Source organism: Budvicia diplopodorum, from assembly GCF_009800925.1.
Taxonomy (GTDB): Bacteria; Pseudomonadota; Gammaproteobacteria; order Enterobacterales; family Enterobacteriaceae; genus Budvicia; species Budvicia diplopodorum.
This window is the reverse complement of sequence record NZ_WOYF01000005.1, coordinates 172,630-221,858: the sequence shown is the minus strand read 5'-3', so window position 1 is coordinate 221,858 and position 49,229 is coordinate 172,630. Positions and strand designations below refer to the sequence as shown.

Annotated in this window: 45 protein-coding genes (1 of these 45 running past the window's edge); 33 read left to right on the top strand and 12 right to left on the bottom strand. The window is 45.0% G+C overall.

The genetic code is table 11. From position 1 onward, the window contains the following. The first annotated feature begins 503 nt into the window (after positions 1-503). The gene (mdtD, locus tag GVI43_RS07580; RefSeq protein ID WP_159566253.1) at positions 504-1,892 is read left to right on the top strand and encodes a multidrug transporter subunit MdtD; all 1,389 of its coding nucleotides are present in this window, start codon (positions 504-506) and stop codon (positions 1,890-1,892) included. A 37-nt stretch (positions 1,893-1,929) separates the two neighbouring features. Here mdtD and kup read toward each other — a convergent pair whose 3' ends face one another. After that, a complete protein-coding gene (gene kup, locus GVI43_RS07575) occupies positions 1,930-3,798 on the bottom strand; it encodes a low affinity potassium transporter Kup (protein ID WP_159566252.1) in 1,869 nt (622 codons plus the stop codon). Between the two features lie 239 nt (positions 3,799-4,037). On the opposite strand from kup, the gene ravA reads away from it, so the two are divergent. After that, the gene (gene ravA / locus GVI43_RS07570) at positions 4,038-5,555 is read left to right on the top strand and encodes an ATPase RavA (protein ID WP_159566251.1); all 1,518 of its coding nucleotides are present in this window, start codon (positions 4,038-4,040) and stop codon (positions 5,553-5,555) included. After that, positions 5,555-7,015, top strand: coding sequence for an ATPase RavA stimulator ViaA (gene viaA / locus GVI43_RS07565; RefSeq protein WP_159566250.1), 1,461 nt, complete (start codon positions 5,555-5,557; stop codon positions 7,013-7,015). Before ravA ends, viaA begins: the two co-directional genes overlap by 1 nt. Here viaA and asnA read toward each other — a convergent pair. Further along, positions 7,012-8,001, bottom strand: a complete 990-nt coding sequence (gene asnA / locus GVI43_RS07560) for an aspartate--ammonia ligase (protein ID WP_159566249.1) — start codon at positions 7,999-8,001, stop codon at positions 7,012-7,014. The genes viaA and asnA overlap by 4 nt on opposite strands. A 154-nt stretch (positions 8,002-8,155) precedes the next feature. Between asnA and asnC the strand changes: the two genes are divergently transcribed. From asnC to GVI43_RS07475, 17 genes are all read left to right on the top strand, one after another. Next, a complete protein-coding gene (gene asnC, locus GVI43_RS07555; protein WP_159566248.1) occupies positions 8,156-8,617 on the top strand; it encodes a transcriptional regulator AsnC in 462 nt (153 codons plus the stop codon). A gap of 95 nt (positions 8,618-8,712) precedes the next feature. Then, positions 8,713-9,162 (top strand): FMN-binding protein MioC, encoded by a 450-nt coding sequence (gene mioC, locus GVI43_RS07550; protein WP_159566247.1) that lies wholly within the window; start codon positions 8,713-8,715, stop codon positions 9,160-9,162. A 372-nt stretch (positions 9,163-9,534) separates the two neighbouring features. After that, positions 9,535-11,424, top strand: a complete 1,890-nt coding sequence (gene mnmG / locus GVI43_RS07545) for a tRNA uridine-5-carboxymethylaminomethyl(34) synthesis enzyme MnmG (protein WP_159566246.1) — start codon at positions 9,535-9,537, stop codon at positions 11,422-11,424. A 10-nt stretch (positions 11,425-11,434) separates the two neighbouring features. After that, a complete protein-coding gene (gene rsmG, locus GVI43_RS07540; protein ID WP_159566245.1) occupies positions 11,435-12,058 on the top strand; it encodes a 16S rRNA (guanine(527)-N(7))-methyltransferase RsmG in 624 nt (207 codons plus the stop codon). A 587-nt stretch (positions 12,059-12,645) separates the two neighbouring features. Next, complete coding sequence (gene atpI, locus GVI43_RS07535; RefSeq protein ID WP_159566244.1) at positions 12,646-13,029, top strand: F0F1 ATP synthase subunit I; 384 nt, start codon at positions 12,646-12,648, stop codon at positions 13,027-13,029. Positions 13,030-13,055: 26 nt separating this feature from the next. Continuing rightward, the gene (gene atpB / locus GVI43_RS07530; RefSeq protein WP_159566243.1) at positions 13,056-13,877 is read left to right on the top strand and encodes a F0F1 ATP synthase subunit A; all 822 of its coding nucleotides are present in this window, start codon (positions 13,056-13,058) and stop codon (positions 13,875-13,877) included. Between the two features lie 47 nt (positions 13,878-13,924). Continuing rightward, complete coding sequence (atpE, locus tag GVI43_RS07525; RefSeq protein WP_029094800.1) at positions 13,925-14,164, top strand: F0F1 ATP synthase subunit C; 240 nt, start codon at positions 13,925-13,927, stop codon at positions 14,162-14,164. A 54-nt stretch (positions 14,165-14,218) separates the two neighbouring features. Then, on the top strand, positions 14,219-14,689 hold the full coding sequence (gene atpF, locus GVI43_RS07520; protein ID WP_159566242.1) for a F0F1 ATP synthase subunit B: 471 nt from the start codon (positions 14,219-14,221) through the stop codon (positions 14,687-14,689). A gap of 14 nt (positions 14,690-14,703) precedes the next feature. Next, complete coding sequence (gene atpH / locus GVI43_RS07515; RefSeq protein WP_159566241.1) at positions 14,704-15,237, top strand: F0F1 ATP synthase subunit delta; 534 nt, start codon at positions 14,704-14,706, stop codon at positions 15,235-15,237. A 12-nt stretch (positions 15,238-15,249) separates the two neighbouring features. After that, complete coding sequence (atpA, locus tag GVI43_RS07510; RefSeq protein WP_159566240.1) at positions 15,250-16,791, top strand: F0F1 ATP synthase subunit alpha; 1,542 nt, start codon at positions 15,250-15,252, stop codon at positions 16,789-16,791. A 46-nt stretch (positions 16,792-16,837) separates the two neighbouring features. Then, positions 16,838-17,701 (top strand): F0F1 ATP synthase subunit gamma, encoded by an 864-nt coding sequence (gene atpG / locus GVI43_RS07505; protein WP_159566239.1) that lies wholly within the window; start codon positions 16,838-16,840, stop codon positions 17,699-17,701. Positions 17,702-17,734: 33 nt separating this feature from the next. Beyond that, positions 17,735-19,114: a F0F1 ATP synthase subunit beta gene (gene atpD, locus GVI43_RS07500; RefSeq protein ID WP_159566238.1), complete on the top strand. Its 1,380-nt coding sequence runs from the start codon at positions 17,735-17,737 to the stop codon at positions 19,112-19,114. Positions 19,115-19,135: 21 nt separating this feature from the next. Beyond that, complete coding sequence (locus tag GVI43_RS07495; protein ID WP_159566237.1) at positions 19,136-19,561, top strand: F0F1 ATP synthase subunit epsilon; 426 nt, start codon at positions 19,136-19,138, stop codon at positions 19,559-19,561. 113 nt (positions 19,562-19,674) lie between these two features. Then, positions 19,675-20,400, top strand: coding sequence for a L,D-transpeptidase family protein (locus tag GVI43_RS07490; RefSeq protein WP_159566236.1), 726 nt, complete (start codon positions 19,675-19,677; stop codon positions 20,398-20,400). A gap of 107 nt (positions 20,401-20,507) precedes the next feature. Continuing rightward, positions 20,508-21,179: a CsgG/HfaB family protein gene (locus GVI43_RS07485; RefSeq protein ID WP_159566235.1), complete on the top strand. Its 672-nt coding sequence runs from the start codon at positions 20,508-20,510 to the stop codon at positions 21,177-21,179. A 34-nt stretch (positions 21,180-21,213) separates the two neighbouring features. Further along, positions 21,214-21,573 (top strand): DUF4810 domain-containing protein, encoded by a 360-nt coding sequence (locus GVI43_RS07480; protein WP_159566234.1) that lies wholly within the window; start codon positions 21,214-21,216, stop codon positions 21,571-21,573. Next, positions 21,570-22,226 (top strand): DUF799 domain-containing protein, encoded by a 657-nt coding sequence (locus tag GVI43_RS07475; protein WP_159566233.1) that lies wholly within the window; start codon positions 21,570-21,572, stop codon positions 22,224-22,226. The genes GVI43_RS07480 and GVI43_RS07475 overlap by 4 nt, the downstream gene beginning before the upstream one ends. Positions 22,227-22,325: 99 nt before the next feature. Here the strand turns inward: GVI43_RS07475 and mglC are convergent, their stop codons facing one another. The 4 genes from mglC to GVI43_RS07455 form a co-directional block, all read right to left on the bottom strand. Beyond that, positions 22,326-23,336: a galactose/methyl galactoside ABC transporter permease MglC gene (gene mglC / locus GVI43_RS07470; protein ID WP_159566232.1), complete on the bottom strand. Its 1,011-nt coding sequence runs from the start codon at positions 23,334-23,336 to the stop codon at positions 22,326-22,328. Between the two features lie 17 nt (positions 23,337-23,353). After that, positions 23,354-24,874 (bottom strand): galactose/methyl galactoside ABC transporter ATP-binding protein MglA, encoded by a 1,521-nt coding sequence (gene mglA, locus GVI43_RS07465; RefSeq protein WP_159566231.1) that lies wholly within the window; start codon positions 24,872-24,874, stop codon positions 23,354-23,356. A 207-nt stretch (positions 24,875-25,081) separates the two neighbouring features. Next, the gene (mglB, locus tag GVI43_RS07460) at positions 25,082-26,074 is read right to left on the bottom strand and encodes a galactose/glucose ABC transporter substrate-binding protein MglB (RefSeq protein ID WP_159566230.1); all 993 of its coding nucleotides are present in this window, start codon (positions 26,072-26,074) and stop codon (positions 25,082-25,084) included. 295 nt (positions 26,075-26,369) lie between these two features. Continuing rightward, positions 26,370-27,263, bottom strand: a complete 894-nt coding sequence (locus GVI43_RS07455) for a LysR family transcriptional regulator (RefSeq protein WP_159566229.1) — start codon at positions 27,261-27,263, stop codon at positions 26,370-26,372. A 176-nt stretch (positions 27,264-27,439) separates the two neighbouring features. Between GVI43_RS07455 and GVI43_RS07450 the strand changes: the two genes are divergently transcribed. The 13 genes from GVI43_RS07450 to phoU all read left to right on the top strand — a co-directional run bounded on the left by GVI43_RS07450 (position 27,440) and on the right by phoU (position 44,058). Next, on the top strand, positions 27,440-28,498 hold the full coding sequence (locus tag GVI43_RS07450; RefSeq protein ID WP_246201605.1) for a LuxE/PaaK family acyltransferase: 1,059 nt from the start codon (positions 27,440-27,442) through the stop codon (positions 28,496-28,498). After that, the gene (locus GVI43_RS07445; protein WP_159566228.1) at positions 28,495-29,577 is read left to right on the top strand and encodes an acyl-CoA reductase; all 1,083 of its coding nucleotides are present in this window, start codon (positions 28,495-28,497) and stop codon (positions 29,575-29,577) included. Before GVI43_RS07450 ends, GVI43_RS07445 begins: the two co-directional genes overlap by 4 nt. Beyond that, entirely contained in the window at positions 29,574-30,602 is a 1,029-nt protein-coding gene (locus tag GVI43_RS07440) for an NAD-dependent epimerase/dehydratase family protein (RefSeq protein WP_159566227.1), read from the top strand. The genes GVI43_RS07445 and GVI43_RS07440 overlap by 4 nt, the downstream gene beginning before the upstream one ends. Before the next feature lie 10 nt (positions 30,603-30,612). Further along, the gene (locus GVI43_RS07435) at positions 30,613-32,856 is read left to right on the top strand and encodes a penicillin acylase family protein (protein ID WP_159566226.1); all 2,244 of its coding nucleotides are present in this window, start codon (positions 30,613-30,615) and stop codon (positions 32,854-32,856) included. A gap of 73 nt (positions 32,857-32,929) precedes the next feature. Continuing rightward, positions 32,930-34,348, top strand: a complete 1,419-nt coding sequence (gene amrS, locus GVI43_RS07430) for an AmmeMemoRadiSam system radical SAM enzyme (RefSeq protein ID WP_159566225.1) — start codon at positions 32,930-32,932, stop codon at positions 34,346-34,348. Position 34,349: 1 nt separating this feature from the next. After that, positions 34,350-35,594: a lipase/acyltransferase domain-containing protein gene (locus GVI43_RS07425; RefSeq protein ID WP_159566224.1), complete on the top strand. Its 1,245-nt coding sequence runs from the start codon at positions 34,350-34,352 to the stop codon at positions 35,592-35,594. Between the two features lie 315 nt (positions 35,595-35,909). After that, entirely contained in the window at positions 35,910-37,280 is a 1,371-nt protein-coding gene (gene glmU, locus GVI43_RS07420) for a bifunctional UDP-N-acetylglucosamine diphosphorylase/glucosamine-1-phosphate N-acetyltransferase GlmU (RefSeq protein WP_159566223.1), read from the top strand. Between the two features lie 225 nt (positions 37,281-37,505). Beyond that, positions 37,506-39,341 carry a glutamine--fructose-6-phosphate transaminase (isomerizing) gene (glmS, locus tag GVI43_RS07415; protein WP_159566222.1) on the top strand — a complete coding sequence of 612 codons (1,836 nt, stop codon included), beginning with the start codon at positions 37,506-37,508 and terminating at the stop codon, positions 39,339-39,341. Positions 39,342-39,553: 212 nt separating this feature from the next. Beyond that, positions 39,554-40,594, top strand: coding sequence for a phosphate ABC transporter substrate-binding protein PstS (pstS, locus tag GVI43_RS07410; protein WP_159566267.1), 1,041 nt, complete (start codon positions 39,554-39,556; stop codon positions 40,592-40,594). A gap of 100 nt (positions 40,595-40,694) precedes the next feature. Next, the gene (pstC, locus tag GVI43_RS07405) at positions 40,695-41,651 is read left to right on the top strand and encodes a phosphate ABC transporter permease PstC (protein ID WP_159566221.1); all 957 of its coding nucleotides are present in this window, start codon (positions 40,695-40,697) and stop codon (positions 41,649-41,651) included. A 1-nt stretch (position 41,652) separates the two neighbouring features. After that, a complete protein-coding gene (pstA, locus tag GVI43_RS15790; RefSeq protein ID WP_211959073.1) occupies positions 41,653-42,540 on the top strand; it encodes a phosphate ABC transporter permease PstA in 888 nt (295 codons plus the stop codon). Positions 42,541-42,558: 18 nt separating this feature from the next. After that, positions 42,559-43,329 (top strand): phosphate ABC transporter ATP-binding protein PstB, encoded by a 771-nt coding sequence (gene pstB / locus GVI43_RS15785; RefSeq protein WP_211959075.1) that lies wholly within the window; start codon positions 42,559-42,561, stop codon positions 43,327-43,329. A 15-nt stretch (positions 43,330-43,344) separates the two neighbouring features. Further along, positions 43,345-44,058 (top strand): phosphate signaling complex protein PhoU, encoded by a 714-nt coding sequence (phoU, locus tag GVI43_RS07395; protein WP_159566220.1) that lies wholly within the window; start codon positions 43,345-43,347, stop codon positions 44,056-44,058. Between the two features lie 409 nt (positions 44,059-44,467). Here phoU and GVI43_RS07390 read toward each other — a convergent pair whose 3' ends face one another. From GVI43_RS07390 to gatA, 6 genes are all read right to left on the bottom strand, one after another. Continuing rightward, positions 44,468-45,322 carry a tagatose bisphosphate family class II aldolase gene (locus GVI43_RS07390; protein WP_159566219.1) on the bottom strand — a complete coding sequence of 285 codons (855 nt, stop codon included), beginning with the start codon at positions 45,320-45,322 and terminating at the stop codon, positions 44,468-44,470. A 57-nt stretch (positions 45,323-45,379) separates the two neighbouring features. Beyond that, the gene (locus GVI43_RS07385) at positions 45,380-46,153 is read right to left on the bottom strand and encodes a DeoR/GlpR family DNA-binding transcription regulator (protein WP_159566218.1); all 774 of its coding nucleotides are present in this window, start codon (positions 46,151-46,153) and stop codon (positions 45,380-45,382) included. Positions 46,154-46,256: 103 nt separating this feature from the next. Next, positions 46,257-47,303: a galactitol-1-phosphate 5-dehydrogenase gene (gene gatD, locus GVI43_RS07380; RefSeq protein WP_159566217.1), complete on the bottom strand. Its 1,047-nt coding sequence runs from the start codon at positions 47,301-47,303 to the stop codon at positions 46,257-46,259. Between the two features lie 137 nt (positions 47,304-47,440). Beyond that, positions 47,441-48,799 (bottom strand): PTS galactitol transporter subunit IIC, encoded by a 1,359-nt coding sequence (locus GVI43_RS07375; protein WP_159566216.1) that lies wholly within the window; start codon positions 48,797-48,799, stop codon positions 47,441-47,443. A 4-nt stretch (positions 48,800-48,803) separates the two neighbouring features. Beyond that, positions 48,804-49,088: a PTS galactitol transporter subunit IIB gene (gene gatB, locus GVI43_RS07370; protein ID WP_159566215.1), complete on the bottom strand. Its 285-nt coding sequence runs from the start codon at positions 49,086-49,088 to the stop codon at positions 48,804-48,806. A gap of 68 nt (positions 49,089-49,156) precedes the next feature. Further along, on the bottom strand, positions 49,157-49,229 hold the 3' end of the coding sequence (gene gatA, locus GVI43_RS07365) for a PTS galactitol transporter subunit IIA (RefSeq protein ID WP_159566214.1). Its footprint extends 377 nt past the window's final position; the window shows 73 of its 450 coding nt (coding positions 378-450); the start codon falls outside the window, past its right edge; its stop codon occupies positions 49,157-49,159.

Sequence of the window (49,229 nt, the reverse complement as noted above, 5' to 3'; positions counted from 1 at the left end):
ATTGTCTGATAAATTGTTAAAGAGCGGTGTTGCGGGGAAGAAACTTCCTGCAACACGGGCTGCGAATAATACGCTAACCCGCCGGAGAGTCAAGGATTAAATCTGAGATTTTTGCCTGAACGCCTCGCGCTGAACGGCGGTTTGCCGTGTCAGTGGAGGCGCATTATAGGGTCTGAGAATCATCTGGCAAGCGTTAAATCGCAATTATTATCTGAACGCTTTATTTTTCGCCATTTTATCTAATAAACTTACATAATTGGCTTTGTTATCGCCTGAAAATCAAAATATAGATGTTAATAGCACTAACGAATTAAATTATTCATCTAATATTATAGAACAATCACATATCAGATAAATGAAGTTACTAAGCCGGAACATCATCAGTCAATTGTTGATGCAATACTTAAGAAAAACTGCGCTGAAGCACTAAAAGCAACGCAAGAGTTATTAGAAAAAGATATTTAGCCAATCATCTTATTTCTAATATAAATCTAGGATATAGAATGACTAAATCAGCACGTAGCGTCGCTGGCCTGCCCTGGATTGCAGCTATTGCTTTTTTTATGCAGGCTTTGGACGCAACGATATTAAATACCGCTATACCGGCTATCGCTAAAAGCCTTAATCATTCTCCGCTTGCAATGCAGTCAGCTATTATTAGTTATACTTTGACTGTTGCCATGCTCATTCCTATCAGTGGGTGGTTGGCTGACCGTTTTGGTACTCGTAAAATATTTTCTATATCAGTTTTTTTGTTTGTTCTTGGCTCTTTGTTTTGTGCCTTATCGCCAACTTTGATGATCTTGGTCTTATCCAGAGTTATGCAAGGCATTGGCGGAGCCATGATGATGCCGGTGGCAAGGCTGGCATTATTAAGAGCATATCCACGCAGTGAATTACTCCCTGTTATGAATTTTGTCACTATTCCAGGCCTAATTGGCCCTGTTATAGGGCCGTTATTAGGCGGATGGCTGGTTACTTACGCAACATGGCATTGGATCTTTCTAATTAACATTCCTGTTGGTTTACTGGGTATCTTTTATGCCCGCTGCTATATGCCTGATTTTACAGCACCAAAACGCAGATTTGACGTTTTAGGTTTTATGCTTTTTGGCCTAAGCTTAGTGATGCTTCTCTCTGGCCTGTCGCTTCTTAGTGAACGTATAGTTCCTACTTATTTAGCCATCACAATGTTATTTTCAGGGATCTTTTTATTACTACTTTACATAAGACACGCTACTCGCTGCCCTCATCCTCTGTTCAATTTATCACTATTTCATACCCGTACGTTTTCAATAGGTATATTAGGAAATATTATTTCACGATTAGGAACCGGCAGCATACCTTTCCTTATACCGCTGATGCTTCAGTTAGGATTTGGCTATTCCGCTTTAATTGCAGGATGTATGATGGCCCCCACGGCCATAGGTTCTCTTATCGCTAAATCAGCAGTAACTAAAATATTAAACCGCTTTGGTTATAGAAAAACCTTAGTGGGAGTGACTTTTTTGATTGGGTTGATGATATCTCAATTAGCACTACAAACAGCGACAGAACAACTTTGGATATTAATAATTCCACTAGTTATTCTTGGTATGGTGATGTCAACTCAGTTCACGGCAATGAACACCATAACCCTAGGAGACTTAACTGATAATAATGCCAGTCAGGGCAATAGCTTGATGGCAGTAACACAACAATTATCTATCAGTTTCGGTGTGGCGGTCAGCGCAACTGTTTTATATACCTATCAGACATTTTCTCACGGCAGCACTATTGATAACTTTCACTATACGTTCATCACTATGGGCGTTATTACGCTACTATCATCATTAGTCTTTATCATGCTAAAACCCGGGGATGGAGATCATTTACTGGGTAATAAAAACTAAAGCCCCCCCGATTAATTAAGGAGAGCTTCAGAGGCGGTTAAATATCGATTTGAGTTCCCAGTTCTATCACTCTGTTAGGCGGAATTTTAAACTGGTCCGCCGCCCTCAAGGCATTACGGTTAAGCGCCAGAAAAAGCTGCCCTCTGATTCTTAAATACCACGGGCGCTTACCTAGCTTAACTGACTCATGCGAAAGGAAGAATGAGGTTTCATCCATCCGGAAAGAAAGTCCTTCTAATCCACATAAGTAGAAAACGTTCTCAACGTTTGGCGTTTCTTTATAGCCATAGCTGGTTACAACCCTCCAGAAAGAAGGCGAAAGCTGCTCGATAGTCACTCTCTGCACGTTGTGAACATAAGGCGTATCTACCGTTTTAATGGTTAACAATATGACTCGCTCATGCAGCACTTTATTGTGGGTCAAATTATGCAATAGTGAAAAAGGAATAACGTTGGTCGTCCTAATCATGAACACTGCGGTGCCATTAACCCGCGTTGGTGGATTCTTTTCTAATGACGCGATAAGCGCTTCTAAAGAATTACCGTGCTCGTTTAGCCGGCGTAACAATCTAAAGCGCTCGCTTTTCCAAGACGTCATGATAATAAACATCACCAAGCCCAGTGTTAGCGGCAACCAACCGCCGGAAAATATTTTAATGGCGTTAGCAGTAAACAATGGAACATCAATACACAGCAGAATACCCAATATTGTTACTGTTGCTATACGCGGCCAGTGCCAGTTTCTATAGGCAACAGAGCATGAAAGTATTGAGGTAATAACCATTGTACCCGTCACTGCAATACCATAAGCAGCGGCCAGATTGCTGGAGTGCTTAAAGGTAGCAATAACAATAACAACAGCGATAAACAGTAACCAATTGATGGCAGGAATGTATATTTGACCGGCTTCCATATCAGAGGTATGCAAAATCCTCATAGGAGGAAGATAGCCTAAATGCACCGCCTGTCTGGTCAGAGAAAATACGCCGGATATCACTGCCTGCGAGGCTATTACGGTCGCTAAAGTAGCCAGTATCAATAAAGGAATTAACGCCCAATCAGGTGCTAATAAGAAGAAAGGGTTTTTTATGGCTTCCGGACTTCTTAATAATAAAGCGCCTTGTCCAAAATAGTTTAATACTAAAGATGGCAAAACAACGATAAACCACGCATACCTGATAGGCATTTTACCAAAGTGCCCCATATCAGCGTATAAAGCCTCAACGCCGGTAATGGATAAAACAACGGCCCCTAACGCAAAGAAAGACAGTGTCTTATATTCAAGAAAAAATCCGATAGCCCACATAGGATTTAGAGCTGAAAGCACTTCAGGGCTAGCAATAATGCTTCTTACGCCCAGCAGCCCAATAACGATAAACCATAACAGCATGACCGGAGCAAAAACTTTACTGACGCCGCCGGTACCATGTTTCTGAATACAAAATAGGATAGTTAAAACTAGAATCGCACAGGGAACGATGTAAGGTTCAAGAGATGGGGCTAGCAGTTCCAGACCTTCCATCGCAGACATCACCGAAACTGCTGGCGTGATAACAACTTCCCCATAAAAAAAACTGCCACCAATTAGCCCAATAATAACAACAAATGCCGTTTTTTTATCACTGGCGTATCTACCAGCCAAAGACATTAACGTTAATATCCCCCCTTCACCGGCATTATCAGCCCGCATAACAAAACTGAGGTACTTCAGGGATACAACAATAATCAGCATCCAGAAAATCAGAGATAAGAAGCCAAAAATGACATCAGGCTCAACGCTAAAGCCATAATAACCAGAAAAACATTCCCTTAAGGTATAAAGAGGGCTAGTACCTATATCACCATACACTACACCAATCGTAGCCAGCATAGCTGCGGGTAAGGAACGTTTATTATCAGTACTCATAATGATTTCTTTTGTCAGCTTTAAGTAGGGCCACCGCGCAGGGGCACAGCATCAAAATGGATATGGCTTAAATATAAACCAAATATCAATATCCTGTATTAGTTGCTATTTTTACCAAAATTTTTTAATTACAACACCTTTTATTGTATAAACAATATTTACTTAATTTATAAAAGTATTACTAATCAGACATCTGCTATAATTTTTAGAATCATTTATTAATCAATAAAAAACCTATCATGCTTAAATATCAAACAAAATCGGAAAGAATAACTCGTTTAAGCAGCATACTTGAAACAGGTCTTTATGAGCGCCAGCATACGGTAAGGTTATGCTTACTCGCGGCGCTTAGCGGAGAAAGCGTTTTTTTGCTTGGTCCTCCAGGAATAGCAAAAAGCTTAATCGCCCGCCGGTTAAAATACACCTTTAAGCAAGCCGACGCCTTTGAATATCTGATGACTCGATTTTCTACGCCTGAAGAAGTATTTGGTCCTTTATCTATTCAGGCATTAAAGGAAGACGGTCGTTATATAAGGCTAACAAAGAATTATCTTCCTGAAGCTGAAATCGTTTTTCTTGATGAAATATGGAAAGCCGGGCCTGCTATATTGAATACGCTGCTTACTGCCGTCAATGAACGGCGTTTTCGCAACGGTGATATGGAATCATCTATTCCATTAAGACTTTTGGTTACTGCATCAAATGAGCTCCCTGAAGACGATAGCAGCCTGGAAGCGCTTTATGACCGAATGCTGATAAGAATATCCCTGAATAACGTTCAGGAAAAAGATAATTTCTTAGCATTAATTAGCCATCAGGAAAATGATAAATTAAGTCCTACAATTGAATCATTAAGCATCACTGATGAAGAGTATCTTGAGTGGCAGAAATCGATAGGAACGGTAAAACTACCGGATGAGGTATTTGAACTTATTTATGCACTGCGTCAAAGCTTAAACGAGTTAGATAATGCACCTTATGTATCCGACAGACGCTGGAAAAAAGCCATTCGTTTATTACAGGCTAGCGCTTTTTTCAGCGATCGTGAATCTATTAGCCCTATAGACATCATATTATTAAAAGATTGTTTATGGCATGACATTAAATCTTTATCGCTCATAGAGCAGCAAATAGAACAATTAATCACCGTACAGGCCTATCAACAACAAAATATTATATTTCAAATTCAACAAATTAATTCAGACTGGATTAAATACCAACAACAGCAATCAAACCAACGATCGTTAAAAGTAGAAAGAAAAACGACTCTATTTAACCGTAAGCAGATTTATGTTCTCACCAATAATATAGCTGAAAGCAAAGTTACCTTATTATTGCAAACCCCGTTAAAACTACATGGTATTGAAGTTAGTCATATTATTTTAGAAAAACAGCAGCTTGAGCTATGGTTAACTAAAGGAGAATTACTAAAAGGTAAACTCAATGGCATCGGGTTTTCACAATCTTTAGATATTGTCGTTGATAACCAGCAACAGTTGACTATCAGAGATGCCAGCCTAAATTCTTCAACGCTGTACTTATCAGATAATCAGCCTCATATAAAAGTATCGGAAGAGCTTGTTCAGCGATTGAAAAACGTAGAATCTCGCTTAAGTGAGCAACGAAAACGTTTTGCTAACGTTCAGCCATGCCTATTTATCAATAAGCAGTGGTTAGATAAAATTGAAGAAAGCCTACTGGCTGTACACCAAGAAATTGAAAAACAAAAACAGCGGTTTATCGGAATTAATCCGTAATGTTAGATCTACAAACTATAGAGTTACTGCTTTCAATTACTGAAACAGAACTGATAGACGAATTACTCATCGCCCTTCTGGCAGCCCCGCAGTTGATCATTTTTTTTGAAAAGTTTCCGGCTATAAAAAAAGCGCTAAATAAAGATCTACATATATGGAAAATGAAACTAGGGCAAAAACTACAGCACACAGCGGTTCCCCCGGTTATTTCAGATGAGTTTTATCTTTATACAGAAACACGCAATATAAATAATCATTTATTTTTTAACCAGTTGCCTAAAATTATTCTTAAATTAGAATATTTAAATTCTCCTTTTACCCCACAGGCAAAAAAATTATCTAATACTATTGAGCAAACCAGTGACAGTTTTCAGCACCTATTTTTACGCCAGTGGAGAAGAAGCCTATCGCATCAAGTTACTTCTCTACATAAATCATTAATACAAGAGGATTTAGATCAACTCATTGCCGAACTTCAGGAAAGGATAGCTATTAGCAGTGCATTAGAACCCTTTTTAGTTGAGAACGAGCAAAGTTCTTCTCAACTATGGGATATGAGCCGCAGTGAAAAGTATAAATCTGACTGTGATACTTTAATTGAATACGGACGATTCCTTTCACAACAGCCTGAATTACTTAGCTTAGCCGAACAGTTAGGCAGAAGCTATCAGCCTACATCAGTCGATCGTAAAGATGTCCATTATGAACAATTCAGAACGATGGTCCGGGAACCCGCTATCCTGCCTGAAGGGGTAACCGGCATAAATCAAAGTAATGATATTGCTCGTATTCTGCCAAGTGAAATGGCGCTGCTAAATATTGATGAGCTGGAATTTGAATTTTATCGCCGTTTTTTAGAACATCGCCTGCTTACTTATCAACTAAAAGGCGAAATATGGAGAGAACAGATCCGGACCAAAGCAGTATCCAAGAGCGTCACCGATAAACAGGCTAGAGGGCCATTTATCGTTTGTGTTGATACCTCCGGATCTATGAGCGGTTTCAATGAAAAGTGCGCTAAAGCATTCTGCTTGGCGTTGTTACGTATCGCAATGGCTGATGGCAGGCGCTGCTACATTTTATTATTTTCAACCGACGTTATTCACTATGAGCTAACGTCAGAAAGCGGGCTTAGCGAAGCCATTCGTTTTTTAAGCCAATGTTTTCAGGGAGGAACGGATCTGGCAGCTTGTTTATCTGAAACATTAGAAAAAATAGAGCAAAAGGATTGGCAGGATGCAGATACCGTCATTATTTCCGATTTTATTGCCCAACGGTTACCAGACAGCTTAATCAACAAGATAAAAAATAAGCAAAAAAAACATAGCCACCGTTTTCACGCAGTAGCTATGTCTAAACACGGTAAACCAAATATAATGAAAATATTCGATCACATCTGGCGTTTTGATACCGGCCTTGGGCAACGATTACGTCGCCGCTGGTCGATAAAAAAACGTTAAAGCATACAATCTACAGTTTCACGCAGCTCTGGTGCCCATACACCGCACTGAACCTGACCAATATGCTTTTGCTGGAGCAATAGCATAACTAAACGGGACTGACCAATACCACCACCGACTGTTTGTGGCATCTCACCGCGTAACAGTGACTGGTGCCATTCCAGTGATAAGCGCCCTTCGTCATCAGTTAACGCTAGCTGGCGCTTCAGCGTTTGCGCATCAACGCGAATACCCATAGAAGAAAGTTCAAACGCATCTTCTAATATCGAGTTCCATACCAATATATCGCCGTTTAAACCGTTTCCTTCAGTACCTTCGCTGGTCCAGTCATCATAATCAGGCGCCCGAACATCGTGAGACTCACCGTGAGATAATTTACCACCAATACCCATTAAGAAAACAGCACCTAGTTCTTTAGTGATAGCACGTTCACGACCTTTAGCATCGAGGTCCGGATAACGTTGTAATAGTGACTCGCTATGAACAAAGTGAATTTCAGCAGGTAAAGACGGCTTTAGTCCAAACTCTTGGGCAACGGCTGCTTCAGTTTCTTTAATGGCTGAATATATAGTACGAACCGTTTCTTTCAGATAGGCAGAAGTGCGTTGAGTATCTAACATCACTCTTTCCCAGTCCCACTGATCGACATAGACAGAATGAATGGCGCTCAGGCGATCTTCATCGGGGCGTAATGCCTTCATGTTGGTATAAATACCTTCATCGGCAGTAAAACCAAAACGGCCTAAAATTTGACGTTTCCATTTTGCTAAAGAGTGAACCACTTCAAAGGTAGCCCCGGGAATTGCTTTTACTTTCACCTGAACGGCTTTTTCATGGCCAGACAGGTTATCTTGGGTGCCATCACCAACTCGGCTTAAAATAGGCGCCTGAACTTCAACTAAACCAAGTTTTTGTTCCATCTGGCGAGAGAAAAAAGATTTAACGAAAGTAATTTGCTGCTGTTTTTGAATGAAGGGCTGTTTCATTGTGTTTATCTCAGTGCTGTTATGTTGTATACGACTATTAAGCAACAGAACGAGGTGATAATTCAATATTCAACAATAAATATAGCTATTACAGTTTTAATTACTCATTTTTAAGCCTACATTAATAAGAATAATGTAATAACTGGAGTGAAAAATGGCTGATAATTATCAGATCGATAATTTAGATCGCAGCATACTTAACAAATTAATGAAAAATGCGCGGGTTCCTTACGCTGAATTAGCTAAAAATTTCAACGTAAGTCCGGGCACTATCCACGTTCGGGTAGAAAAAATGAGGCAGGCAGGCATTATTTTAGGTACGCAGGTAGAAATAAGCCCAAAACGGCTAGGATACGATGTTTGCTGTTTTATTGGCATTATTCTGAAAAGTGCAAAAGACTATCCTTCAGCGCTGGCTAAGCTAGAAAGCTTAGAAGAAGTGGTTGAAGCCTATTATACAACTGGGCACTACAGTATATTTATTAAGGTAATGACTCGGTCCATCGATGGGTTGCAACAGGTACTTATCAACAAGATCCAAACCATTGACGAAATCCAGTCAACAGAAACGCTTATATCCTTACAGAATCCTATTATGCGGACGATCAGGCCATAACTTATTTTTTATAATACCCACATTATCCACAGGTAGATCCCAGCTGTTTCACAGCGTACAATACGGCTCCAAACGGTAAAATCCAAAGGATCCTTATGTCAGATATAACATTGATCAGTGGTAGTACTTTAGGTAGTGCAGAATACGTTGCCGAACATCTTGAAGAAAAGTTGAATCAGGTCGGATTTACAACTGAGATCCTGCACGGTGCTGAACTAGATGAATTAAAATGTGAAGGTATCTGGCTGATAGTCACTTCAACCCACGGCGCAGGAGAAATTCCCGATAATCTTTTGCCGCTGTTTAAACAAATAGAACAACAAAAAGTAGATCTAAGCCATCTTAAATTTGGAGCCATAGGTTTAGGCAGTAAAGAGTACGATACTTTTTGTGGCGGGATCGTCACTGCCGATCGAATTTTGCAGGATCGTGGAGCAAAAAGGATAGGCGATCGACTAGAAATTGACGTGACTGAACATGAGATTCCTGAAGATCCGGCAGAGGTTTGGTTAGAAAATTGGATTATTTTACTCAAAAACGATTAATAAATACGCACTCAGTTGTGTATAAGTATAGTTTAAATAGGTGTTTAACCTGTAGTTATCCCAATAACAACTAATTAATCAAATCATGATTGTGGATAACTAGCAATACTACACCCAGCTTATACTGAATAAGATCACCGATCTTCCACAACGATCCAAGTAACCCAATAAACTGATCCCAAAGATAAATAACTCCTTATCCACAAGATCTATCGATCCTAATAGTAGATCCAATAAGAAGATCTCTAAATAAAAAGATCTTTCTTTAATTAAGCAGGATCCAAGGCAGTTGGACTAAACTTCAAAGTTAAGTAGAATCCCTGACCTAAGATCCTTAAACGCGATCGTCCGAACATCCCGAGGTGTAGCACCATGTTTTATCCAGATCCCTTTGACGTCATCGTAATCGGTGGTGGTCATGCCGGTACAGAAGCCGCTATGGCCGCTGCCCGTATGGGTCAACAGACTCTTCTACTGACTCACAATATCGATACTTTAGGGCTAATGTCCTGTAATCCGGCTATTGGTGGTATTGGTAAAGGGCATTTGGTGAAAGAGGTGGATGCTCTTGGTGGATTAATGGCTCAGGCTATTGATAAAGCAGGAATTCAGTTTAGAACATTAAACGCCAGTAAAGGCCCCGCAGTTAGGGCAACGCGTGCTCAAGCCGATCGTGCGTTGTACAAACAGGCAATAAGATCTGCGCTAGAGAACCAGCCAAACTTGATGATTTTCCAACAGCCAGTAGAAGATCTGATCGTTGAAAATGAAAAAGTTGTCGGTGCGGTTACCAAGATCGGACTCAGATTCAGAGCTAAAGCTGTGGTACTTACCGTAGGAACGTTTCTTGACGGAAAGATCCACATTGGTTTAGAAAACTACAGCGGTGGCAGAGCCGGGGATCCACCTTCAATCGGCTTATCACAGCGTTTACGTGAACTTCCCCTACGAGTAAACCGACTAAAGACAGGCACACCGCCAAGAATTGACGCACGTACTATCAATTTTGATATTCTGCAGCAACAGCACGGTGATACGCCTCTGCCCGTTTTTTCATTCATGGGAAATGTAGAACAGCATCCTCAACAAATTCCGTGTTATATCACCTACACTAACGAAAAAACGCACAGTGTGATCCGCAGTAATTTAGATCGTAGCCCGATGTACGCTGGAATTATTGAAGGGATTGGCCCACGTTATTGCCCGTCGATTGAAGATAAAGTAATGCGCTTTGCCGATCGTGATTCACACCAAATATTCTTAGAACCCGAAGGTTTGAACAGTAACGAAGTTTATCCTAACGGTATTTCAACCAGCCTACCGTTTGACGTTCAAATGCAAATAGTCCGATCGATGGTCGGCATGGAAAATGCCAATATCGTACGTCCCGGCTACGCCATTGAGTATGATTTTTTCGATCCGCGCGATCTTAAACTTACGCTGGAAAGTAAATTTATCAGCGGATTATTCTTTGCTGGGCAGGTTAACGGAACTACCGGTTATGAGGAAGCGGCAGCTCAGGGCCTCTTAGCCGGGCTTAATGCCGGTCGTTATGCTGAGGATAAAGAAGGTTGGTCTCCGCGCCGTGACGAAGCTTATATTGGCGTTCTGGTTGACGATCTCAGCACATTAGGCACTAAAGAACCTTATCGAATGTTTACTTCGCGTGCTGAATACAGGCTTATGCTAAGAGAAGATAACGCCGATCTTCGTCTGACCGAAATTGGACGTAATCTCGGGTTAGTAGACGATCTTCGCTGGGAACATTTTAGCCGTAAACAAGAGCTAGTTGAGCTTGAGCGTCAGCGTTTAAGAAGTATTCTGGTTCATCCTAATATGAATCATGTTGAAGAGATCAATGCGTTATTAAAATCGCCGTTATCCAAAGAAGCAACGGGTGAAGAACTGCTAAAACGCCCCGAAGTTGATTACGCGACATTATCTACATTGCCACTGTTTTCACCGGGGTTATCAGATCCTCAGGCCGCTGAACAGGTTGAAATCCAGGTCAAATATGAAGGTTATATTGCCCGTCAGCAGGGTGAAATAGAAAAACATCTACGCAATGAAAGCGCCGTTCTACCCTCTGATTTAGACTATCGACAGGTATCAGGCCTTTCTAATGAAGTTAGCGCTAAATTAAACGATCATAAGCCAAGTTCTATTGGTCAGGCATCCCGAATTTCAGGTATTACGCCAGCGGCTATATCCATTTTGTTAGTCTGGCTTAAAAAGCAGGGTATGCTACGTCGTAGTGCTTAAGGAAATAGTCTTGGAAAATCAATTTAATCGACTTTTGTCGTCGGCCAATATTGTGTTAACCGATCTTCAAAAGCAGCAGCTTCTGGGCTATGTGGCTTTATTAAATAAATGGAATAAAGCCTATAATCTGACTTCTGTAAGAGATCCTCAACAAATGCTAATTCGTCACATTATGGACAGCATTGTCGTTAACCCGCATTTGCAAGGCCGCTATTTTATTGATGTTGGTACTGGCCCTGGCTTACCGGGGATCCCGCTAGCAATAGTTCGTCCTGAATCACACTTTACCCTTCTGGATAGCTTAGGTAAGCGTATTCGTTTTATACGTCAGGTTATGCATGAGCTGAACATCGCTAATGTCACTGCTGTACAGAGCCGGGTTGAGGATTTTTCTATTCCTGATGGTTTTGATGGCGTAATTAGTAGGGCATTTGCTTCGCTTCAGGATATGTTGAGTTGGTGCCACCATCTACCGGCTAAAAGCGGTGGTAAATATTATGCGTTAAAAGGCGTGGTTTCTCAGGAAGAGTTAGATCAACTGCCTGAAGGTTTTCGGATAACAAGCATCATCCGATTAGACGTTCCTGAACTTGACGGAGAGCGTCATATTATTGTGGTTGAGGATAAAAAATAGTCAATTTAACTAATTGGATATCCCTCTCTTGAGTAAATTGTGCTTTAGTAAAAAAATTTTAAAAGTTAAATAAAATGAGTAAAACTGAATGGTAATTACGTTATTTTAGTTTTTTTTACTACATTTTTTAACATAAAATAAACAAAATTGCGTTATCCATCTATAGTTTGTTGATGCTAACAAAGATAAACATGTTTTTATTACTTCATCGTCGTTATTCAGAGTGTTGAATCCTTTCAGGTGAAGTAATTTGTATAAATATTATTGTTATTAGTAAGATAATTAATTTATGTATTGTTTCGTGGATTGTTTTTTTTGTGTGAGTCACTTCACAAAAGGATAATTATTCACAGCATGTTTAACATTATTAGTAATAATAAGCCGCGCTAGGTTGATAGGTAATAGAAAATGGTTCTCTAGATTTTTAAAAACTTGTTCACTTTTTTGTTACTTACATATTGAATTAGCTGGGCTCCACCGTATAATTCAATCGCTTTCTCCCGCTTGACTCCGGCGGATAAAGACAGTTTTATACAACACTAGTTTCTACTGTTTAAGTGGAATGAAAGCTCAAAGAGAAAATTACTATGTCTGTTGCGCTTTATGATTCAGTAGCAGCCCGCAGACTCTTGTTAGTACAGTTTGTTGTCGTTATCTTATTTAGCGCAGCTTTTTGTGTTAACGGCCATAAATGGGCTCTCTCTGCTTTCTTAGGTGGTTTATCAGCCTGTTTGCCCAGCGCAGTGTTTCTGTTGTTAACATGGCGGCATCAGGACAATAAGCAAGCCTATGGTCGACTAGCTTGGTCGTTTTTTATCGGCGAAGTCGTTAAAATAATTTTAACTATCATCCTATTAGTAGTTTCGCTGGCAGTTTTTAAGGCTGATTTTTTGCCTCTTAGCGTAACTTACCTAACGGTGTTGATAGTGCAAATACTGGCACCTGCCGTAATAAATATTTTTCGTCATTAATTGATAACCAAAGGGTGAGAGGCATCATGTCTGCATCAGGGGAAATATCTGGTCCAAAAGATTACATCAGTCACCACCTGAACAACCTTCAGCTGGATCTGCGTACTTTTGAACTCGTACAACCGGGGAGTGATTCGCCAGGTTTTTGGGCAATTAACATTGATTCGATGTTCTTTTCCATTGTTCTTGGGTTATTGTTTCTATTTATCTTTCGTCGTGTAGCGGCCAAAGCCAGCAGTGGCGTTCCTGGAAAACTCCAGTGTGCGGTAGAACTGATTATTGGTTTTGTTAATAGCTCCGTTAAAGACATGTATCAAGGCCATAGTAAAGTTATAGCGCCTCTGGCTCTTACCGTATTTGTTTGGGTTTTCCTAATGAATACCATGGACTTACTGCCAATTGATTTACTACCTTACCTTGGTGAACACGTTTTCGGGCTACCTGCTCTTCGCGTAGTGCCTACCGCTGACGTGAGTATTACCCTTTCAATGGCAATAGGCGTATTCATTTTAATTCTGTTTTACAGCATTAAAATGAAAGGTGTTTCCGGCTTTGTAAAAGAACTCACAATGCAGCCGTTTAACCACTGGGCGTTTATTCCTATTAACCTAATTTTGGAAGGCGTTAGCTTGCTATCCAAACCTGTTTCCCTCGGTCTTCGACTGTTCGGAAACATGTATGCGGGTGAGTTAATTTTCATCCTTATTGCTGGTCTGCTTCCTTGGTGGTCTCAGTGGTTACTTAATGTCCCTTGGGCTATATTCCACATACTGATCATTACGTTACAGGCTTTTATTTTTATGGTTCTGACGATTGTTTATCTCTCGATGGCGTCTGAAGAACATTAATATTCACAACCCTGCTAAGTTTTAACTGAAATAAACTGGAGACTGTCATGGAAAACCTAAATACGGATCTGCTGTACATGGCTGCTGCTATAATGATGGGCCTAGCAGCGATCGGTGCTGCAATCGGTATCGGCATTTTGGGTGGTAAATTCCTGGAAGGTGCTGCTCGCCAACCAGATCTTATCCCATTACTGCGTACACAGTTCTTTATCGTTATGGGTCTTGTCGACGCCATCCCGATGATTGCTGTTGGTCTGGGTTTATATGTCATGTTCGCTGTCGCGTAACGTTGCATAATTGAAACCACACCCAATCGTTAAATTAGAAAGAGGCATTGTGCTGTGAATATTAACGCAACAATCCTCGGCCAGGCGATAGCGTTTGTCCTGTTTGTCTGGTTCTGTATGAAGTACGTATGGCCACCGATTATCAGTGCCATCGAAAAGCGTCAAAAAGAAATTGCTGACGGCTTAGCTTCTGCAGAGCGAGCTAAAAAAGATCTGGACTTAGCGCAAGCCAATGTGACCGACCAGTTAGCTCAAGCCAAGGCTGACGCTCAGGTGATTATCGAGCAAGCTAATAAGCGTAAAGCTCAAATAGTCGACGAAGCTAAAGCTGAGGCTGAACAAGAACGCTCTAAGATTCTTGCTCAGGCTCAGGCTGAAATAGACGCAGAACGCAAACGTGCGCGTGAAGAATTGCGTAAGCAAGTAGCTATGCTGGCGATTGCCGGTGCTGAGAAAATTATCGAACGTTCCGTGGATGAAGCTGCTAATAGCGACATCGTTGATAAACTGGTCGCTGAACTGTAAGGAGGGAGGGGCAGATGTCTGAATTTATTACTGTAGCTCGCCCCTACGCCAAAGCAGCTTTTGACTTTGCCGTTGAGCAGCAAGGCTTAGACCGCTGGCAGCAAATGCTTACGTTTGCTGCTCAAGTTAGCCGCGATGACCAAGTCGCTGATTTATTATCAAGCGCCTTGGCTCCGGAACATTTAGCAAGTACGTTTCTTGCTATATGTGGCGAGCAGCTCGACGAGAATGGTCAAAATCTGGTTAAGGTCATGGCCGAAAATGGACGTTTAATCGTACTTCCTGACGTGTTAGAACAGTTTATTCAACTGCGTTCAGCACAGGAGTCAACCATTGAAGTGGATGTCACCTCTGCTACTCCATTGAATGACAACCAGATGGCTAAGATAGCCGCTGCGATGGAAAAACGTTTGTCACGCAAAGTTAAGCTAAATTGCAAAATAGATAAGTCTGTCATGGCAGGTATTATCATCCGTGCGGGTGATATGGTGATAGATGGCAGCGTTCGTGGCCGTCTTGATCGCTTGACTGAAGTATTGCAGTCTTAAGGGGACTGGAACATGCAACTGAATTCCACAGAAATCAGCGAGCTGATTAAGCAACGTATTGCTCAGTTCAGCGTTGTGAGTGAAGCTCACAATGAAGGTACCATTGTTTCCGTTAGTGACGGAATCATCCGTATTCACGGCTTAGCCGATGTTATGCAGGGCGAGATGATCGCATTGCCAGGCAGCCGTTATGCGATAGCACTAAACCTTGAGCGTGACTCCGTTGGTGCGGTAGTTATGGGTCCATATACCGATCTTGCGGAAGGCATGAAGGTCAAATGTACCGGTCGTATTCTTGAGGTTCCGGTTGGTCGTGGTCTGCTTGGTCGTGTTGTTAACACGTTGGGTGCACCTATTGATGGTAAAGGTCCGGTCGAAAACGACGGATTTTCTGCCGTTGAAGCGATTGCTCCGGGCGTTATCGAGCGTCAATCCGTAGACCAGCCTGTACAGACTGGCTATAAGTCTGTTGATGCCATGATCCCAATCGGCCGTGGTCAGCGTGAGCTGATTATCGGTGACCGCCAGACGGGTAAAACTGCAATGGCAATCGATGCGATCATCAATCAACGCGACTCTGGCATTAAATGTATTTATGTGGCTATTGGCCAGAAAGCTTCAACTATCGCCAACGTTGTGCGTAAGCTAGAAGAACATAATGCATTAGCAAACACCGTTGTTGTGGTTGCATCTGCATCAGAATCAGCCGCTCTGCAATATCTGGCGCCTTATGCCGGATGTGCGATGGGTGAATATTTCCGCGACCGCGGTGAAGATGCTCTGATTATTTATGATGACTTGTCTAAACAGGCCGTAGCTTATCGTCAGATTTCTCTGTTACTACGTCGTCCACCAGGTCGTGAAGCGTTCCCAGGCGATGTGTTTTATCTCCACTCCCGTCTGTTAGAGCGTGCAGCACGCGTTAATGCTGACTACGTTGAAAAATTTACCAACGGTGAAGTGAAAGGTAAAACCGGTTCTTTAACCGCATTACCGATCATCGAAACTCAGGCAGGTGACGTTTCTGCGTTCGTTCCGACTAACGTAATCTCTATCACCGATGGTCAGATCTTCTTAGAATCTAACCTGTTTAACGCCGGTATTCGCCCTGCTGTTAACCCGGGTATTTCCGTATCCCGCGTTGGTGGTGCTGCACAAACTAAAATCATTAAGAAACTGTCCGGTGGTATTCGTACCGCACTGGCACAGTATCGCGAGCTGGCAGCATTTTCCCAGTTTGCTTCTGATTTAGATGATGCAACGCGTAAACAGCTAAGCCACGGTCAGAAAGTTACTGAACTGCTAAAACAGAAACAGTATGCACCTATGTCGGTAGCAAGTCAGGCTCTGGTTCTTTTTGCTGCAGAACGTGGTTATCTGGAAGACGTTGAATTAGAAAAAATCGGTAGCTTTGAAGGGGCATTGTTAGCCTTTGCCGAGCGTGACTACGCCGAGCTTTTACAGCAAGTCAACCAAACTGGTGGCTATAACGATGAGATTGAGGCTGGATTCAAAGCCATCCTTGATGCCTTCAAAGCAACCCAGTCTTGGTAATACCTAACGGCCTTTAGGGGCCGTCTGGTAGTGAGGAGAAGCTGATATGGCCAACGCAAAAGAAATTCGTAGTAAGATCGGTAGCGTACAAAATACGCAGAAGATCACCAAAGCGATGGAAATGGTTGCCGCCTCTAAAATGCGTAAATCGCAAGATCGCATGGCGGCAAGCCGTCCTTATGCTGAGATGATGCGTAAAGTGATTAGTCACCTTGCGTTAGGTAATCTTGAGTATAAGCACCCTTATCTGGATGACCGTGACGTTAAACGCGTTGGTTATCTGGTGGTGTCTACCGACCGGGGCCTGTGCGGTGGTTTGAATATTAACCTATTCAAAAAACTGTTGGCTGAAATGAAAGAGTGGAACGATAAGAGCGTTAACGTTGATTTGGCGGTAATTGGCTCTAAAGGTGCCTCTTTCTTCTCATCGGTTGGCGGTAATATCGTTGCTCAGGTGACCGGAATGGGTGATGTTCCTTCTGTATCTGAACTGATTGGTCCGGTAAAAGTGATGCTACAGGCCTTCGATGAAGGTCGTTTAGATCGACTGTATGTGGCAAACAACAAGTTTGTTAATACCATGTCCCAGTCGCCAGAAATCACACAGTTACTACCGTTACCTAAGTCAGATGATGAAGAGTTAAAAAGCAAGTCCTGGGATTATCTATACGAGCCCGATCCGAAGTCGCTGCTAGATACTCTGCTGCGTCGTTATGTCGAATCGCAGGTTTATCAAAGTGTAGTAGAAAACCTGGCTAGCGAGCAGGCTGCACGAATGGTAGCGATGAAAGCCGCAACCGATAACGGCGGCGAGCTGATTAAAGAGCTTCAGTTAGTTTATAACAAAGCGCGTCAGACCAGTATCACTCAGGAACTCACCGAGATTGTATCGGGAGCTTCAGCGGTCTAAAGCTAGGTTTAGGAATTACGTAGAGGATTCAAGATGGCTACTGGAAAGATTATCCAGGTTATCGGCGCCGTAGTGGACGTCGAGTTCCCTCAAGATGCTGTACCTAAAGTGTACGATGCGCTTGAAGTTCAAATCGATGTCAAACTGGTGCTGGAAGTTCAACAGCAGCTCGGTGGTGGCGTCGTTCGTTGTATCGCTATGGGTACCTCAGACGGCCTAAGCCGCGGTCTGAACGTACTTAATTTAGAGCACCCTATCGAAGTTCCCGTAGGCGTAGCTACTCTAGGCCGTATTATGAACGTGCTTGGTGAGCCTATCGATATGAAGGGTGATATTGGTGAAGAAGAACGTTGGGCTATCCACCGTGCTGCACCAAGTTATGAAGATCTGTCCAATGCCAATGAATTGCTGGAAACGGGTATCAAGGTTATCGACCTGATCTGTCCGTTTGCTAAAGGCGGTAAAGTTGGTCTGTTCGGTGGTGCCGGCGTTGGTAAAACGGTAAACATGATGGAGCTAATTCGTAATATTGCGACTGAGCACTCAGGCTATTCTGTATTTGCCGGCGTTGGTGAGCGTACTCGTGAGGGTAATGACTTCTACCACGAAATGACAGAATCAAACGTATTAGACAAAGTATCTCTGGTATATGGCCAAATGAATGAGCCACCTGGAAACCGTCTGCGCGTTGCGTTAACTGGCTTAACCATGGCGGAAAAATTCCGTGATGAAGGTCGTGACGTTCTGTTGTTCATCGATAATATTTATCGTTATACCTTAGCCGGTACCGAAGTATCAGCACTGTTAGGCCGTATGCCATCAGCTGTAGGTTACCAACCAACGCTGGCGGAAGAGATGGGTACATTACAAGAACGTATCACCTCAACCAAAACGGGCTCAATCACTTCGGTACAAGCGGTATACGTACCTGCGGATGACTTAACTGACCCATCGCCAGCAACAACCTTTGCCCACTTGGATGCAACCGTTGTATTAAGCCGTCAAATTGCCTCTTTGGGTATTTATCCAGCAGTTGACCCGCTTGATTCAACCAGCCGCCAGTTGGATCCATTAGTTGTTGGTCAGGAGCATTACGATTGTGCTCGTGGCGTTCAGTCAATTCTGCAACGTTACCAAGAACTGAAAGATATTATTGCCATTCTGGGTATGGATGAGCTATCAGAAAGCGATAAGCTGGTGGTATCTCGTGCGCGTAAGATTCAGCGCTTCCTGTCTCAGCCATTCTTCGTTGCTGAAGTATTTACCGGTTCTTCAGGTAAATATGTATCGCTTAAAGACACTATTCGTGGCTTTAACGGCATCATGAACGGTGAATACGATCACCTGCCAGAGCAGGCGTTCTATATGGTTGGCTCCATTGAAGAAGCAGTGGAAAAAGCCAAGAAACTGTAATGGTGCAATGAGGAGGGCGACATGGCTGTATCAACTTTCCATCTGGATGTAGTCAGCGCGGAGAACAATATGTTTTCCGGCGAGGTCCAAAAAATCCAGGTGACGGGTAGTGAAGGTGAATTGGGGATTTTTCCTCAGCATACCCCGCTGCTCACTGCCATCAAGCCGGGCCTGATTCGTATTGTTAAGGTTAACGGTGATGAAGAGTTTATCTACCTTTCAGGTGGTATTCTCGAAGTCCAACCGACTATCGTCACCGTTTTATCTGATACGGCTATCCGCGGACAGGATCTTGATGAAGCCCGGGCAATGGAATCCAAGCGCAAAGCGGAAGAACATATCCGTAATTCGCATGGTGACGTCGATTATGCACAGGCATCTGCAGAGTTAAGCAAAGCGATTGCAAAACTGCGCGTAATTGAATTGACCAAGAAATTGATGTACTAAAACACGCTACGTTTTGTTCGGTGTTTTATAAAAGCCAGTCTGTTCGCAGATTGGCTTTTTTGTTATTAGCTTATGATGATTTACTGCCGTCGGTATAAAGGAATATAGCCCCCATGAGGAAAACCGTTTTTATTGTTCTTCTGCTGCTGATATTGCTCGTCAGTTTTTTCATTTATCGTAATATTTCAGATTATTTAGCTATGAAAAACGATTCTACTAATAGCGCTGTTCCTCCGTCCTCTTATCCTCAACGCCCAACTATTGTTATTCAACCCGGCGATCGTCTATATATCCGGTTGTTAAAAGCGGAAGATAAACTTGAGCTCTGGGTTACTTCCGATGGGAAAAAATATGGCCTGTATAAAACCTATGTAATTTGCGCTTATTCCGGCGGATTAGGCCCTAAAAAGGTACAGGGTGATATGAAGAGTCCTGAAGGCTTTTACTCAACGGACAAAAGGTTACTCAACCCCAAAAGCCAATATCATCTCTCTTTTAATATTGGCTATCCCAATGCGTTCGATAGAGCCAACGGCTATACCGGTGACTTTTTGATGGTTCACGGAGGTTGCGCTTCTGTTGGGTGTTACGCCATGACCGATCCAATTATTACTGAGATTTATGGCTTAGTAGAACAAGCGTTGAACAGTGGGCAGAAAAGCATTCCGATTCATATTTTTCCTTTTGCAATGACCAAGGAAAATATCAACAACCATCGGGAATCAGCGGATTTATCTTTCTGGCAAAGCCTAAAACCGGCCTATGATTACTTTGAAAAAACTAGACAGGTACCGGTCATCTCAGTTGTGGATAAAAGATATAAAATAGTAAATAATTAATAAATACTCTCATGTTAAATATTGATATCATGGTGCGAATTTTTATTAAAAATCAAATTGATAATAAATATTTAAGCGTTATTTTACCTCTGTTGAAGGATTTTTCCATGAAAAATAAAGTCATTTTTTTATCTACGTTTGTAGTAACAATATTATTGTCGGGCTGTGCTACTGAGTCATCACGCTCGGTTGAGGTTGCTAAAGTTGCTTCTTATAGCACTTCATATAGTGGTCCTCGTAGCGCTATTTCCGTTGGAAAATTTGATAATCGTTCTAGCTACATGAACGGCGTTTTTTCTGACGGTGTTGATCGTTTAGGCAACCAATCAAAAACTATTTTGGTGACGCATTTACAGCAAACCGGTCGGTTTAACGTATTAGATCGTACCAATATGGAAGAGATTAAGGTTGAATCCGGAATTAAAGGAAAAGCCCAAACGCTCAAAGGCGCTAGCTACGTTATTACCGGTGATGTTACTGAGTTTGGCCGTAAAGAAGTTGGCGATCGCCAGCTGTTTGGCATTTTGGGCCGTGGAAAAACACAAATAGCCTACGCTAAAGTTAATTTAAATATAGTGAATGTACAAACCTCTGAAGTCGTTTTTTCTTCTCAGGGCGCCGGAGAATATGAATTATCAAACCGTGAAGTGGTTGGCTTTGGCGGCACTGCCAGCTATGACTCAACGCTAAATGGCAAAGTATTGGATTTAGCCATTCGCGAAGCGGTAAATAATTTAGTTACAGGTATTGAAAGTGGTGCATGGAAACCAGCTCAATAATTTATACGGATAAGTTTTTTATAACGGAATAACGATGAAATTAATCTATAAAATTGGTTGTTTATTAGCCGTTCTCTTATTGGTGGGATGTTCTAAAGCACCGCGGCCTATTTATTACTGGAATGATTATCAAGCTACAATTTATCAATATTATCAGAGTGATAGTACCAGTCCAGAACAGCAAATTGAGAAGCTGAAAGAAATTATTCAAAAAGCACAGGCAAAAAACTTACCTGTTCCTCCAGGGCTACATGCTCATTTAGGTATGTTATATAGCAATACAGGTCACCCTGAATTAGCTATACCTGAGTTCGAGGCAGAAAAAGCACAGTTTCCAGAATCCACAACTTTTATGAATTTCTTAATTAATAAAAGTAAAGGAGGTAAAAAATGAAACGGATTATCGCATTATGTGGATTATTAGCGGCTGTATTACTAACCGGCTGTGCTAAAAAAGAAAATTTTGACTACACGGCATTTAGGCAACATCAGCCTAAAAGTATTTTAGTTTTATTACCTCAGAATGATTCTCCTGAGGTTAACGCTAGCCACGGTATGCTTTCTCAGGTCACTAATCCTTTATCCGAAGCGGGTTACTATGTTTTCCCTGTAGCCACGGTAGAAGAGGTTTTTAAGCAGAACGGTGTGGTTAATAGTGGTGATATTCAGTCCACCAGCGCAGTAAAGCTTAGGGAAATATTTGGTGCTGATAGCGCACTTTATATAACCGTTAAAGACTATGGTACCTCTTATCAGGTCATAGCCAGTGATACTCGAGTTACCGCTGAGGCTAAATTAGTTGATTTAGCAACGGGCACTCTTTTATGGAGCGGTTCGGCAACGGCCTCATCTAATGAACAAAATTCTGGATCGGGTAGTTTAATCGGCATATTGGTTCAGGCTGCGGTGAGCCAAATTGTTCATACTCTGAGTGACAAAAGTTTCGCCGTTGCTGGGGTGACCAGCGTTCGTCTGCTTGGTGCTGGAAAACCTGATGGTATTCTTTATGGTCCGCGTTCTCCTAAATACGGAAAAGACGCAGAGTAAAATAGAATCTTCTATACCAATGGGGCTAGTTTAGAGCTCTGTTAGATTGTTAATAAAAAACGTCGCTATTTTAGCGACGTTTTTTTACAGCATAATAAATTACTTTTTCTTCGCGTATTTCAATGAATCTAACGCTACGGCAAAAATGATAATGCTGCCTTTAATAATATACTGCCAGTAAGGATTAACGCCGATATAGGTTAGCCCGTAGTTTATTACGGTAAAAATAAGTACCCCGGTAACCACCCCTGAGACGGTTCCTACGCCGCCGCTAAATGAAACCCCACCGACTACGCAGGCAGCAATGGCATCTAACTCATACATAAACCCTAAATTATTGGTTGCACTACCAATTCTACCGGCCTCAAGCAGACCTCCAAACGCATAGAACACGCCGGAAAGCGCATAAATGAGTATCAGGTTTAACGTTACGTTCACACCCGATACTTTCGCCGCTTCAGGATTACCGCCAATGGCAAAAATATTTTTCCCGAAGCGGGTTTTATTCCACAGTATCCAGACAAAAATAATGGCAATGATGGCGTAAAAGGTAATGTAGGAAAGTTTAAAATCCCCCATCCTAATAAACCCTTGAGCAAACGTAGAGAATCTTGGGTCAAATCCGGCGATAGGTGAGGCGCCAACGTAGTCGTAGTACAGCGAGTTCACGCCGTAAACGATAATCATCGTACCTAGAGTGGTAATAAACGGCGTCACGTTCAGATAGGCGATGACTAATCCATTGATTAATCCAATCACGGCACCCACCAGACAAACGGTAATAATGACCGCTGCGATAGGAATTTCACCCAGTGACGGGAATACCTTATTCACATTGCTCATGGACTGTAGCAGGGTTGCAGCAATAACGGCGGCAAGTCCAACCTGACGGCCGGCAGAAAGATCGGTTCCCTGCGTAACGATTAGCCCGGCAACGCCTAAGGCAATAATAATTCTCACGGAAGATTGGGTAAGAATATTACTTAAGTTAAGTAAGCTAAGAAACGACGTATCTTGAATAATAATGATGCCAAGCAAAACAAAAAGAACAATATAGATCCCGTTGTTTTTCATGAAATTTAGAACAGGGCTTTTATTTAGCGCATGCATAGTGGTGTTCCTATAACTCATAGATATTTTGATGCCAGCTGCAGGATTTCATTCTGGGAGGTTTGCTTAGTATTAACGATACCTGCCATACGGCCATTGCTCATAACCAATATGCGATCGGTAATACCAAGTAATTCCGGCATCTCAGAAGAAATAATAATGATTCCTTTCTCTTTTTTAGCCAGCTCTATAATTAATTGATAAATTTCGAACTTAGCGCCTACGTCTATTCCTCTGGTAGGCTCATCAAGCAGGAGTATTTCTGGTTGGGTTAACAGCCAACGGCCAATTATTACTTTTTGCTGATTTCCGCCGGACAGCGATCCAATAGCCGTTCTGTGCCCCGGCGTTTTTACCCGCATAGAGTCAATAACCCACTGAATGTCGCTTTTCATCCGCTTATTATTTAATAAGCCCAAACGATTTCTATACATTTTTATATTGGAAATAAGGGCATTAAAACCGATATCTAAATGTGCATAAATTCCGGTAGCACGGCGTTCCTCGGTGACCAGCGCAAAGCCGTTATTAATTGCCTCATTGGCGCTGTTGTTATCAACTTCTTTACCGTTTAAATAAATTTTTCCAGTAATTTTTTCCCTGATGCCAAACAGAATTTCCACCACGTCAGTACGTCTTGCTCCGACTAAGCCAGCAATGCCTAATATTTCCCCTTTGTGTAAATCAAAGGAGACATCGATGACGGAAGGCTGCTTGCGGGAGGTAAGATTGTTAGCCTGAAGGATAATTTCGCCAATTTGGTTAGTTTTTTCCGGGAAGCGTTGAGTGAGTGAGCGGCCAACCATCATGGCAATGATATCGTTCATTTCTAGCCCTTTTAACGGGCGGGTGGTTACCCACTGCCCGTCACGAAGTACGGTGATTTCATCGCATAGCCGGAAGATCTCTTCCATTTTATGGGAGATATAAACGATACCGCAGCCACGCTCTTTGAGTTTATTGATGATGCTAAATAAGTGGTTCACTTCCCGCTCGGTAAGAGACGAGGTGGGCTCATCCATAATCACTATTTTGGCGTTATAAGAAAAAGCTCTGGCTATCTCAATCATCTGCATTTGAGAGACGGATAAGTTTGATACTTTCTCCGCCGGATCTATCTTGATATCCAGCTCATCAAAAATAGCTTTAGTATCCTGATACATCTTATTTTGATCGACAAACATGCCTTTAACCGGATACCGGCCCAGCCACATGTTATCCATCACGGTACGCTGAAGAACTAAGTTCAGCTCCTGATGAACCATAGAAACGCCCTGTTCCAGCGCCTCTTTTGAACTGTGGAAATTAACTTCTTTCCCCTGAAAGATTATCTTTCCGCTGTCCTTTTTATAAATCCCAAACAGGCACTTCAATAGAGTGGATTTTCCAGCTCCGTTTTCACCCACCAATGCATGAACTGAATGAGAGCGTACTTTAAGATTAACGTTATCTAATGCTTTTACGCCAGGAAATGACTTACTGACGTGGCTCATTTCCAGTAATAGATCAGTGGGTGGCGTGATAGTTGTATCGCTCATACGGCTGGCCTTACTTAAAGGGGGATGCCCTAATGTTTGTTAGTTAAGCGCAATAGCCATATTAGATATGGCTATTTACTGGATTATCATCGCCCCTCGTCACCCCGGCTTTCGCCAGGATAACGACGTTGTAAGAAGGTATTATGTAAAAACGCTTAACTGACGGGCATTAGAGCTAGGTCCCCGATTGTTTATTAATACAATGGATTACTTAAACTTATCCAAATTATCTTTATCTACGCCAACGTAAGGAATACGAACCACTTTATCTTTAATGACCCATTTAGTTCCTTCAGCCGCCGGTTTACCCTCGGCCAGATTTTTAGCCAGTTCAAACGTTGCTTTTGCCTGATTAGTCGCATCATTTAATACTGAGCCAGCCATGGTACCCTGACGGATTAGCGCGAGTGCTTCTGGTAATGCATCAACGCCAAACACTGGAATAGCCGATTTATTGTGAGCTTTTAAGGCTTCAATCGCGCCCATAGCCATGGCGTCGTTGTTGGAAATTACCACCTCGATTTTGTCGGCATTCGGGCCTGACAGCCACGCGTCCATTTTGTCTTTAGCCTGTGCGGTATCCCACATGGCGGTGTCCATCTGTAGCTGAGCGGTTTTAATACTGTAGGTATCATTCAGCGTTTTGATCGAATAAGTGGTGCGGGCTTCGGCATCCGGGTGACCGGGTTCGCCTTTCAGTAAAACGTATTGAAGCGTGCTGTCTTTATTCAGGTCCCATTGAGGGTGGGCTTTCCACTGCTTAGCGATAAGTTCCCCCTGAATAACGCCGGATTCTTTAGAGTCAGTACCAACGAAGTAGGCTTTGTCATAGCTGTCCAGCGCAGCTTTAGACGGTTCTTTGTTATAAAAAATAACCGGAATAGAATCGCCGCGGGCTTTATCAATAATAACCTGAGCCGCCGCCGGATCGACCAGATTAATGGCTAATGCTTTAACGCCTTTAGCAATTAAAACGTCAACCTGATCGTTTTGCTTTGACTGATCGTTTTGCGAGTCATTCATCAGCAGCGTGACGTCTTTATCGGTATTGGCCTCTTTTTCTATCGCCTTACGGACAACGGACATAAAGTTATCGTCATATTTATAAATAGTGACACCAATTTTTGTGGCTGCCATTGTGGAGATAGATGTCGTCATACCGACACTGAGCACCACCATAGCTAACAGCGTTTTTTTCATGAAAATCTCCATGCTTAATTATTTGGGGTGAAATGCTAATTACGAGTTATGTTTTCTTGGCTATTTCTATAATTAATTTCTATAAAACAAAATGATAATTATAAACTCACACTGTGTGATTAAATTAATCGTAGTCGAGTCTTAAAAGAATTCCACGATCGTGTTAATTATTTATGATTAATTTCACATTGAGAAATAACGCAGAGTTATTGAGTTTATTTATAGGGTTGGGTATCACAGAGGCACCACCAAATAAGAGGGCTCTTTGGTGGTGTTGATTGGGCATTAAGGCGTGTTAAAGCAGTTTCTGAATTCGGTTGCTTAAGAAATCTAAAAAACAGGTAATCCTGGCTGAAAGCTGGGTATTCCGATAATAAACCGCATTGATTGGTTGTAATACTTTTACCGCCTGTTCCGGCAATATTTCAACCAGCTGGCCGTTTTGCCGATCTTTATGAGTCATAAAGTCAGACAGGCAAACAATACCCTCACCGGCCAGAGCCAGCTGTCTTAACGTTTCGCCGCTAGAAGCCGATAGCGTAGGGGTTATATGCAATAAATTCCCTTGTTCATCGTTAAAAGGCCAATTGTTCAGCTTATCTATATGAGTAAACCCCAATAGTTGGTGATGGGCTAAGTCTTGAATATTTTTTATTGGCGGTTTAGTTGACAGGTAATCAGGATGGGCTAAAACCCGCCGCTGGCTGGTACCTAAATGTCGGGCATGAAGCGTTGAGTCGTGTAATGTCCCTATTCGGATGGCAATATCGGTTTTGTGTTCTAACAAATCGATAAAATGGTCATTGGTATTAAGCTCTAACTCTATTTGCGGATAACTTTTGCGAAAATCACCAATGATAGGAATGATGGTATGGGACATAAAAGGCGATGCGGCATTAACCCGCAATAGGCCCGAAGGTTGCTGGCGTCGTATTGCCATTTGATCTTCGGCGTCTTCCACGGAGGCTAAAATATTTCGTGCATGGGCCAGAAAGGCTTTCCCTTCCTCTGTTAAAGCTAAACGCCGGGTGGTGCGGCTTAACAGCGTAGTTTCTAGCTTTTCTTCCAGCCGGCTTAGCGCCCGACTAACGCCAGATACGGTCTGATTCAGCTTATCGGCCGCCTTAGTTATCGAATTACAGTCAACAACCGTTACGAAAGCCAAGAGTTCTTCAAGCGTTGTTTTCATATTTTTGATTATTGTTCAATGATGCTGGTTATTTAACCCTATATGTGGCAATAAAGACAGATTATTGAATTGAACTTATGTCGGCAAACTCTATCAATAAAATGATGCTAATCGTCAAATTTGTAGCTGATAGCGATGATTGATTTGTATTGCAGGGCTATTATATGGATCTAACTATGTCAGATAACAAGGAATGTATGGCACAGCTTACCGCTATCGAAATGTTGGTGAATTTACCTTCACCTTATGGGTTGAATTCTGATGCTAATGAACACCTTTTCAATGCGGCAATGCAGCAGGCCGATCTTTGGCATCAAAGCCGTAATCCAACCTATGCAAAGCTGTGTGATTCACAGCCCAATCCGGTCATTCCCGTTGGTCTATTTAAAACGTTAAATCTTGCCACGCCGGTTGGCGGTGACGGGCAATGGTTGAATAGCTCTGGAACAGGAAATAGCGGTAAAACGCAGGTGTTTTTTGATGTTACCAGCATGGGCTTGATTCAGCGGGCAATGGTACAGATTTTTATTCATAATGGCTTGGTTTCACCGGCTCCCGCCCGCTTTCTGCTGCTATCGCCAGATCCTTCTGCGGGCGATCTGGCCGGGTATGCTACCGCCTTTCTGAAATTCACTGCCTGCGCACCGGTACAGGAGTGCGTATTTGCCGTGCAGGCCGACGGGCGTTTAGATACCGAACTGGCCTGGAATACCCTACAGCGTTGGGCTAATGAACCCGTACCTATCTACATTTTTGGCCTAACGGTTTTCTTTGAGCATTTGTGCCTAAGTCAGCCAGCTCCCTTTACGCTACAGGCACCGGTCAAGGGATTAACCGGCGGCGGTTGGAAAGGAATGACCCAACGTCTCGATCGCCAGCAGATTATTGCCGGTCTGAATCAGTGTTTACAGGCCCCGTTGGTGGATATTCGCGATATTTACGGTATGACCGAACACCCGCTGCACTATATCAGCTGTCGGAAAGGGCATTTCCATATACCGGCTTACTCCCGGTTTTCTATTATCAATACGGCAGGGCTGGAGGCAGAAAATAGCCAACCAGGCCTTATTCAGTTAGAAAACCCGTTCTTTGCTTCATTACCTTCTCATCGTTTGCTGACCCAAGATCTCGGTTCTTGGGAATATGGGTGTTCATGCGGACTTCCGGGGCGCTTCTTGCGTTATATTGGTAGAGCGGCATCCCCAGAGGGAACCTGTGCGGCTGAAGCAATATGAGTAGCCAGCTAGCGGAGAGAGTAGCAAAAATAAAGCAGTGGATCGGTCAGTGTGCTGAGAGCTATTTCCAGTTCTCGGCCGATCCAGAGACTCAGGCTTTTTGTCTGGCCCGCCTACGGCAGCTAAGTAGCTCTGATTTACTTGAACAAAAGGTAGCCAATGAACTGGCCGACCATATTTGGCGGCCACCTCATCGGTTACTGTTTATTATCTCGGAAAAAGATCCGTTGGGCACGCTGGAGGGGTTTCTGGTGGCCTATCTGATCGGCAGTAAAATGCGTATAAAGGCCAGACATTCCCGTGACTGGCTGATCTGGCTTCGTCAGGAACTAGGCCTTTCGGCCGATGATTGTGAAATCTATGATTGGCAAAGCCAACGTCAGGATGACCAACGGCTACTCAGTGGCGTTGATACCGTTTTATTAGCCGGTGGTGAAGATTTAATCCGTCATTATCGAAATATTACGCCGGTTCATATTCGGCTGATTGAGTTGGGGCCCAAGATAAGCGGTATGGCACTGTTTGGCCAGCAGATCCCACCAATCGAAAACATTGTGAAAGATACCTGTTTGTTCCTTCAATGCGTATGTAGCTCGCCACGCTTTATTTTAGCGGAAGATGAAAGTGTTGCTGAGTATGTATATAGCCAGCTACAGCAAAGATTAGACCAATTACCGCCATTGCCGGAAAACCAACGGTTGCAGCAATTAACCAAATCCCGTGAGTTGGCTATGCACCATATTCTGCAGCCACTGCTGGGGAAAGTGGCTTATAGCCCCGCTTCAGGTTGGGGTGTTACCTTAACGCACAGCTTTATTCCGGCGTTTTGGTTACCCCATGGTTTCCAGATTATCGTCGGCCCGATTGAGCAAAACTTGTACCAAGCTGAACTGCGCTGGCCCGGTCGTTTACAAACGTTGGGATATTGGGGAAAACCGGCCTGCCCGCAAACCGGCAGCTTTACCCGCTATTGTCCGGTCGGAACGATGCATGCGCGTTCGTTATTAGCCCCTCACGATGGGTTTTTTATACTGCCGTCATTGGTTAGGTTTATCCACAGGGAAGATTACCCATTATGAGCAGGCCTCGTATTTTTGTGACGGGTGGAACCGGTTTTATTGGCTCTCACCTGCTACCAAAACTCTATCAGCAGGGATATGCGCTCACCGTTCTCGTTCGGTCATCACAGTTAAAAAAAATGCCGGGGCGACCTGAGTTACCGCCTGAAACGCGGTTAGTTATCGGAGACTTGTTAAAACCCGAAAGCTACAGCGCTACGCTTGAAGATCATCAGGCGTTAATTCATATGGCGGCAGATTACCGAGTCGGTTTACCCGCCACGCGTTCGGCTCGTCAGACAATGTATCGGACCAATGTCACCGCGACCTTAGACCTGTTTGATGCGGCACGGAAAGCCGCTATCCCTCATATGGTTTACCTGAGTACCACGGCCGCATTGGGAGAAATTTTTGGTACTTTTCCTGATGAAACCCACCAACATAACGGTAAGTTTCGTAGCTATTATGAAGAGACAAAACAGATAGCCCATACCTTGCTATTGCAGCGGCAGCAACTGGGTTTACCGGTGAATATCGCCATTCCCGGCGGCGTTTTTGGGCCCGGTGATAGCAGCGTGCTTAGCCAGACGATGAACGCTTTTTTTCGTGGCAAGATCCCTTTTCAAATTACCACCACCAGCAGTTTTCAGCTGTGCCATGTGGAACATCTGTGCAATGGGCTGGTCCGTCTGGTTGATCCACTGATTCAGCGGCAAAATTTTTTGTTTACCGGCAAAGATTTTTCGATGCCTGAAGTTTTTGCATTGCTGGCTGAGGTCAGTAAACGCGGCATTCCGCCTTCACGGTCGGCGTCGGTATTAAAACCGCTGGCTTGGGTTATGGATAAGTTCGCCGCCTGCGGCCTCACGATGCCACTTTCTCAAGAAGCGTTGAGAATAATGGACGGCAGCAGCTATATGTATGGATCGGAAAAGGCCAAACGGCAGCTTAACTGGTCAGCCGGCGATCCCTATCAAGAGTTAAGAGCGTTTGCCCAAACGCTGGCTGAACGGGTAGCCAAGGAAAACCGGCTCGCTACAAAATGAAGGATTAGCTATGAAAGCCATTGAGTTACAAAGCCCTTGGGGAGACGTCACCGTTACGTTAGATAACCCACAGCTACTGGCGGTGCAGGGGAGCTCTGACAGGGCGGTGTTTTTTGGCCAAGGATATGGCGCTGGCCGTTTTCGCCTATGGCAGCTCGATCTCTCCCGCCGTGTAGCCGCTGGTGAACTGTCAGAAATTATGGGAAACGGCGCGTTAAGAGCCGATGTTTTTCAGCGTCGCTTGGGGCTAAAGGCTCTGGCTCAGCGAGCCGAGGCCAGTGATGCCGCCGCCGATCCATCATCATGGCAAGGTCAGCAATATCAGAACATTCAGGCCTATATCGCAGGAATAAACCAAGCGCAGGCAGATCAACGGCTCTTGCCCGTTGAGTGTTTACTGCTGAAATATCATCCTCGGCCGTTCTGTTTAACCGATGCCTATCTGATCGGCCAGCTCAAATATTTTATCAATTCTGCCTGGCAATATGAGCTGTTTCATACCCGCTTAGCCGGCCGCTTAACGCCTGAACAGCATAAACAGTTATTAACCACCGTGAGCCTTGAGGGGAACCCGATACCTCCGTTACCTCTGGATTCTGACGGTCAACGCTTAGCCTTGGTGGAAGAGGCATTGCGTGATGGTTTGCTGGGTATGCAACATCTTGGGCTGGCGTCTCCTGACACCGGCTCTAACGTTTTTGCCGTGAGCGGTCAGCATACTGAGTCCGGGCTGCCGCTGTTAGCCGCCGATCCTCATATGGGGCACGTAAACCCCGGTTTTAACCTGATGTGTAAACTGGTCAGTGATGAAGGGCTATACGCCGTTGGTTCTCATTTTCCGGGTTCTCCGGGAATTATTGTTGGCCGTAACCGTCATGCCGCATGGGGTATGGTTGGCATTATGGCTGACAATCAGGATCTGTTCTGGGGAAAAATTAACCTAGCTGAGCAGTTAGTTGGAACGGCAGACGGTTGGGTTCCTCTTAATCACGAGCCGCAGAAAATCAGCTGTAAATCGGGTAAAGCGCACGAATTTAGCGCCTATGGTTTCTCTCAGGGGCGGTTGTTATCTGAAAAAGAGGGCTATGGTCTGTTTTTGCGCTGGCCAGCGCTGGAGCACCCGCAAGGGGATATTACCTGCTACTCGTTAGCAAAATGTCATAACTGGCAAAGCTTTCGCGCTAGTCTGGTCGATATTCATAATTCTCCAATGATGGTGGGCTATGCCGATATTCATGGGGATATCGGCCTACAGGCTATGGGCTATATTCCAAAAAGAAAAAGCGAGATTGGCAGCCTGATTCTTAATCTGGCTAACCCCGACCATCAGTGGCTTGGCTACGTGCCTTTTGATGAGCTGCCGGTTGAACATAATCCACCTCAGGGATATGTGGTTTATGCCAATCAGTACAGCGAGTCGCTGTTTAGCGGTAAACGTGCGCTATCAAACCGCTGGCATTCGCCAAGCCGGGCGCTGCGCATTAGTGAACTGATTAAACAAACTCAACGCCACAGCTTAGAGAGTATGCAGGCCATTCAGGACGATAAGGTTGATATTTTTGCCCGCCGTTCACTGCCATTTTTACTCTCTCACCTCTCTGAGCCTTCGATGCTATGTAATTGGGATGGCGATACTCGAAATGTCAAAGCCTCTCAGCTGTTTGAATCATGGATGCAGCATCTGACGGCTCAGGTATTACGTAAAGTGCTTAAGCGTGGATCGCGAATGCTATACGTCGATTTTTGGCCCGGCTGTCGCTGGAACGTGCTGACTATTTTACAGCATCATCTGGGGGACTGGCAGCATCAGCAAGCGTCCGTTAGCCTGATGATTCAGGGGGCGTATGCCAGCGCGCTGGACGTATGCAGCCGCACTGCTCTGCCGGTAGTTGAGTTCCAACACACCATAAAGCGCCCCGCATGGCTAAAAAAGCTACTTACCGGCCGCTACCCTTATCAGGGCGGTAATCGGGAAACCGTTCATGCGACTCGACAAAATACCGATTTTCTCACCCAGTCCCAGACCGGCAGCGATGGCCCGGTACACGGTAAACCCTATACTTTCGGGCCTGGGTTCAAAGTGTTGTGTGATTTAAGCGACAGCGGTGAAATACGCTATATGATGAATACGCCGGCTAAAGGGAATCCTTTTTTCTGGCGTCTGAAACCAACGCTTTTGCGTTGGCAGGCAGGCCAGCGCTGGACAACCACCGTTCCATGTCCAAAGTGTGAAAACAAACAAAATAATAATTAATAGCATTACCGTTTAAGTTATTTATTAATGTGAAGCAATCGGACGTGTTTAGTCAAATTAGAGGGATTTATATATGGCTGTAGTAAAACAGTGGCAGAAAACTGGACACCCAGCTAGTTTATGGCACGCATTACCGGACCGTGCAGTACAGTGTGAGCTGTGCCCCCGAGCCTGTAAAATTAGCCTAGGGCGCACCGGCACCTGCCGCATGCGCCGTAATGAAAATGGATCGTTAGTTAGCCTAAACTATGGCAAGTCAGTGCCAATGACACAAGAATGCATTGAAACCGAAGCCGTTTACCACTATGCGCCCGGCGAGCAGATCCTTTCGTTAGGCAATATCGGCTGTATGCTGAACTGTGATTTTTGCCAGAACTGGACTACCAGTCAGGCTCGTTACGTGCAGGACAGTAATGTCATGTATTACAGCCCGGAAGACGTGGTTAACTATGCGCTAAAACATAATATCCGCGTGCTTTCATGGACCTATAATGACCCGATCGTTTGGCATGAGTTCGTTATGGATACCGCCAGACTGGCCCGTCAGCACGGTTTAAAAAATCTGTATAAAAGTGCTTTTTACATCAGTGAGAAAGGTATTGATGAATTATTGGAAGTGATGGATATTTTCAGTATTTCACTCAAATCGATGCACGATAGCTTCTATCGCAAGTTTACCTCTGGCCGGTTACAGCCCATTCTGGACGGTATTTTGCAGGTTTACGCTGCCCGCAAAGGCGGGAACGGCCCACATCTTGAGGTTTCGAACCTGTGCGTTACCGGTCGAAATGATAATTTAACCGAAACCCGCCGGGTTTCTGACTGGATGCTGAACAATCTGGACGCGGAAATTCCGCTGCACTATGTGCGCTTTCACCCGGATTATCGTTATACCCACGTTGAGCGGACCTCAATTCCGTTTTTAGAACAGGCAAGACAGCAGGCGATTGACGACGGTATGCGGTATGTCTATCTGGGCAACGTGTTTGATACCCAAAGCGCTAACTCCTATTGCCCTGAATGCCATACTCCGTGGGTTCAACGTAGTGGCCTGATTGCCCGATCTTTCTTGGATAACGGCCATTGCCCGCAGTGCGGCATTACGTCACCAATTTTGCTGCCGTGGCAGGCTGAAAAAGCCAAACCGCTTATTGCTGAAATACCGTCGGGTTTAGCCTGTTCTACCCATATGTTCCGCGGCGCTATTCAGGCCTGTCACGTTGAACATTCGGGCGACTCGGAGCTGTTTTACCAATTTATTTCAGCCGATGGTCACCCGGTGGGAGAGCCTGGTCGCAATAGCTGTGACCGTTTTATGCTATCTAAAAGTGACGATCGGGCTGAGGGTATTCGGCTTTACCATTCGCCGGGCAACCGGTGCCAGATCTTTGAAGTATACGATCGGGCTCATTTCCCGGTGACCGGCGCTGAGCAAACCAATAAGGCAAGCGAAGATGTTCCTTTAACCTTCCTGCCGCTCAGGAGGCGCTGATATGCCATTGAACTGGGGGTATTCGGCTATTCGAGCGCAATCGATAGCCGCTAAGCTTCGCCGCGCGGGGCTGGGAGGTAAACACCAGAACCTGCCGGTGATTTACCTTCCCGGTATCCTTGGCACTAAGCTGTACGATCGCCAGCAACAGAAATTTATATGGGGAGATTCGGGAGGCTTTTTTGCCCGTCAGCCCTATGAATATCTGGATAGCGAAGCCCATCGAACCCAGATTTTAGCTAGTGAGCAACTGCACGCTTTTACCATTGTGCCGGGCTTATTGCATACTTTAGTAACGGCAGAATTAAAGCGGGTTTTACAAACGGCACTCGGTTATCAGGAAGGGCAGGATCTGTTTTTTCTCGGCCACGACTGGCGGGCCGATCACCGACGGTTAGCTGACCGTTTAGATGCTGAAGTTCAACGGCTGAAAGCGCTGTTCGGTGCCGATCAGAAAATTGTACTCATTGGGCAGTCGGCCTCAAATCTGGCTGTCCGCTACTGGCTGCGCAATACTACCGCTGAAAATCGTGAAACTATCGCTAAATGGTACTCTTTTGGCCCTCCGTGGCAGGGTACTTTCCATGCGCTGTCGATGATGGACACCGGTTACTATGCGGCAACCCGGTATCTTCATGGTTTTTCTGCAGACGATATTGCCAGTTACCCTAGCGCCTATCAGCTTCTTCCACCTAACCCGAGCGTTATTGATATTCACGGCCAGCCGCTGAAGGACTTTGATATATATGACCCTCAGTGTTGGCAGCATTATCAAATGGGGCCATATCGGGCATCCGGCGCTGAGGTTTCGCCACAGTGCCAGCGAGTCAGAAATAGCCTAGGCCAAAATTTATTGAATGCTAAAGCGTTCGCGGCCAGCATTGCCGGCGCTTCACCGTTAGAACAGACGGTTCCTCAGGTTTGGTATCTAAGCGATAATAATCAGGCGGTCAAAGCCGCCGTCTATCATCGCCAGCGTTGGTATTTTCAGGCCAACAGTATTTTGCGCGATGTACCTCAACTTGCTTCACAAACGCTGGCGGCCGGAGACGATCATTTGCCGTTGAGTGGTTTACTTACCGAGCGTTGTGGTCCGGTGGTTCGCGATACTCACCATCAGCCTTGGGGGCAGAGCTATATTTACGTCAGTCAGGCCAGAACGCATCGGGCACTGATTAACCATACGCCCAACTTGCAAAGTTTAGCGTTTGATTTAGCGGTAGAAAGACAAAAACGGCTAGGTTAATTGTTGGTTATCACCAACAGCCGTTCTTACCTAAGATTATTGGGGGTAAAACGGATTTTTCCCGTTTTTTGTTAACTTATTATGTGATTAGAATAAAGTTGTTTATCCGTGGCGATAACACGTTATTATTTCACCATAATCAGTGAAAATCTGTCTCCGAATGCAGACGGTTTTTTGACTATTTATCGGTAAACCGCGTTTTTTTCATTACCCCTTATGGCGTAAGGCCTGTGGGTAGTTTTCGATGAGAAATAAGTAGCAATTTCGTTGCTAAACAGGTTTACTTTCGCCAATCAATTTTTTAGTAGGTTGTTTATGTCAATGTCTCAACTTAGCGTAGCTATTCTTGCCGCCGGTAAGGGTACGCGTATGTATTCAGATGTTCCAAAAGTACTGCATTTATTGGCCGGTAAGCCGATGGTACAGCACGTCATTGATACAGCGTCTAAACTGGGTGCAAAACAGGTTCATCTGGTTTACGGCCACGGCGGTGACCTACTTAAAAAGGCTTTAGCCGATCGGTTTATTAACTGGGTTTTACAGGCTGAACAGCTGGGTACCGGCCATGCGATGCAGCAGGCGGCCCCCTATTTTGCTGACGATGAAAACGTACTCATGCTGTACGGTGACGTGCCGCTAATTTGTGAAGATACCCTTCGTCGCTTAGTGGACGCTAAGCCAGAAGGCGGCATTGGCCTATTGACGGTGAAGCTTGACGACCCTAGCGGGTATGGTCGTATCGTGCGTAAAGACGATCGTATTGTGAGTATCGTTGAGCACAAAGATGCCACGCCGGAACAGCATAAGATTAACGAAATCAATACTGGAATTCTGGTTGCCAGCGGCAATGATTTAAAGCGCTGGTTAACCAAGCTCGACAACAACAACGCTCAGGGTGAGTTCTATATTACCGATATCATCGGCTTAGCTCACGCCGAAGGTAAATGCATTGAAGCCGTTCACCCATCCCGCTTAAGCGAAGTTGAAGGGGTGAATAACCGTCTACAGCTTTCCCGTTTGGAAAGAGTCTATCAGTCAGAGCAGGCCGAGCGCCTATTGCTTGCCGGCGTTATGCTTAATGACCCGTCCCGTTTTGATCTGCGCGGTGAATTAATTCACGGCCGCGATATCACCATCGATACCAATGTGATTATTGAAGGTCAGGTGGTGTTAGGCGATCGGGTACATATTGGCAGCGGCTGCATACTGAAAAACTGCGTGATTGATAATGACAGCATTATCAGCCCCTACAGCGTCATTGAAAATGCAGAGCTCAGCACGGGCTGTACGATTGGGCCTTTTGCCCGCCTGCGCCCCGGCGCTAAGCTGGAGCAAGACGCTCACGTTGGCAACTTTGTTGAAATCAAAAATGCGCGTTTGGGTAAAGGTTCTAAAGCCGGTCATCTCTCCTATTTGGGCGATGCCGATATTGGCGATCGGGTCAATATTGGTGCAGGTACTATCACCTGTAACTATGACGGCGCCAATAAGTTTAAGACCATTATCGGTGATGACGTGTTTGTTGGCTCGGATACTCAACTTGTTGCGCCCGTCAGCGTAGCCAACGGCGCTACCATTGGTGCCGGAACCACGGTGACCAGCGATGTTGGTGAGAATGAACTGGTGATTAGTCGGGTCAGGCAACGGCATATTAGCGGCTGGCAGCGGCCGGTGAAAAAGAAATAGCGTAGTTGTATTGCAGGATGCGGAGAGAATTCGCCCCGCATCCTGATAAATCAAATAGTGATTAATTTTTGTTATCGACCTTGTTTCACCAATAAGATCGATACCAAAATATAATAATCCCCAACTCTACAGGCTCGGGGAAGTCGGAAATCCGGCAAAAAAAGGTCAAGGGCATCGAACAGAATCAGGATAATCATCCGGTTCTTTAATTAGGAATATAAAACGATGTGTGGAATTGTTGGTGCAGTAGCACAACGAGATATAGCTGAAATATTGTTAGAAGGTTTACGTCGTCTTGAGTATCGCGGTTACGACTCTGCGGGTATTGCTGTTGTAGATGAAAGCAATAACCTTCAGCGTATTCGTCGCTTAGGCAAAGTGAACATGCTGAGTGAAGCAGTTGACGCGTCTCCGCTGAAAGGTGGAACCGGTATTGCTCATACCCGTTGGGCAACCCACGGAGAGCCTTCTGAAAGCAACGCTCACCCTCACGAATCTGGTTATATTGCCGTGGTTCATAACGGTATTATTGAAAACTATGAGGGTTTGCGCGATGCGTTAATCGCCAAAGGCTACGTTTTCACCTCAGAAACTGATACCGAGGTTATTGCGCACTCCGTGCACGATGAACTCAAAAATAATAGTGAATTAACCCTGCTTGAAGCGGTACAGCGCGTGGTTAAAGTGCTGCGCGGTGCATACGGTACCGTGATTATGGATCGCCGTAATCCAGACGTTTTGGTCGCAGCCCGTTCAGGTAGCCCGATGGTTATCGGATTAGGCTTTGGTGAAAACTTTATTGCTTCCGACCAACTGGCCCTGCTGCCGGTTACCCGCCGCTTTATCTACCTAGAAGAGGGGGATGTTGCTGAAGTAACGCGCCACTCGGTGACTATTTTTGATAAACAAGGCGCGCCGGTAGATCGTCCTGATATGGAATCCACCAGTCAGTATGATGCGGGCGATAAAGGTGCTTACCGTCACTACATGCAAAAAGAGATTTATGAACAGCCTCTGGCAATTAAAAACACCCTTGAAGGGCGTATAAGCCATGGTCTGGTTAATCTCGATGAGCTCGGTGAACCCGCGCTTAAAATGCTGGAACAGGTAAAACATGTTCAAATCGTTGCCTGTGGTACCTCTTATCATTCAGGCATGGTTGCCCGCTATTGGTTCGAAGCGTTGGCCGGTGTGCCTTGCGATATTGAAATCGCCTCTGAGTTCCGTTATCGCAAACCGGCGAAGCGTACAGGAAGTCTGCTGATCACGCTGTCGCAGTCGGGTGAAACCGCCGATACGCTGGCCGCGCTACGCTTATCTAAAGAGCTGGGTTATTTAGGTTCGCTGGCGGTATGTAACGTAGGTGGTTCTTCGCTGGTACGTGAGTCAGATATGGCTCTGATGACTAAAGCCGGCGTTGAAATTGGCGTTGCTTCGACTAAAGCCTTTACTACTCAGTTAACCGTTCTGTTACTGCTGGTTGCCCAAATGGGCCGCTCACACGGTATGCCAGAAAAAACCGAGCATGATATCGTTCATGCCCTGCAGGCATTACCAAGCCGTATCGAGCAGATGCTGTCACTGGATAAAACCATTGAAGCGCTGGCTGAAGGTTTCTCTGATAAACACCATGCGCTGTTCTTAGGCCGTGGCGATCAGTATCCGATTGCGATGGAAGGGGCTTTGAAGTTAAAAGAGATCTCTTATATCCACGCAGAAGCGTATGCAGCCGGAGAGCTTAAGCACGGTCCGCTGGCGTTAATTGATGCCGATATGCCGGTTATCGTGGTTGCGCCTAACAACGAGCTGTTAGAGAAGCTTAAATCGAATATTGAAGAAGTCCGCGCCCGTGGCGGTCAGCTTTATGTATTTGCCGCTGAAGATGCGGGCTTTACCAGCGTTGAAGGCATGACCATTATTCCACTGCCTTACGTCGATGAGCTTGTAGCTCCGGTATTCTATACCATACCGCTTCAGCTACTTTCTTATCACGTGGCATTGATCAAAGGTACTGACGTCGATCAGCCGCGTAATCTGGCGAAGTCTGTTACCGTAGAGTAATGGCTTAACTGATATACTACCCCGAAATAGCGCAATGTTATTTCGGGGTTTTTTTGCTTAGAAATATCAGCTACTACAAATTTCCCCACTGTCATAAAACTGTCATCAACCTGACACTATACTGTCATCAATTCGTCTTATCTTTTGGCTTGTACTTATAATCAGTCTTATATTTAACGATGCAGAGCTAATAAATTCCTTTAGGAGGAATGATGAAACTGATACGTAAAACCCTTGCTTATGCAGTAGCTACCACTTTATCGATGACTGCGTTATCGGCCTTTGCTGTAGAAAATATTACAGGAGCCGGTGCAACCTTTCCGGCTCCTGTTTATGCCAAATGGGCTGACAGTTATCAAAAAGAGACAGGGAATAACATCAACTATCAGGGAATCGGATCGTCGGGCGGTGTAAAACAAATTATTGCTAACACTGTTGATTTTGGTGCATCGGATGCCCCGCTGGACGATCAACGTCTGGCCAAGGAAGATTTGTTCCAGTTTCCGACCGTAATTGGCGGTGTGGTGCTGGCCGTGAATATTGACGGCATTAAATCTGGCCAGCTGACGTTAGACGGCAAAACGCTGGGTGACATCTATCTGGGCACGATTAAAAAGTGGAACGACCCGGCAATTGCTAAGTTAAATCCGGGGCTGAAGCTACCGGAACAAGATATTGCCGTCGTTCGCCGTGCGGATGGTTCAGGCACCTCTTTCGTTTTTACCAGCTACTTATCAAAAGTGAACGGTGACTGGAAAGATAAAGTCGGTATTGGTTCTACGGTCAACTGGCCGACAGGCCTAGGCGGAAAAGGTAATGACGGTATTGCAGCCTTCGTTCAGCGCTTACCGGGCTCAATTGGTTACGTTGAATACTCTTACGCAAAACAAAACAATCTGGCTTATACCAAACTGATTTCTGCCGATGGTCAGGCCGTTAGCCCGACTCAGGAATCGTTCAGTGCGGCAGCGACCGGCGTTGACTGGTCTAAATCGTTTGCCCAAGATCTGACCTTCCAAAAGGGTAACAACGCTTGGCCAATTACATCAACCACCTTCATTCTGGTGCATAAAACTCAGAAAGACGCGAAACGTGGGGCTGAAGTGATTAAGTTCTTTGAGTGGGGTTACCATAAAGGTGGTCCGTTAGCGAAAGAGCTAGACTATGCGGTATTGCCTGACGTGGTCGTCAAGCAGGTGCGTGACGCATGGAAAACGCAGATAAAAGATAGCAGTGGAAAAGCGCTGTACTAAGATACCTTTTGTACTTTACGTTGAGTATGACGGGTTCATAAAAAGCCCCTTTTTGGTCTGATGACCGGGAAGGGGCAATAAAGATCTAAAAGAGACGCTTATGGCTGAATACAAGCCGGTAATCAAAGCCCCGGGAAGACAGGGCGATATTCTTTTCAGCGCGCTGGTTAAGTTAGCGGCGCTGATTACGCTATTGCTATTGGGCGGCATTATTGTGTCGTTGATGGTTGCTTCATGGCCAAGCATTCAGGCGTTTGGCGCTAGCTTTTTGTGGACCAAAGAGTGGGATGCTCCGGCTGATAAGTTCGGCGCACTGGTACCTATTTACGGCACTATTGTGACCTCACTGATTGCGTTAATTATTGCCGTTCCGGTGAGTTTTGGCATTGCGCTGTTTCTTACCGAGTTAGCGCCAAACTGGTTAAAACGCCCGCTGGGTATTGCTATTGAACTGCTGGCGGCTATTCCGAGCATTGTTTACGGCATGTGGGGGCTATTTATTTTTGCTCCACTGTTTGCCAAATATTTTCAACAGCCTATCGGCAACGTAATGTCTAATATCCCGATTGTCGGCACGCTATTTTCCGGGCCAGCTTTCGGTATTGGTATTTTGGCCGCCGGGGTGATTTTAGCGATTATGATCATTCCTTACATTGCGGCAGTAATGCGCGATGTGTTTGAACAGACACCGGTTCTGCTTAAAGAGTCAGCCTACGGTATCGGCTGTACTACGTGGGAAGTTATCCGCAATATCGTTCTGCCTTACACTAAAAATGGGGTGATTGGCGGCGTTATGCTGGGGCTTGGTCGTGCGCTTGGTGAGACCATGGCGGTGACCTTTGTGATTGGTAATACCTATCAGTTGGACAGCTTCTCGCTGTTTATGCCGGGAAACAGTATCACGTCGGCGCTGGCCAACGAGTTTGCTGAGGCTGAGTCGGGTTTACATACTTCCGCACTGATGGAGCTGGGCCTGATTCTGTTCGCCATTACTTTCGTCGTGCTCTCAATTTCTAAGTTTATGATTTCACGCTTAGATAAGAATGAGGGGAGCTGATATGTCTGATACTAATCAATCCAGTATTGAGTCTTTTAATGCCGGCCGCCAGCGCATGCAGGCATGGCGTCGCCAGAAAAACCGCGCCGCACTTTTGATTTCAATACTGGCCATGGCCTTTGGCCTGTTCTGGCTGATTTGGATTCTGTTTTCTACCGTCACCAAAGGTATCGACGGTATGTCGTTGGCGCTGTTTACTGAAATGACGCCGCCGCCGAATACCGCAGGTGGCGGGTTAGCCAACGCCATTGCTGGTAGCGGATTATTGATTTTGTGGGCCACGGTTATCGGTACGCCGTTGGGGATTATGGCCGGAATTTATTTGGCGGAATATGGCCGTAAATCATTGCTGGCATCGTTAGTTCGTTTCATTAACGACATTTTGCTGTCGGCGCCGTCGATTGTAGTTGGCCTGTTTGTGTATACCATTGTCGTGGTCAGGATGGAGCACTTCTCCGGCTGGGCCGGTGTGATTGCGCTGGCGTTATTACAAATTCCCATCGTTATCCGCACTACTGAAAACATGCTGCGGCTGGTGCCCGATAGCCTGCGTGAAGCGGCTTACGCCTTAGGCACGCCAAAATGGAAAATCATTTTATCGCTGACCCTAAAAGCATCGACATCGGGCATTATTACCGGCGTACTGCTGGCCATAGCGCGTATTGCCGGTGAGACTGCGCCGCTGCTGTTTACCGCGCTGTCGAATCAGTTCTGGAGCCTTGACCTGAGCCATCCAATTGCCAGCTTACCGGTCACCATATTTAAGTTCGCCATGAGCCCGTTCTCTGAATGGCAACATCTGGCCTGGGCCGGTGTATTACTGATTACTCTGTGCGTGCTGTTATTGAATATTTTGGCGCGGGTTGTGTTCGCCAAGAAGAAATATTGAGAGAGAATAATGAATCCGATGACCGATAACTCAACCAATAGCAAAATTCAGGTACGGGATCTGAACTTCCATTATGGAAAATTTCATGCCCTGAAAGATATTTCATTAGATATCGCTAAAAATCAGGTAACGGCGTTTATCGGCCCGTCCGGTTGCGGTAAATCTACCCTGCTGCGCACCTTTAATAAAATGTATCAGCTCTATCCAGAGCAGGTTGCCACCGGGCAGATTCTGTTAGACGGTCAGAATATTCTTGAAGATAGTCAGGACGTAGCGCTGCTGCGGGCCCGAGTGGGGATGGTGTTCCAAAAGCCAACGCCGTTTCCCATGTCAATTTATGACAATATCGCTTTCGGCGTGCGCCTGTTCGAGCGCCTTTCCCGTGCTGAAATGGATGAACGCGTGCAGTGGGCTTTAACCAAAGCTGCCCTGTGGAATGAAACTAAAGATAAGCTGAATCAGAGCGGCTACAGCCTGTCGGGCGGGCAGCAACAGCGTTTATGTATCGCTCGGGGAATCGCTATTCGCCCGGAAGTTCTCCTGCTTGATGAACCCTGCTCAGCCCTCGACCCTATCTCAACGGGCCGGATTGAAGAGCTGATCAGCGAACTGAAGTCAGAATATACCGTGGTGATCGTGACCCATAATATGCAACAGGCAGCTCGCTGCTCTGATAATACGGCGTTTATGTATTTGGGTGAGCTGATTGAATATTCCAATACCGACATGCTGTTTACCACACCACAAAAGAAACAGACTGAAGACTATATTACCGGCCGCTACGGTTGATAACGGGGAACCCTCATGGAAAACCTTAATTTAGGAAAGCATATTTCTGGTCAGTTTAATGCTGAACTGGAACACATCCGTACGCAGGTCATGGTGATGGGCGGTCTGGTAGAGCAACAGCTTACCGATGCCATTAATGCTATGCATCAGGCCGATGAAGAACTGGCCCGGCGCGTGATTGAAGACGATCATAAAGTGAACAGTATGGAAGTGGCGATTGACGAAGCTTGCGTAAGAATTATTGCCAAACGTCAGCCAACGGCCAGCGATTTACGTTTGGTGATGGCGATTACCAAAACCGTTTCTGAGCTGGAGCGTATCGGTGACGTGGCGGATAAAATTTGTCGCATGGCGCTGGAGAAATTTTCTCAGCAGCATAAACCGTTGCTGGTGAATCTGGAATCGCTGGGTCGCCACACGGTACAAATGCTGCACGATGCGCTGGACGCTTTTGCCCGCATGGACATTGATGAAGCGGTGCGGATTTATCGTGAAGATCAGAAGGTCGATCAGGAGTATGAAAGCATTATTCGTCAGCTAATGACCTATATGATGGAAGACCCCCGCGCCATTCCTAGCGTATTAACCGCGTTGGCCTGCGCCCGGTCGATTGAACGTATTGGCGATCGCTGCCAGAACATTTGTGAATTTATTTTCTACTTCGTTAAAGGCCAGGATTTCCGCCACCGCAGCGGCGAAGAAATTGAGAGTTTGCTGGCTAAGAAGTAAGCCAGTTTACATCCTGTTTTATAGCCCCTTCGGCGATGACTGGAGGGGTTATAAGAGTTAACTTCATCGTTATCCACTTCCTGAATGATTAAGCATTAAATCGCCCCTGCCGGGTATCTGGTAACGCTGATATAAAACTGCGGAATGCTGACCACTGACTGCGTTCATTCGTCAGCGTTTATCCTGAAGTCATGCTTATATCGTAATACTGACCGCTGGCTGCATCACTGATAGTGGCCCCTGCCATCCCGGTTTTGTTGAGGGTCGGAGCGGTCAACCGGCGCCCAGCCACAGCAGAGAAAATAGAGAGGTTTCATATCAAAGCGCTTCTGTAGCCATTGCGCAGTAAAAACGAAGGTGGCTCTACCCGACCATGATAAATAATCGGGTAAAGCCAAGGGAAGGATAATTATAGTTTGCCTGCGCTGCCGCAGATTCTGATTTTCTCAGCGATAATCTGCTTCATGGCTGATTTTCCTGGTGTCATATATTGACGAGGGTCGTTAGCTTCAGGGAACTGTGCAAAGTATTTTTTTACTGCATCGGCAAAGGCAATTTTAAGCTCGGTAGCAACATTGACTTTACATATTCCCAATTCAATGGCGCGTTTTACCATAGCTTCTGGAATTCCTGAGGCACCGTGTAGCACCAGTGGAATATCAACCCGCCGTTGGATTTGCGCTAATCGCTGAAAATCGAGCTTGGGTTCACCATGATACAAACCGTGAGCGGAGCCAATGGCTACGGCCAGAGAATCCACGCCGGTTTTGGCAATAAATTCAGCCGCCACGTCGGGGTCAGTAAAGAAGCTGTTTTCAGCATCAACCACCAAGTCATCTTCTTGCCCACCAAGCCGTCCGAGTTCTGCTTCTACGCTGATATTGTAGCGGTGGCATAGTGTGGTCACCTTTGACACTAGCGCTATATTTTCGCTAAAGGGTAAGTGTGAACCGTCGATCATCACCGAGCGTACACCGGCTTTGATTTTAGTTTCGATGTCTGGCACCACTTCATGGTGATCCAGATGCAGGGCAAAGGGTAAGTTGTGTAACTTGGCTGCGGATTTACAAATAGAGACCAGATAATCAATCCCAGCATAGCTGAAGGTACCGGGAGTGCCGGCCATAATCACCGGCGAACTCATTTCGGCGGCGGTTTCAGCCACAATTTGAACGGTTTCAAGATTATGGACATTAAAAGCGGGAACGGCATAGCCCTGACTCCGGGCTTTGTTTAGCATTTCATTACTAGGAATAAGGTACATAAGTCCTCTGAATTCTTAATAATATTGCTATCCGGAGCAGCGATAATACCTATGATATTAAGCCGTCAGGACAGTAATATTTTTTTGTTGAAATGCAGCTTTATCTTGGTCGCTTATTCCTTCGTCAGTAATGATGGTGTCTAATTTATCGATCGGCAGAACCTGATTGAATCCGCTACGACCAAATTTAGATGAATCAATAACTGCAATTACCCGATGCGCGGTATTCGCCATTACGCCACTGATAGCAAAACCTTCGTTAAACGTGGTTATGCCTTTTTCAGCATCAATACCGTCAGCGCCAACAAACATAATGTTAGCTACGATACCGTTTAATGATTGTTCGGTAATGCTACCGTGCATGGAACGGGTTTTGTGCCGTAACGTGCCACCGCAAACAAACAGGGTAATTTCTTTATTTTCTGACAAGGCAAAAGCGGCCGGTAAATTGTTAGTAATAACCGTGATATTGTCGATTTTGACCAGCTCTTCGGCGATCAGTAAAGTGGTGCTGCCGCTGTCTAAAATAACGGTCTCTCCCGGTTTAACGAAAGAGGCGGCTAGAATAGCAATGCGCATTTTCGGCGCCAGCGCCTGTTCATAGCGTTCTTCCAATCGCAGTTCGTTTGCCAGTAGCGTGCCTTTATCCTGACTTACTTTAGACGCGCCGCCGTGGAAACGAACCAGCAAACCCTTCTTTTCTAACTGTCGTAAGTCTGAGCGAATGGTGACTTCAGAAATATCGAAATTACTCGAAAGGTTACTGACCAGTACACTTCCTGAAGTATTGACCATATCAACAATAAGATTTCTTCGTTCAAAAGAATTCATAAAATAGACTCATAGAATAATATTTTCGTTCGATGGGTAAACGATAACCAAAATATGCTCTATTGTCATGTTATTACCAACAAAATAGCGGATAGCTGCGTATTTAATCTTCGGTTTGCATCAGGAGCTTTCCATTCATCGGCTTTCCTTTCAGCGCCATCATTTTTTCTGCAAACTTCTCCGGATTTTCAATATCTGCAATCAGCGGGCTAAGATTGATTTGTTGATTGGAAAAGAAATTAGCTGCCAATTGCCACTCTTTTCCTGGCCAGCTCTGCGAATAATTCATCCAACTACCTATAATTTTCAATTCCTTACGCAAAATTAAGCCGAAGGTGGTTTGTGAAAGCGTTAGGTCGTGATGAAGGGTACCCACTAGCGCTATCTGGGCTTTCGGGCCAGCAATGTTAATCGCGAGTTCAATCGTTTGAGGGGTACCAGCGGTTTCCAGAATCAACTGATTGAAACGTCGATCGTGCATTTGCTTTTGAATATCTTCGCATGGCTCGGTTAATGAGTTATGGCCGTGGGTGGCGCCAAGCTGAAGGGCTAGGTCTATTTTGTTGGTATTAATATCAATGGCAGTGATAGAGGCCGCGCCCATTGCTTTAGCACACTGGATAGCCAGTAAACCAATGGTGCCGGCACCGATAACCACTACGTGTTTATTCTCACAGCCTTCTGCCAGAAGAAGGGCGTGCAAGCCCACGGTGATTGGCTCAAAAAAGGCACCCTGTAGCAGCGATACATTCTGTGGAAGTTTGAATACGTTGTTGCTATTCACCACAATATATTCGGCGTTGCCACCGTGGCTGCGTGAGCCGACAAAGCTGTACTGTTTGCATAAAGAGTAGAAGCCGCGCTGACACTCTTCACAGTGAAAACAGGGCAACAATGGCACGCAGGCTACGCTATCGCCCGGCGTTACGTTTTCAACGTTGCTGCCGGTTTCTACTACTTTTCCACTGAATTCATGGCCTAAAGTAATTGGATAAAAATGAGCGCCTTTGGCGAAAATGCGTGGAATATCTGAGCCGCACACGCCAGAGTAGGCTACCTTAACTAAAACATCGTCGGGCTTTTCAATAGCTGGCGTTGCCTTATTTTCGACGTAAGCGTTCCCGTCGCTGTCGATTGATACAGCTTTCATGGTATCTCCTGAAAATGAAGGAGTGGAATGCACTCCTTCAGATTGATAACAAAACTCGACGATGGAATATCTGGTCTAAAAATAGTCAATCGAAGGGTTTCAAGGAGAGTAGATGGCACTCCTTGAGACTATTCGGACTAGACTTTCTGCTCAGTCATCGCCTCATTCGCGAAACGACGCGCCCTGCGCCATGTGAGGAATACGCCTAATCCATAGATAACCCCGATGACTGCAATACCTGCGATATTTTTCAGGGTTAGCGCTTCCACCATCAGATAAGTGATTGGGGAGCCGCCCTGATCCATTGAGGCGACCAGATTTCCGGAGTTGGAAAGCGCACCGGCGTTAGCAGCCAGCTGCGTGTGTAACCCGATGGTCTGAGTGGCGATCCATAGGGTAATCGACATGATGATCACGCCAGATATCAGGGTACGGAACAGATTTCCCTGATGAATAGCTACCGCCATGGCGACAAAAAATCCAATGGTGGCTAAATCACCAAAGGGCAGAACCTGATTGCCCGGAACTAACACTGAGACCAATATCGTTAGCGGAATAAAAATCAGGCTGGCAGAGACTACTGCGGTATGGCCCAGTAACAGAGCTGGATCCAAACCAATCAGGAAATCCTGGCCGCCGAATTTAGCCTGCAGTTTTGAACGGGCATGACGGGCTATCGGGGTTAAGCCATCCATAATTGGCTTGATTACTCTGGGCATCAGCAGCATTACGGCAGCAGTTTTTACGGCTAACTGAAGCACGGCTTTGAGTTCATACCCGGCCAAAAGACCGATAACGATACCCATGATAAAACCAACGGTAACCGGCTCACCGAAGGCACCGAAACGCTTTTGAACGTCGTCGGAGCTAAAGTGAATTCGGTTTAATCCGGGGATTTTCTCAATAATGGTGTCAACTAGAACGGCTATTGGGCCCATATAGGCGGAAGTGCCGTGAGGAATAGCAATCCCTTCCAGCCCGAAAAAGTCTCGGGTATCTTTGGCAAACCAGTCGCCCAGCTTGTAGACAAAAGCCGCATGAACCACCACGCCCAGAATGGCAAAAGTGTAAGACCCGGTAGCGATGTGTACTAGCGCCCCGGTAAAGGTCATATGCCAGATATTCCAAATGTCAACGTTAACCACGCGGGTTAAACGGGTAACCAGCATTAGAATATTGACGCCGATAGCGATAGGAATGGCGATCAGTGCAATCTGAGATGCCCAAGTCATTGGCGATGAACCCGGCCAGCCCACGTCAATCACCTTAAGGTTGATATCAAAGGCTTCGGCCATGGCTTTAGCCGCCGGCCCGATTGAATCGAGCATCAGGCCAATGACCAAACCGATACCGACAAAGCCGATACCGATATGGATACCCGACTTAAAGGCATCGCCTAGCTTCATGCCCAGAATCAGGGAGAAGATGATGATCACAATTGGTAGCATAACCGTTGGCCCGAGGTCGAGCACGTAACGCATGATTTCAGTAAACATGAACTTACCCCTTAAGGATGCATAAAATTTTGTCTTTCAGAGCATCCATTCCTACGCCGGAAATAAAAGGCATACCGTGGACAACGGGAATATCGCCAAAGGTTTGATCCACCCGCGCGGTGGTACAAATCATGTCGGCACCGTGTTTATAGGTGTCTATTTCATTCACTCGGCACTGAATAATTTCAAGTCCGATATTGTTGGTTTCACATAGCTCTCTAATCTCTTCCGCTGCCAGCGTTGAAGTAGCAACAGCGCCGCCACAGGCGACAATAACTTTACGTTTCACGATGAAACCCTCTTTCTTATTGATATGTAGTTAATGGCTGCCGGTGACATGGCTCTATAAGAAACTGCTCAGTGAGTTAGTGACTGGGAAAAAAGCTCAGCCAGCTTGTCTTCAGGTTCGGTCAGTAACGAATTTAAAAGC

Excerpts from the sequence above, each read along its gene's own strand:
- mdtD (WP_159566253.1), top strand. The coding sequence starts at position 504 with ATGACTAAATCAGCACGTAGCGTCGCTGGCCTGCCCTGGATTGCAGCT.
- kup (WP_159566252.1), bottom strand. The coding sequence starts at position 3,798 with ATGAGTACTGATAATAAACGTTCCTTACCCGCAGCTATGCTGGCTACG.
- ravA (WP_159566251.1), top strand. The coding sequence starts at position 4,038 with ATGCTTAAATATCAAACAAAATCGGAAAGAATAACTCGTTTAAGCAGC.
- viaA (WP_159566250.1), top strand. The coding sequence starts at position 5,555 with ATGTTAGATCTACAAACTATAGAGTTACTGCTTTCAATTACTGAAACA.
- asnA (WP_159566249.1), bottom strand. The coding sequence starts at position 8,001 with ATGAAACAGCCCTTCATTCAAAAACAGCAGCAAATTACTTTCGTTAAA.
- asnC (WP_159566248.1), top strand. The coding sequence starts at position 8,156 with ATGGCTGATAATTATCAGATCGATAATTTAGATCGCAGCATACTTAAC.
- mioC (WP_159566247.1), top strand. The coding sequence starts at position 8,713 with ATGTCAGATATAACATTGATCAGTGGTAGTACTTTAGGTAGTGCAGAA.
- mnmG (WP_159566246.1), top strand. The coding sequence starts at position 9,535 with ATGTTTTATCCAGATCCCTTTGACGTCATCGTAATCGGTGGTGGTCAT.
- atpI (WP_159566244.1), top strand. The coding sequence starts at position 12,646 with ATGTCTGTTGCGCTTTATGATTCAGTAGCAGCCCGCAGACTCTTGTTA.
- atpB (WP_159566243.1), top strand. The coding sequence starts at position 13,056 with ATGTCTGCATCAGGGGAAATATCTGGTCCAAAAGATTACATCAGTCAC.
- atpE (WP_029094800.1), top strand. The coding sequence starts at position 13,925 with ATGGAAAACCTAAATACGGATCTGCTGTACATGGCTGCTGCTATAATG.
- atpH (WP_159566241.1), top strand. The coding sequence starts at position 14,704 with ATGTCTGAATTTATTACTGTAGCTCGCCCCTACGCCAAAGCAGCTTTT.
- atpA (WP_159566240.1), top strand. The coding sequence starts at position 15,250 with ATGCAACTGAATTCCACAGAAATCAGCGAGCTGATTAAGCAACGTATT.
- atpG (WP_159566239.1), top strand. The coding sequence starts at position 16,838 with ATGGCCAACGCAAAAGAAATTCGTAGTAAGATCGGTAGCGTACAAAAT.
- atpD (WP_159566238.1), top strand. The coding sequence starts at position 17,735 with ATGGCTACTGGAAAGATTATCCAGGTTATCGGCGCCGTAGTGGACGTC.
- GVI43_RS07495 (WP_159566237.1), top strand. The coding sequence starts at position 19,136 with ATGGCTGTATCAACTTTCCATCTGGATGTAGTCAGCGCGGAGAACAAT.
- GVI43_RS07490 (WP_159566236.1), top strand. The coding sequence starts at position 19,675 with ATGAGGAAAACCGTTTTTATTGTTCTTCTGCTGCTGATATTGCTCGTC.
- GVI43_RS07485 (WP_159566235.1), top strand. The coding sequence starts at position 20,508 with ATGAAAAATAAAGTCATTTTTTTATCTACGTTTGTAGTAACAATATTA.
- GVI43_RS07480 (WP_159566234.1), top strand. The coding sequence starts at position 21,214 with ATGAAATTAATCTATAAAATTGGTTGTTTATTAGCCGTTCTCTTATTG.
- GVI43_RS07475 (WP_159566233.1), top strand. The coding sequence starts at position 21,570 with ATGAAACGGATTATCGCATTATGTGGATTATTAGCGGCTGTATTACTA.
- mglC (WP_159566232.1), bottom strand. The coding sequence starts at position 23,336 with ATGCATGCGCTAAATAAAAGCCCTGTTCTAAATTTCATGAAAAACAAC.
- mglA (WP_159566231.1), bottom strand. The coding sequence starts at position 24,874 with ATGAGCGATACAACTATCACGCCACCCACTGATCTATTACTGGAAATG.
- mglB (WP_159566230.1), bottom strand. The coding sequence starts at position 26,074 with ATGAAAAAAACGCTGTTAGCTATGGTGGTGCTCAGTGTCGGTATGACG.
- GVI43_RS07455 (WP_159566229.1), bottom strand. The coding sequence starts at position 27,263 with ATGAAAACAACGCTTGAAGAACTCTTGGCTTTCGTAACGGTTGTTGAC.
- GVI43_RS07450 (WP_246201605.1), top strand. The coding sequence starts at position 27,440 with ATGTCAGATAACAAGGAATGTATGGCACAGCTTACCGCTATCGAAATG.
- GVI43_RS07445 (WP_159566228.1), top strand. The coding sequence starts at position 28,495 with ATGAGTAGCCAGCTAGCGGAGAGAGTAGCAAAAATAAAGCAGTGGATC.
- GVI43_RS07440 (WP_159566227.1), top strand. The coding sequence starts at position 29,574 with ATGAGCAGGCCTCGTATTTTTGTGACGGGTGGAACCGGTTTTATTGGC.
- GVI43_RS07435 (WP_159566226.1), top strand. The coding sequence starts at position 30,613 with ATGAAAGCCATTGAGTTACAAAGCCCTTGGGGAGACGTCACCGTTACG.
- amrS (WP_159566225.1), top strand. The coding sequence starts at position 32,930 with ATGGCTGTAGTAAAACAGTGGCAGAAAACTGGACACCCAGCTAGTTTA.
- GVI43_RS07425 (WP_159566224.1), top strand. The coding sequence starts at position 34,350 with ATGCCATTGAACTGGGGGTATTCGGCTATTCGAGCGCAATCGATAGCC.
- glmU (WP_159566223.1), top strand. The coding sequence starts at position 35,910 with ATGTCAATGTCTCAACTTAGCGTAGCTATTCTTGCCGCCGGTAAGGGT.
- glmS (WP_159566222.1), top strand. The coding sequence starts at position 37,506 with ATGTGTGGAATTGTTGGTGCAGTAGCACAACGAGATATAGCTGAAATA.
- pstS (WP_159566267.1), top strand. The coding sequence starts at position 39,554 with ATGAAACTGATACGTAAAACCCTTGCTTATGCAGTAGCTACCACTTTA.
- pstC (WP_159566221.1), top strand. The coding sequence starts at position 40,695 with ATGGCTGAATACAAGCCGGTAATCAAAGCCCCGGGAAGACAGGGCGAT.
- pstA (WP_211959073.1), top strand. The coding sequence starts at position 41,653 with ATGTCTGATACTAATCAATCCAGTATTGAGTCTTTTAATGCCGGCCGC.
- pstB (WP_211959075.1), top strand. The coding sequence starts at position 42,559 with ATGACCGATAACTCAACCAATAGCAAAATTCAGGTACGGGATCTGAAC.
- phoU (WP_159566220.1), top strand. The coding sequence starts at position 43,345 with ATGGAAAACCTTAATTTAGGAAAGCATATTTCTGGTCAGTTTAATGCT.
- GVI43_RS07390 (WP_159566219.1), bottom strand. The coding sequence starts at position 45,322 with ATGTACCTTATTCCTAGTAATGAAATGCTAAACAAAGCCCGGAGTCAG.
- GVI43_RS07385 (WP_159566218.1), bottom strand. The coding sequence starts at position 46,153 with ATGAATTCTTTTGAACGAAGAAATCTTATTGTTGATATGGTCAATACT.
- gatD (WP_159566217.1), bottom strand. The coding sequence starts at position 47,303 with ATGAAAGCTGTATCAATCGACAGCGACGGGAACGCTTACGTCGAAAAT.
- GVI43_RS07375 (WP_159566216.1), bottom strand. The coding sequence starts at position 48,799 with ATGTTTACTGAAATCATGCGTTACGTGCTCGACCTCGGGCCAACGGTT.